Genomic DNA, 56,334 nt, shown 5'->3' with positions numbered 1-56,334 from the left:
TGAATAAGTTGCTAATTTCCATTGACTATTTTGCTAATTCTGGACAAAGCTAGATTAACAGATTTTGGCAGCATTATTTTTTTGCTACATCCTGTAAATCCTTTAATCCTGTAAATCCTGATTCTGACAATAATTAATATTCTAGATTGCCATGAAAAGTGAAGATCGTCAACGAGTAGAAATATTCCTCAAAAAGTGGAAAGGTTCGCAGGGTAACGAAAGAGCAAATTACCAGGGTTTCTTTTTAGAACTTTGTGATGCTTTGGCGGTAGAACGTCCATTACCTAAAGGTAGTATGGCAAATGATCCTTATTGTTTTGATAAAGACATCAAAATATTTAACAAAGATGGAGTTACTACAAACTTTGCGGACTTCTATAAAGAAGGACATTTTTTAATTGAAGCTAAACAAGGGGGAAATGCAGCTAAACGGGGGACAGCTAAACGAGAGTCATGAATACTGGGGGAGAATTTAACTTTGATGAAATTCCCCAATTTAATGGCAGCTTTTTTAAAGATGCGACAGCTTTTGATTTACCTAAAGAACAGTTAGAAGTGCTATATGAAGCCGCAAACAAAGATTGGACAGAGGTAGAACCGGCGATTTTTGGGACTTTATTAGAACGAGCTTTAGATAGTAAAGAACGTAAAAGTTTAGGAGCGCATTACACACCAAGATCAAATTCCTATTTATCGTTATCTTAATCCTCGTCCTGCTCAATGGCCAGATGCAGATTATATTGTTTCTAATCCTCCTTTTATTGGTAATAAGAGGATGAGAGATAGATTAGGTGATGGTTACGTTGAAGCGCAACGAAAAGTTTATCAAGACATACCAGATACAGTTGATTTTGTCATGTATTGGTGGTATCATTCAGCTAAATTAGTTGTTGAAGATAAATTAGAAAGTTTTGGTTTAATTACAACTAATAGTATTACTCAAACATTTAATAGAAAAGTTTTAGTTAAGCATCTAGTAGGTAATAATTCACTATCCCTTTCATTTGCAATTCCAGATCATCCTTGGATAGATACTACAGATGGTGAAGCAGTTAGAATTGCGATGACTGTAGTAAAATCTGGAAAACATGAAGGAATTTTAGCAAAAGTAGTTAAAGAAGTGGAAAGTGATGATGGTGTAACTATTGTTGATTTAGCTATATCTAAAGGATTTATTAATGTAGATTTAAGCGTTGGTGTAGATGTGGTATCAGCATCTAAGTTAGCACCAAATGAAGTTACTCAACAAGTGCTAACGGAAGTCATGGAAACAGAAGAAACTGTGATTATTCCCACCGAACAAAAAACTTTTCCCAAACAACCAAAAGAGCAACTTGCAGCTATCCGCGACTTACTCCGCACCAATACCAGCGACTGGACTGTGGATCAAATTGCTGCTCAATTCAAAAATGGTGGAAAATACAAAAATGCCATTGCTGAAAATGTAGAAAGATTAGAATGGTTTGGGATTTTAATCTGTCGAGAAACAGGAGCAACCAAACGCTGGCAATATGTGGAAATATAGAGAGGATCAAGATCCCCGACTTCTTCAAGAAGTCGGGGATCTGATTTACAGGATTTTAGTCTCTTCAATTTCTCAGGACATCAAAAAATTAAAAAAAATTAAATTTTGAAAAAAATTCGTTTTTTGGGGTTCAACCCCGTTGACTTTTCCCGCCAAATATGATATTTTTATAATGGGAATGTGTGCCTTAATAAAAATTTTGCTTATGTTCCATTATATTCATATATCTATAATACCACGCCGGCAGCGATCGCAACCTCTCAAATAAAAAATTTTTTTGAAAAACTTATTAAAAATTTAGAAATTCATAATTAAAACTTATCTATGAGAGAAACTAACTCGGTTATTTGCTACATCCTGTAAATCCTGATATGGCTTACGCCACGCTACGCTATCAGACAATAATGAAATATTCAGAAAATTTGGGGTGATGGAATGCGAGTATTTGTAACTGGTGGTACGGGGTTTATTGGTTCTCATGTGGTGCGATCGCTTTTACAGGAAGGATACCAAGTGACAGCCTTGGTACGTCCTCATAGTAACCTGAGTAATTTACAGGGTTTGGCTGTAGATATTGTCAAAGGTGATTTGAATAACCCGAATATCTGGGAACAGATGCAGGGTTGTGAATATCTGTTTCATGTCGCCGCCCATTATTCCCTGTGGCAAAAAGACCGAGACTTGCTTTATATTAACAATGTAGAAGGAACGCGCAATATTTTAGCCGCAGCCCAAAAAGCGGGAATTGAACGTACAGTTTATACTAGTTCCGTTGCCGCTATTGGTGTGGGTAAATTGGGACAGGTTGTAGATGAAAATTACCAAAGTCCCGTAGAAAAATTAGTGGGGGATTATAAAAAATCTAAATTCCTAGCTGAACAAGTGGCAATATCTGCGGTGAACCAAGGTCAAGATATTGTGATCGTTAATCCTAGCAGTCCCATTGGACCCTTAGATATTAAACCTACGCCTACGGGGGAGATTATTCTGCGGTTTTTGCGGAGAGAAATGCCCGCTTATGTGGATACGGGGTTAAATTTTATTGATGTGCGCGATGTAGCCAAGGGACACCTATTAGCTTTACAAAAAGGCAAATCAGGCGATCGCTATATTCTCGGTCATCAAAATCTTAGCCTTAAACAACTCCTAGAACAACTCTCCCAAATCACCAATTTACCAGCACCACAAACATCCATCCCAGCTTGGATACCCCTTACAGTAGCTTGGGTAGAAGAAAAAATCCTCGCACCACTAGGAAAAACTCCCACAGTTCCCATAGATGGAGTCCGCATGGCACAGCAACCAATGTATTATGATGCTTCTAAGGCTATCCGCGAATTAGGTTTACCTCAGTCACCCCTGAATGTAGCCCTCAAGGATGCTGTAGATTGGTTTGTGTCTAATGGTTATGTGAATAGGTGACAGGTTACAGGTTACAGGTTACAGAAATTAATTACCAATGACCAATGACTAATGACCAATGACCAATGACCAATGACCAATGACCAATGACCAATGACCAAATTGAGGAGTGTTAGTTTCATGGCAATTAATTTACAACAAGCAATAGATATAGGTAAATATTTAGTTACACAACGCTTATTAGGGCGGAAACGCTTCCCCCTCGTATTGATGTTAGAACCCCTATTCCGGTGTAACCTAGCTTGTACTGGTTGCGGTAAAATCCAGCATCCAGTAGAGATCCTCAAGCAAAATCTTACTCCAGAACAGTGTTTTGCGGCTGTGGAAGAATGCGGCGCACCGGTTGTTTCTATTCCCGGTGGCGAACCCCTCCTACATCCCCAAATAGGTGAAATTGTTGAAGGTTTAATTAAACGCAAGAAATATATTTACTTGTGTACTAATGGTTTATTACTAGAAAAGAGTCTTGATAAGTTTAAACCTTCTCCCTATCTAACTTTTAGCGTCCATTTAGATGGAATGCGAGAATGGCATGATAAATGTGTAGACAGAAAAGGCGTTTTCGATACTGCTGTCCAAGCAATTCGCGCCGCTAAAGCTAAAGGTTTTCGTGTCGCTACTAACACGACCATTTTTGAAGGTTGCGATATCCAAGAAATGCAGGGGTTTTTCGATTTTCTGGAAACCTTGGGTACTGACGGGATGATGATCTCTCCTGGTTACAGTTACGAATGGGCACCAGATCAAGATCATTTTCTGCAAAAAGAACAAACCCGCGCTTTATTTAAAGAAATTCTCTCACCTTACACATCTGGAAAAAAGAACTGGAACTTTAATCACAACCCTTTATTCTTAGACTTTCTCATTGGTGAAAAAGACTATGAATGCACCCCTTGGGGTAGTCCTAGTTATAGTGTTTTAGGTTGGCAAAAACCTTGTTATCTATTGAATGAAGGTTACTATACAACCTTTCAGGAGTTGTTAGATAAGACTGATTGGAGTCAATACGGTGGCGCTAGTGGTAATCCTAAATGTGCTGATTGTATGGTGCATTGTGGTTATGAACCGACAGCAGCGATGGATGCAATGCAACCGAAAAATATTGCCCGTTCTCTAACCACTGTGTTTGGTAAAGGGTAAATATAGCGATTATCGTAGGGGTAGCGCCCCCGTGCCTACCCTATTGTGAGAAGATTTGTCTGATTCACTGCTTAATATTTCTTAACATAACTCTCTTGACTGAATTGACATAGATTGACATATAATCACAAAAGAGACAACTAAAAAAAACTAACCAATAAGCCTTTTTGCTTACTGAATTAGGATTTCGGGGTTATAGCGCAGTTGGTAGCGCACCTCAATGGCATTGAGGGGTTTAAGAGAGCTTAAAAGCTAGAAACCTGATTCTTTGGTTAGTTTAATAGAAGTGCCTTCATGCAGTTTGCATAAACTTGCATAGAGGGCTATGAAAGAACTTAAAGTCAGAAAGAATGGTAATAGATGCCTACTCAGGTGGACTTACCAAGAAAAAGATTACAGTTTAACTTGGGGAAAGTGGACTGATAAAGTTGAAAGGGCAAGGCTAGAGTATTGTGGTAAGTTAATATACCAAGATTGCCTTTTAAATCAGTTTGACACTTCCCTGAATAGATATAACCTTTGGTTGCAAGGAATCACTTACTCAGGTAATGGAGGCTCAAAGCCTGCTGAATCCAACTTCCCTCCATTGATTTCCTTATTAGAAGAGCGTCAAGAAGAAACTTACAATAATGCTGATGCTGCTTTAATAAAGCTGATTAAAGCTTATGGGAAGGAAATTAAAACTACAGCAGATGCCAAAGCTTTTATGAAATGGCTAGATGTTAGAGGTTTAAAACCTTCTAGCAAGAAGAGATATTTAGCTATTTTGCAAGCAACTAGAAGAGACATATTTGGGGAACTAGAAGTAAAGGTTCCTCAAACTCCAATGGCTAAACCATTTACAAAAGCTGAGGTTACAAGGATACTAGCTTATCTTCAGGATAGCAAACATTACTTCATTTACCATGACTTTATACTTCTACTTTTCAACACAGGACTTAGGACTTCTGAAGCTATAGGTCTACAGTGGAAGAATATTGATCTGACCAAAAGAGAGCTGCACATTTATGAGTCTCTTGGTAGGAGTAAAGGTAGTAGTAATAGGCGGGAACGTAAGACTACTAAAACTGGTAAATATAGGGTTGTGCCAATTAACAATAATGTTTATCAAATGTTAATTAAAAGACCTAAAGGAGGTAAGGATGAGTTGGTATTTACTTCTTTAAAAGGTCTAGCAATAGATGACCACACCCTAAGTCAAAGATGCTGGAGAAACACTCTCAAAGCTTTAAATATTGAACATAGGGCTCTATACACAACTAGACATACATTTGTTAGCCACTGTGTTGATAGTGGTTTAACTGTGGCTGAGGTTTCTTCAATTACTGGGCATAACCCTAAAGTGCTTTTAGATCATTATCTAGGTAGTGTTAAGAAACCCCACTTACCTGAATTATGATCTCATATTTCTCTTTTTATCTACTATCAATAAACAAGGAAACAGAAAATGGAAAACCCTGCTTTGATAACAATAGTTGAAGAACTAGAAGCTTGTGTGAAGGAACTAGAAAAGTCTATTAAGGTTATAAAAGTATATGACACTCATTTTCAAGATGACCCTGAATCAGTATTCACCCTTACTTGTGGTGAGTTTAGTGAGGTTTCTCGCATAGTTTTCAAAAGGCTACAGACCTTGCAAGTAAGGATTATTACTTCTGATGTAGGTTATAAAGCTCCCTAATTTAAATAACCTGATGAATAGTTGAGCTTAGAGTTAATTCATCAGGTTATTTGATAAATCAGTGGGTGATTTATTTTTTCTCCTTTGCTATTTCTTTCTCAATTTTCTTACTTAGTTTCTGAATTTCTGAATCAAACTTTTCTTGCATTTCAGGTAAGACTTTAAGGACGGCTTCTAAAACTTCTATCTTCTTATCTTCTGACTCCTCTGCAAAGTGTTTTTGAATTGCAGTATTCCAATCATTTATCAAGTCTGGCAGGGTTGAAAATACTATGTTAATTTCATTTTTGATTGGTATTGGCATTGTTAGATACCTGAATAATAAAGTAAGGGTCTTTAATTATTTCCATTATAGAACTAAAGACTTAACTGAAATAACCTGATGAACAGCTAATCTTATAGTTGACTCATCAGGTTTTTTGATGTGAATGGGGGCTGAGGGTTTAAGATTCTGCTATTTCTTTAATTTTCTGCATTAAGTCTTGCTTGGTGCTAATTTCCTCCCTTGAAATTACCTCCATTCTGTATGCAACATACAAATCTTCAAGAGCTTCTTCAAGTGTGCTTTTTACATCCTGCACTTTACTTACATATTTTTCATCATTATCCTGATGTACAGTAAAATCTTCACCATCAGGGATTCTGATTTCTAAAGCCCCATCTACTGATAAGTAGGAGCTATATAATTTTTTGATTGCTTCTTTTCTCGCTTCTTGAGCCTGCATAATTACACACTTGGTTGATTGTTACAGAGGGGTTGTATACCATTAGCTATTCAGTTTATGTGATAGTGTTCACTATAGTGCGATCGCTCCCTATTGAGAACTCTAATGGTAAAGGGCAAATTGATGAGTAGCTAATCTTATAGCTGACTCATCAAGTTTTCTTGATATGAGAGGGGTAATGTTAGTTGTTTACATACCCATTCTTTTTAATTTCTCTTGTACCTTGTCAAGTTCACTGACTGTTCTAAATTGAGTTTTATTAACATTTCCATGTGTAGAAGATTTATTGGCATCTGTTTCTACTAGCTGCTCTGTCCCTGTAGGCTTAATAGAGTTTTCTTGTTCTGACATAAGGTATTTTTCTACTAAGTCTAGATCACATTCAGGGGAACCTTCTTCAATGTGATTCCAGAAGAATACATTGTCAACCATACCTACATCAACTATATGCTTTAGAATATATCCAGACATTGTAGACAAACTCTCACTATGGTCTGGGTCTATATAATCTGAGTCTTTATATATGACATTACATTCACTTAAGGACCAAACATCACCTAGTAGCTTATATGCTTGGTAGAGTTTGCTGATAGCTTCTCTTCTTGCTTCTACTCCAGTAAGCATTCTATCTTCTACAATCTCATTATTACTCCCGGTTCGCCCATTTTTTAGGGAGTTAGGAAAAATGTGCAGATAAAAGTATAATCAGAGACAGGTTATACAAAATAAGCTAAGTAAGTATATGTTCGACGTTATGGCAACTGAATCCATAATTACAAACGAACGAGTAGATGACATACCCGTACTACTCACACAGATAGAACGGATGGGTGTACAAAAGCTAATAGATAAAAACTTCCCCACCCATGGAAATTGGCGAGGACAAAGCTTGGGGAATGTAGCAGTGATCTGGTTAACACATATCTTATCGCAAGCAGACCACCGTTTAAATCAAGTTCAAGCCTGGGCTGGTAAACGGTTAGAAACATTGAAAAAATTGATTGGTGAAAGCTTAAACGAACTTGACCTAACCGATGACCGATTAGAAGCAGTATTGCGTTACCTTAACTGTGACGAGAACTGGTATGCGTTTGAGGAAGAACTGGGAAGTAATTTGTTGCAAGTGTATGATATCAAACCAGAACGGGTAAGACTGGATAGTACAACAGCTTCAAGTTATTGCGGGGTGAATACTGAAGGGCTATTTCAATGGGGTCATAGCAAAGACCATCGTCCAGATTTGGCACAAGTCAAAATCATGCTATCAACATTAGACCCATTAGGAATGCCAATAGCAACAGAAATATTATCGGGAGAAAAAGCAGATGACCCTTTATATATCCCCGCAATTGAGAGAGTCCGTTCGACGCTAAAACAGCCAGGATTACTGTATATTGGGGACTGTAAAATGGCATCAATGGGGACAAGAATCCATATTGTATCAGGGGGAGATTTTTATCTATGTCCTTTAAATGCCAAGCAAACACCGACAGAAAAATTAAGAGAATATCTGCAACCAGTTTGGGATGAAAAACAAGAATTGACAACTATCAATTATGATTATGCAGATGGAAAAACGAGAGAGATTGCTGAAGGATTTGAACTAAAATTGCTCCAAAAAGAAAAGATTAACGAGCAAGAAATATCTTGGGAAGAGCGACAATTAGTAGTCCGTTCTTATGCCATTGCCCAGACAGAGGAAAAATATCTACGTGAACGCATACAGAAAACCGTTCATGCTCTTGAACAACTAAAAATCCCCAAACGCGGCAAGAAAAAGCTGACATCATTTCCAGAGTGGGAGTTATCTGTAGCTGAGATTCTCAAGCGTTATCGGACTGGGGGATTATTTGAAATTGATATTCAAACTCAGCGAGTTGAAAAAGTTAAAAGACAATATGGCGAACGTCAATCTCAAATAATAGAAGAAGTTTCCTTTAATTTAGATTTTAAAATTAATGAAGACGCGGTAAAACAACAAGTTCAACTGTTAGGCTGGCGAGTTTATGTCACTAATGAAACTGAAGCTAACCTGAGTTTGAAACAAGCAGTTCGTGCTTATAGAGATGAGTATTTGACAGAACGAGGATTTGCTCGACTTAAAGGCTTTCCTCTTTCTTTAACTCCAATTTATTTACAACGTGAAGACCATATTACTGGTTTGATCCGACTACTTTCAATTGGTTTGCGAGTTTTGACTCTTTTAGAGTTTCAGGTTCGTCGCCATCTTGACAAAAATCAAGAAAAATTGGCTGGACTTTATGCTGGTAATCCTCAGCGTAAAACGGCACGTCCTACTGCTGAAATGCTTCTTGTTGCATTTAAAGAAATCACATTGATATTAATTGAGGTTAACAATGAAGTCTACACTCATTTAACTACTCTTTCCCCTTTACAGCAGCGTATTCTTGTTTTACTTGGGTTTCCCCCTACTATTTATACTCAGCTTAGTGGTCAATCTTTTACTCCTGAGTAGAATTCTTCTAACTCTCGCAAAAATGGGCGAACCGGGAGTTATTAGTCATAATCCACACCTAGCTAAGTACCTGCCTATAATAGATCATCCTATACCTCAAGTCAAATGATTCATGTCACTATAATGCGATCGCTCTATTGATAGTTGGTATAGGGTATTAGAGGGGGCTTTTACTGTCTAAGTAAGGTAAATTATCTATAGTTATATATAATGCTTGTGGTATCCTAAGTGGTAGCGTACCCCCTTTGATTATAGCTTGAAAGGTATACTGGGTAAGGGTTATAGATTTAGGCTATACATACCTATGATACTAGTTTAGATTTACTGTCTACTATATTCCTATTATCCCTAATACACTATCCAATTCCCTTACTTACTACCCTTACCTTCTATTCCTACTTACCTAAGATATACTATAAAATTTTGTCTAACTAGTAGTAAGTTTACTAAAGGTTTACTGATAACTTGGTTAAGTTTAGGGGAGGTTTACTTTCTCAGTATAACCTTTTATTTATAGTTACTAGTTTTTACTAAGTGGTAGCATACCCTTCTTACCATAATGGCTGAAAGCTTTACTAGGTAAGTGATACAGCCTATATTATTTACTATAAATACATACCTATGATACTTACCTCCCTATACTCCCTTCCCTATACTACCTTACCTCCACTAACCCCCTATACTTCCTTCCATACTAACCTTACCCCTTACTTACCTACACTTAACTATAAAATTTTGGTATCTAACCCCCTTCAGTTTACATACACACAGCCCCCTTCAGTAGGTTACGGTATGGCTGCCTTTTATATAGTTAAGTATACATTTACCCTAAAAGGAGGTGGGGCGAGCTTGCGAGCCCTTACAGTCTACTATTGTTATCACTTAACCAAGTTGTCACTTACCTAGCAATCAGTTAACTAGTCCCACACTACTAAGGAGGGCTCTAATTGACTTAGCACCCTCCCTTACCTTTAACCTACTAGAGTTACAGGAATCCTTTCTCCTCTAACTTTGCATATCTCAAACCTGATCTCTCCTTAGCTATATCAACTGCTTCCTGCGGTATCTCCCCAATAACAACTAAGCCATCATGTTGGTTGTTCAATGTCTGGAATCCATATACAGGTCCAAGTTTAGTTAAGTTGTGTATGAATCCAGCTTCACTACCCTGTAAGAAGAATGCTGATAACTTTCTCTTAAGGGTATTTGAGTTAACCCACTCTCCCTTAGTATTCTTATAGTCATCTAGGTTAAAGAATACTCCTGTTCTGTTATATACTCTATGTGACCCTCTAGGGTATACGGAGTTCTTTTTTAGGTATCTTTGGATCAACCACTCCTGCCAGTTATCAATACTTACCTTCAAGGGTCTAACTACACCAAAGAACTTCTTATAGTAAGACATAGCTAACTCAGCATCACCATTTGCTTCCTCATAGAAGCAGTTAAACAGGGCTCTACTAGGAGCAGCATCAGTTTCAACCCACTCACCATTTACTTTCTTAAGAGCCTTTGTAGGGGCAAAATCTTCTACAGTAACCTTTTCAATCATGAAGGCTCCCATGACTAGTGCTAGAAAACACTCCTTCCATCTATCCTTACTGACACCTACCATATCAGCAAATACCTGTTTATCTTGGTCTAGGTAGTTAGTTAACCAAGTAGTGTCAATCTTATCCTTCCACTGAGCATCATCATTAGCGTCTTCAAACCATTGAATCAAGCCCCACACTTGAGAACTCTTAAGATCATAGTTCTTTAGATTAGGTATCCCACTAAAGCCAGCTTGCTTCATAGCCCTGCTACAGTTTTGCATGCCTACACCTGCTTCTGTTATTCTACCACTCATCTGAGGACCCTTTTCACTAAACATAACCTTGTAGTCCACAAAGTCACCATGCTCATTAACTGTATGGCTTAGTATATGTTGATAAGCATGACTGTCAAGGGCTAGAACTTTATTATCCCTAATAGTTCCACCGCCAAACAGACCATCTGCTACATCACTAAGCCTATCTATGTGAGACTTAATAGCAACTATATTAACTCTACATAGTTTAATAAGCTCTTGAGCATCAAGTATCAGTTCAGGGTGATCAGTACCCTTATCACTCTTTTTAGGGTATCTAACCTCCTTAAGTGTGTTAATCAGTTTACCACTTATCAGGTCATAATACTTAGAAGACTTAGCCTCCTCCAGGGTATTGACCCCTGATGATATCAACATAGCTAATATAGATAGATGTATACGGAACTCTCTACAGATGTGTTTCTGCTTACTATAGGTTTGACTAACCAAATGCCCATCTACTGTGGTATAAGTACCAATGTTCTTAACCTCAATAAGCTCCTTTGCAATCAGTCCATCAATATCTAACTTAACTTTCTGACCCCATTCTTGCTGCATCAACTTGAAGCTAACAGGAACCCAACCTTCTTCCTTTCTACTGAGACTTACTAATGTAGAATTATACAAGTGAACAAAGAAGTGGTAGTCAGCAGAGGAGTAACCTTTAAGTAGGTTGTCTATTAAGTTCTTAGTAGACTCTGAGCTTTTGTAGCGTTTAGTGATGTATGCGTTTGTCATATTCAGTTGTTTATTTAGTTTTAGTGAGAAAAGGAGAAGGTAAATTCTTGAGGGAGAGAAGCATCATAATTACCTCCCTCAATTGTAATACTAAATTACCAAAGCCGCTGCATTTGGGGTAGGGCTATCAGAGGGAATAGTATAACCAGCTTTCTTTAGCTGCCTCATGATAAAGCTATAACCCTTAAAGGTGCAAACACAAACTGAGTAGTTTCTATCTCTTTTAAAGTCATACTTTTGTGCAGTTCTCATATAGCCTTCCTCTACAAGGGTAGACTTAGGAACATTGCAATGTTGAGCATCATAGAAAACAAAACCTTTTTCTCTAAGAAATTTAAATAAGTTGTTAGGTCCCATACCAGGGATAGCTAAATTCTTAGCAACAGCAGCAATACTCATTGTCCCATCAGTATCACAAAGTCTAGTCCAACTTTCAGCTTTAGGAGTCAGTTCAACTACTTTACTATTCAGTTCAGCAGCTTTCAATACTAACTGCTGCTTCTCTTCCTCAGACGCGACAAAAGCTCTCAATGCAGATAAATAGTCATTAGGAAATTTAGCTTCTCTGGCTGCTCTAAATAACTGGACTAATTTGACTTTAGCAGCCCTAACTTGGGGTGTATTAAGACTAAAAGTTAATGCCAAATAAGCTTGGTCTTCATTTAACAAGTAGAAAGTTTCAGGTCTACCTCCTGTACTTTCCGCGCTCTCAACAGCTAAAGTACCAAGTTCTTCAAAGTCAGATTGATAAGTCCTGATTAAGTCCTTAAAGTTCTTATGCAGAATACCTAACTCAGCAGCCACTAATCTTGAATCTACAACTAGAATATCTTGAACAGTTTGAATAGAAATATTTATGTTGGACATGGTAATATGTTTATATAAGTTTGAATATTTAGGTAGCCCCCATTAGTAAATCAGTGAGGGCTATTTACTTTTAGAATAATTGACTTTTGTAATCTTGAATGTAAGACTTAACTGCTGCTCTTATGATATCTGATTTATCTAAACCTCTTAAATCAGCTATCTTCTGAAGCTCTGCATTGTCATTTAAGTAAAGTCTAATTGAAGTAATCTTATCTAGTTGCATATTTAGTAGTTAGTTAATAAGTTATTTGGAAAGTTGTATTTCCTTACTCATCTAATATATCACATTTACTAATAGATTACAAGAGATAAGACTGGTATTAAATGGGCAATTCATGAACCCGCCCCCTCAATAAACACTAATATTAACTAACTCATAAGAGGAATAGATGGAAGACTTTAAAACTTGGTAATCTGTAATTCCCAATTAACTAAACCTTAGACAACTGACAATAGTTGTATTACCTTTGCTAACCTAATCCCTGAAGCGTTGAAGATTAGGAAACTAATATTAGATTGCTCAGTGAAGTGAACTTACAATAGTCAGAACTAGAGTCAGTTATTTAATAGTCAGCTTAGTGGTAGTTAGCCTGATTCATTTGGCTTAGAAACAGGTGGCTTAGTGGTATTCAACTAATAATTCAGTCAGCTTAGAAACAGGTGGCTTAGAAAGTTGTAGCATTTGCAGTATACTATACCGCAGTTATCACATATAGTACACTTATGCTATCAACAGTCTTAACCCAAGTTAGCTTGTATCTGCTCCCATTCAAATTGGAATATAGTCCTAACAGCCTGCTGTTTGTTTTGATATTGTAATGAGTAATCTGTACAAAGTTTTCTAAGTTGTGCTGCCTTCATTTGCTTTAACTGTTTCTGTCTGTCTACAGTGTTATCAACTTCATCTGTAGAAGCCAATAAAGTCCCCTCACTCTGTTCTTGCTGTAAGTTATCTTCCACTGTGGGATTGCTGTCTAAAGTAGATTCAGTTAATGATGACTCAGCTATTAATTCACCTACTGGTAAATCAGCTAGTGGTTGATCTATTGGTAAGTTAGTTAATGATTCAGTTAATGGTAAACCAGCTAATGTAACTTCAGTATTCTGTTTACTTACTTTACAATAAACTTTCCTTCCTAAATTAAAGATTGCTGTCAGTAATAAAAATAGTAATTTAATAAGTCTAAAAATAAACCTGACAGTTGCCTTGAAGTCACTAGCAAACTCTTGTGATTGGACTTCTGTTAATGATTGCTGAAAATATGTATTCATGTTTATTATTCCTGTCTATTGTTGATTTGCTGTTTGTTAATAAAAAAAGATAACTAAATACTGAATCGTTAGTTATTTTATAAACTTAGGGAGTATAAAGTTCTGTCTACTGTATAGCTAACAGTGAGAGGCTAACCAGGTGACTACTTAAGCTTTTAGTCCTGTTAGTGAGTGAAGCAGATATGTCCTATCAGTGAGGGGCTAAAAGAGGTCTTACCACTGAAGCGTATTGGCTCAGTAGGTGAGTGACAAGAGTTCTCCAAAGGTGAGATGCTAAGAGGACTCTTAAAGAGAAAAGAAAGAAGCATGACACCATGAAAACTTAGGGAGTACACACCCCCTTGCTACTCCTTACTAACACAGTTAACTCAGTTCACTCTCCATCTGGTATAAGGTACTAACATGTAGCTTTCCCTTATTACCGGAGTAGTGTAGCCACAGATACTAACACAAGGTTTTCTCTGTAGACTATTCACTGAGTTAAAGCGTTCAGGAGTAGATTATTCAGCTCTCTACCTTAAACATCCTCTGTGTCAAGCACTTCTGAGGTTGTTACGGTTGTAGAGAGATAAAAGGCTTAAACTTCAACCCTCTGTGTCTATACTGCGTATAGCACTTCTGAGGGGCGTTACAGTTCCTTCTATAGGTTTATAGACTAATCCGCACTGTAGTACATAGAGAGTAAACTTAATTACAGTCAACCTATGCTTATAGACAACTAACAAAGCTAATCAGCTTCCTAAGAAGTTTTCACTAAGCTAGTCATCTAAACCTTACACTAATCAGCTCACAAGGAGTTTTCATACAAAGTCTACAGTGGTTTCATCTAATCACCATTGGTCTTAGGCAGAATAAGAACTGACACACAATCCTACAAGTAGGCAGAATAAGTTCCGCACACAATCCTAAGACACCTGAATGTTAAGGGCATCCATCAATAAAAAAGAGAGAGTTGATGCTCTCTAACACACCTACTGTTTTATACCCCCCGCCATTAGTCACCTGCCCCAGCCCACCCTGTACAGATACATATATATTTAACAACCCAGGTATCTAAATACAAAACTACTTTTATTTAAACTACTATAAGTCACCTTTATTATTTATCCCACTTTACATTAGTTCATTTAATGTATATAATAAACATAAGTAAACTTTTATTTTAGATGGCTACAAAACAAGAACTGCTAGATGCTTATAAAGGATTAAATCCTTCTGGCAATAGAGAGTTACCAGTTAAAATTATTCAGGTAGTTGTAGAACAAATTAAATCATTTATATTAGGTGATGGCTATCAAAAGAAAATAAAACTTTTAGCTATCAACCCTGAGCAACAAGAACAATTAAATTTACAATTAGAGCAGATTAAACTTTATAGTCTATTACAGGATGTTTACCTAGATGTACCTGTTTATGGAGAAACTTATATTGAGGTTTCTGATGGTAAGCTGCGTCATATTAGAACACTTGATGTTGATGACATAAAAGTTGACCCTCTTGACCCTTTAAAGGTTGTTTATCTAAAGGAATCAAGAGAGATTTATGACGCTGTTAATAACAAGTATGTCAAGGTAAAAGTAGAACATTATCTGACTCTACCCACAGAGAATCAGACTACTCTAGATTTATTTAATCTGCCTGATTATAAATATTTTGTTAAGGTTGGTGATGCTGAACCTGTAGAAATAGGTGATCACATTCCTATTGTTAGAATAGTGAATTCATTAGATGGACGCACTGCTCAGTCTGCTATTGAAAGATTGGTTCATCTACAGCTTGAATATTCTGAAGTCAGGTCAAGAATTAATCTAAATGGTAAACATCATAAACCTCAAGTTTTTACAATTGGGACTTCTGCACCTGCGATTATAGGCAGAACTAATTCAGCACAACTTGAGAGTGTAGAGTCAGCTACAGGGTCAGCAGCTTTCCAAACAGCATTTACTTCTGATGCTGCTAGTATTTTACATTTACCTATATCTAATAGTGCTGCTGAATTAGGTATTACTCCTAAGATTGGATACCTACAACCAGTAGATAGCCCATACTTAGAACGTCAAAGACTAATCATTTTACAAGACATTTATTCTTTAACTGGAGTAATGGTTCTTGAGCTACAAAATGCTAGGTCAGCTTCTAGTTCATCTTCTCTCAGTGTCCTTTATGAACCATTGAAGGCAGCTACATTAAGCAGAGCCAACTATTTAATTTCAGCTATTAAAACTATATTCCTAGAGTTAGGCATTGACATTCCTTTTAGGGTGGAATTACCTGACATGATGCCTAGAGATTTACAAGATAAAAAACTGCAAATTGAAGCTGTTAGACATAAGTTAATTTCTAGGAAGAGATACCTGGTTGAAGTTGAAGGGTTAACTGAAGAAGAAGCACTCAAAGAACTTGAACAACTAGACAATGAAAAGGGATTAAACATTCAGTATTCTGCTGCTCTAACTGACTCTAAAGATAAACCTAACACTGATGAAAATACTTTATTTGAGGATAGTGCTTACTCCGCAAGAAGTAATACTGCAATTAATTAATTAATTATGGAAGAACAACAAACACAAGAATTAGATTTAGGGTTAGAAGTCATCACCCCTCCTACCATTGAAATTGATTTTGAAGCTGCTTTAGCTAAAACTAAACCTGATTTTCAAAAGATGGCTAAACTTCTAGGTATTCAACCAAGTGGTAATAATCAAGAAGAAGTGGAAAGTGACCTATTATCTAAACAGCAAGCATTAGAAAAAGAACTGAAAGAAACTTTAGTTCCTAAGATTACAGCTACTCTTCAATCAGCTTTATCTAAAACTTCAAATAGTCCTACTATTAAACCTGGTGTTTCACTTAATATTAATACCACTGAAGACTCTCGCAAGACTAGAGCTTGGAGAGGTTATTAAACCTACTAAATCAAACTAAAAATTATTTATGTTAAACGTCTATTACAATACAATTCTTTATAGATTTATTGCAGCTAACCATTTAGATGGTTCTATTATCAGTGCTGTAGCATCAGGAGATATCCCTGAAGGTTCAATTATTTCACTTAATAGTTCTGGTCAAGCAGTTCAGTGTAATGCTACTACAATACCTCTTGGTGTTGCCCGTCACGCTGCTAAAAGTGGAACAAATCTTTCTATTGAGCAAAGTTGCATTATTGAAAACAGAGGGGTTTCTCTTGGTTTAACTCCTGGAACAAGAGTATTTGCAGCAGCAGCAGGAGCAGTAGCAGCAACAGGAACTAATGCTGTAGGTGTAGCTTTAACTGCAAATAGAGTTGCAATTGCACTTAGTTAATTTTTATTACTTAATTACTAATTTAAACAAAATATATGACTTGGACTACTCAATTTTTTGGTGAACTTTCTCAATTAGATGCTGAATTAACTAGTATAGATAACATTTCTGTAGTTCAGATAATTAGAGAAGTTGATAATGATATCACCTTTTATAATGACCAAAGTGCTAAGTTTTTTGGACCTCTAACAGAATTAATTTCAGTACCACAAAAAACTGTACGTTACTATGATGGTGAAGATTTAGAAAACTGGAATGAAGCTGCTAGACCTAGTAGCAGAATTTCTCTTTGGGATTATACTCAAGAGATTCCTTTTGAAGAAAAAATGACTGCATTAACTTTAACTACTCGCGCAGTTAAAACAATGACTGCTGATGAGTTAGCTGCTTATGTTCAATCTAAGTTGACTGCTTTCCAAAAAGCTAAGTTTAATGCTCTCAGACAAGCAATTTTTAATAACACCAATAGAGTTATTATTGACTCCCAAGCTAAATATCAAACTACAAGTTTGCCATTTTGGAACTCTGCTACTGGTACTAGTGTGCCTGCTATTAATGGATATACTTTTGTATCAGGGGATTTGCAACATTACAATGGTGTTGCTACTGGTACTACTCCTACAGGTACAGATGTTAGAACCCGCTTAATTGATAAAGTGCGGCATCATGGGTTTAACCAAATTGAGATTTGGGTATCTCCTTATGATTACAGTTTGGAAGCATTAACTGGTATTTTTGTGCCTGCTGATAACCAGATTGGTAGGTCTTTAATGACTGCAACTGGAACAGCAACTAATGAAAGAATGCGTCCATTTAGTCCCTGGGAAAACCTAGTTGGATTTGTTTACAACTGTCCAATAATCAAAACTCCTATTGTGCCACCTAACTATGCAATTGCAGTTGGAACAGATGGTGGAGCATTAAAAGCACCTTTCTTAAGTCGTCAACATCCAATTGCATCTCTTCAAGGATTGCAAACTGAAGTTAAGTCTAATTTCCCTTTAGAAAATACAATTATGACTGAGGGTTTTGGCTATGCTCCTAACCATCGTGGTGCTGTAGCAGTTCTTCAAATGAACTCTACTACTTATACAGTTCCTACTATAGTTTAACTCTAATCATTTGGAGGGGTAATTCCCTCCTGTAAAACATTATGTTTGCAGATTTAGAAAGATATAAAGCCTTAGAAAGAGATTTATCAATATCATCAATTCTTAATCAGTTTTCTGGTTTAGTTTATGTTCCAGCTATAACTTATCCAAGTTTTCAAAATACTTTACAAACTGCTGGTGCAGTAACCATAAATGTAGATAATGCTACTTGCACTATACAAGGTAGTGCTACTATTTACCCTGCTTATTTCATTCCAGGTTACACAACTGAAAGTGCTTCTTTAGCTGGCAATTTTAACAATGTTATAACTAGTAATTCTTTATTTAGTTTGTTTGACAGCGAAGTATTAATAACTCAGTTAAGTCCTACTTACTGGTATCCTAATAATTATCCTGATGCTTCATGGGGTAGACTTAGACAATGCCCTTTTCTTGCAAGTTATTTTTTTGATTTAGGTTCTTCTAAAACTTATGCTGGAACTCTTGATTATTTTCAATATGATGATTCAGGATTATTTTTATTTAATCTTTTAGAAGTTTATCAATTTGTAAGTGGAGGAATTAATAATAATGTAAATGTTAGAGTTACTTCTGCTAATATGACTTACCAACCATATACTGATAGTAGTGGTGGGATTCAAGCTTTATCTAAAAATACTATTATCAATTATATAAAAAGATTTCCCAATAGGATAATTTAAAATTATGCCAGTCTCAATTACTTGGACTAATTTCTTTAATAATTATTTACGCCCTGCTTTAAATGACACTACTACTAGTATTGTTGATAGTAGCAGAGCTAATTTACTTACATTATTTGTACTTTCTGATCTTCAAGCTAAAGGTTTAACTGACATAACATCTACTGTATCTAGTGGAGCTATTACCTCATTAGATGCAAATGTGATTGATGCTTGGAACTTAATAGGATTTGGAGTTAAATATTACTTTGTAAATGACCCTGTAGTTAAATATGATTCTGCTTCTGGTACTTCCATTACTAGAGACAGAGAATTAATAGAAAAAGCACAAACAGATTATTTTTTACATCTCAGGGCTTATATTACTATTAACAAATTAGCTACACTAACTGCTGCTGAATTCTGGACTCAACAAGATGTTATAGATTTAATAGGCAGTGGAGCTTCTAAAACTTGTTGTAAGGATAGCTTAGAAGATAAGTTAGCTTTAATTGCTAGGGAAGAACAAAAAGATTTAACTATTGGTGATCAGAAAAGATTAACTGCTATTGAGTTAAGGCAACTTGAAAGAAGTTATGAATTAGAAGATAAAGCTGCATTAATTGAAAAGTCAGCTACCAATGGTGCATGGACTTCAGCAGGACAATTTACTGTTTCTTACTTGGTTGATTACCAAACAGAATTAGAAGACACTGTACCTTTATTCCAATTAGATTTAGATAATGATTCCTTTGGTATTCCAACTATTGTAAATGTACAAACTTACAGTGGTGGTTTCATTGACACTGCAAAATATAAGAGATTGGATATTGAACTTGTTGCTACTGCTAATGTCAGCTTTATATTAAAAGAATTAGTTGGTCTTACTTGGCAGAATGTTGGTACTTTAACTACTGATAATACTATTGTTAAAAGCTATTCATTGGTTAATACAAATGTCATCAAAGTAGAAGTTACAGGCACTCAAGCTAACACACAATTATTTATCAGAGGAACTTTAAAAGGTTATTAATATGGCTATAGAAATCAGTCCAAGCACCCCTTCTAGCCCTATTCCTACTGTTAATGGTATATCTGTTATCTGGCTTGGTAATTGGGATAATGCTAGAGTTTATAGACGCAATGAAGGAGTATTTTATAATAGCTCCAGCTTTAGAGCCAATAAAACTACTACTCAAACTCCTTCTAATTCAGCTACAGATTGGGATTTATTATCTCAAGGAGTAGATGTATCTAATATTAACAATCACATTGCAAACACATCTAATCCTCACAGCACTACAGCAGCCCAAGTAGGAGCAATTCCTACATCTGAAAAAGGAATAGTTTCTGGGGTAGCTACTTTAGATAGTGGAGGTAAAATTCCTGATGTTCAAATAGCGTCAACCATTGCTAGGTTAACTAATGTTACTGCTGCTCAAGTTGGTAACACTAGTTCTCAATGGAATGCAGATAGAATTCAAGGAGTAAATGTACACACTGCTACTCCTACAAATGGGCAAGTTTTAACTTACAGCACTTCAAATAATAGATACGAACCTTCTACTCCTTCTGGTACTAGTAAAATCATCCAAGTAATAAATTCATCTGTTCCTTTTTGGTCAATTTCTACAAGTGGAACTCAACAAAGTACAACTCTTACTGCTTCAATAACCCCTACTAATGCTAGTTCAACTATTTATATAACAGGAGCATTAACAGGTGTAACAAAAAGTACGTCAGTAAATACTCACTATTTTAGTGTTCAAGTATTTGATGGAACTAATGGATATACTATAGCTATTAATGTTGGTAGAAGAGCCGATGCTTATCCTGAAGCTGTACCTATTATTTTATTTCTTCCTGCTTCAGATACATCTACCAGAACCTATACAGTTAGATGTAATCAAATTGGTGGGGGACTTATATCTACTAATACAACTAACTATTTAACATTAATGGAAATTGCTCCATAAAAATAAATATAATTAATTATGATAAATTATGTATAAAAATATTGTAATTGAAAAACAAATCTCCTCCCTAAATCCTGATACAACTCAAATATCAATTAATCCTAATGTCCAAGATAAAATAGTTGAACATATACTACTTCAATCAGGTGGAGTAGGTTTAGGATTTATACTAGCTTTTATAGGTTCAGTTTTTATTTCTAAATGGTTAGGTATACCTGAATTTATTAACAGGTGGATGGATAAATTAGATAGTGAAACTGAATCATTACGCTGTTTAGCCAATGCAGTTACTTCACTAGCTAAAGATTCAACAAATAATCATAATAAATATGTTACTGATCATCAACATATTTTAAATGCAGTTTCAGAAGTGAAAGAAGAAGTTAGAGATATCAAAAGAAAGTTAGAATAAATATTTTCTAATGTGTAATTAGCCTAATATTTCATTTATAAATTATGATATCTCTGAGATGTAGTTATTTAAGAGGTATCTTTTTTGCATTCAGCTAGTAATTCTTATAAAGAAAGTGCAGTTTATAAACATAGATATAAGTCAGGTAGAAGACCTGAACCTAAGCGGTGTTTTGTTATTAAAAAAGATGGAACACAATGTAAAAATAATTTGATGATTGGCTATAACTGTTGTGCTACTCATGGGGGTAAAGCAGCCAAAGCTAGAATCACACATGGTCTACATTCTAAATTAGTTAAAGAAAATAATATGAGAGCAATTAAATCATTATCTGCCAAGGAAAGAAAGGAGTTATTAACTACTGATTACAGTAAAGAAACTTTATTAGACAATAGCATTATGCTGTCTGATGCCATGATTGGTAGGCTTATTGACCATCAATCAGAGTTAATAGAAAGGTATAACACAGCAATCCAGTTAAGTGATTCTGTAACGAATTCTACTGCTAGAGAAGCTGAGGTAGCTGCCAATAATATCAATGGTTTGAGTAAAGCTATCACTGATTTATCTAAAGTTATTCAGATTCATCAAGCTCAGATTAATGCTACTTTAAAAACTAGAAAAGACCTCAGAGATAAGAATGAAAATGAACTTACACTCAAGGCTTTGTATGAACAGTTAAGTGTAGACCCCAAAGAATTAATCCAAGATTTAGTTAAAGCCTACCTAACATCTAATCCTGAAACTAAGGTTGATGAATTATTTGCTCTTAAACCAGCAGATGTGGAAATTGAATATGAGTTAGGAGATGATGACTAATGGATTTTAACTCTATCCCTTCTGATTTAGAGGGCATTCTTAAGTCAGAAACATTGAGATATCAATTTATTGCTGGTGCTAATGATCCTGTTCTATTTGTTAAGTATTTCCTTGGTGAAAAAGTAAACCATTACTTAAATGAAGTTGAAAGAATACATCCTGAAACAGGTGCAATAGTCAAAGGACATCCTAAACAGAGACAATGGTTAAGGCAAGCTGTAAATGCTCAGGAGGGGGTATTAAAAGCAGGGTCTAGAAGTGGGAAAACTTTTGTTACTGCTCTCATGCACTTATGGTTTTTATTCTATAGGAAAAGACCTAACAGTTCTGTGTTTTATGGTGACTATAGTAAAAGATTTCAATCAATTAACTGTGCGCCTTCTTTAAAGCAAGCAAAGTTAGTTAAGGATGAAATAATCAACCTAGTTAATGATAGCCCCTTCTTGACCAGCATAGGCTTCATTAAACACATTTCTGATGGACAGCAACCTTTTATAGAAACTTGTTTTAATAGTATTATTTGGTTTCAAGCTACTGTTCAAAAGGGTAGATTTATTTTAGGTTTCTATTTAGATATAGCTACATTGGATGAGTCTGCTTCTGAATATGCCCTTGAACATTTGAGAATGAAAATATTAAATGTCAGAGGTACTGAAGTTAGTGGACGTAAATACTTTATCTCTACTCCCCAAGGTGAAGGTGACACTGCTGGACAGGGTGCTATTTACTTTAGGAAAATGTGGAATGAGTTTAAGGAAAGGAGACTTAAACAAGATAAATCTGTAGTGATTGCTGAGTTTAGTCAATTTGATAATCCTGTTAACCCTGAAGAAACAATCAGGTCAAATATGGTGAACATGACTCAAGCTCAAGTCAGAGAAGAAGTCTATGGTAAATTTGCTAATTATGGAGCTACTTTCTTTGCTGGTAGTTATCTAGATAAAGCTATTGAAAAGGGTGAAAAGCATATTTGTTTCTTCGCCTATGATGACCCAGTTACAGGACATTGTTTACCTGAACATGGTGCTAGTTTGGAGTTTCCATATCTACCTAAAGGTGGTCCAGGTTCACAGTTTTTTACTGGGGTAGATGTAGCTGGTTCTACTAATGGGGATAGTACAGTTTTGATCACACTTCAGTTTATTGACAGGGAGTTGAGAATTGTTGCTTTTGAAAGGATTAGCAAAACTCCTCTGTTTGATCAGAATGGCTGTATTGAGAGGGTTAGGCGTAGGTTAAATCAATTCCCTGGTGAACTTTATTATGATTCTACTGCACTGGCTGGACAGTATTTGAAGGAGTCATTGGAGAAGGAATTACCTGCTGATTTAGCTGAGAAATGTATACCAATTAATAGCACCAAAAAACCTGGTAAGAATCAAAAGCATAATCACAAAACTTTAATGTTGAGTAACTTGGCTGGTGCGGTGGAGAAAGGTAAATTGGTAATTCCTTATGATGAGCAGGACAGGTTAAAGCAACTCAAGACTGAGTTAAGGTTTTATAAACTGGATGATAAAGGATTAGCTACTGATTGTGTTATGGCTTTAGCTTTAGCTGCTTATGCTTGGAAAAGAAGAAGAAGTGCTAATATCTATGGTGATGATTTGTGGGGTGAAGAGGAACAGGAAGTAACTGAGTTTTCAATGTTGAGGGCTGCTTAAATATTAGTTTTTATAAACAAATAAGTTAAATTATCTTGAAATGTGGAAAAATAACTATTATGTCACTTCCTGAGTTTGGATACTCTTCATAGAGGGTTTTTAGCAAGTTCCCAAATGCGGTCGCTCACTAATTTAGTAGCTACATTTTTAGCTTTCTCAAGCTGTTTAGCAGAACATACATTTTTCTCCAGTTGAGGATTACCATATACTAAATAAACAGCTACTACTTTTAGTTCACTGCTATAAGAGTATTTTTTATTTTCAATAAAATTTACTATTTGCTCAGTAATTAAAACATCATTTAACTCTGCTTCCTCTCCTATCTTGTTGAAGACTTCATTATAGTTAGCTTTATCTTCTTTAGGAAATAAAGATAAAAATACGTACCTACATAGGGATAACCTTCTGTACCTTTCTATCAGTACATCATAAAGAATATCCTCATCAGTGTAATGCAGTAAGCTGTTTACTAAGTTATTCATATATTTAGTTGGAAATGAAGATTTAGAGAAAGTCAATCATACTGGAAATAATATCCATTTCCTAATCTATGGATGAACATTTCCCTAAACCTTTTCTCTATGTTCTCTAGTAGAATTCTAGGAATTGGGAGATTGATTAGGTTGAGGACTACTAAATCTATTTTTTCGTTTTGGTTTATTGGAATCTCTTAGTGACAACTTGATTATTGAAATGCTTACCTGATTAATGTGTTGAATCAACACAAAATCTTGATTGTCTTTTTGATCTGTTAACGTGAATGTGATTAAAAAAGGAGATTGATAGTGTAGAGAGGATAAATAAAACTTATCAGTTTGACTAAAGTTTGCTAACTTCACTCCAACTTCATGATCATCCCCCATCATTTCATCATACTCATCAAGTGAAGCAACCAATTGATTATAGAAAGCCTTTGGAGAATTTTTATCATAGATATCAGTAATTACTTGTGCTGTAGTTGTATCAGTGTTTGGAATTAAGCCTGATGCTTTAATGTCAAAATCTCCAGCCATTATTAATACCTTCGTTGAGTGTTAAACTTAGTATAGAATAAAGATTACCCAACTACCAGTAAAATAAAAATAAACCATAGCTTTTTTTATAAAAAGCATAATATGAGGTCATGAATACTCCTTTTTTAGTTATGTGTAAAGTTAATTGTAAGAACCTATGAAACCATCCAAGTCCAAAAAATTATCCCAAAGATTATCCAACCAATCATTCCTCCTGAAAAGAAACCTAGCTCTTGGTAATTGGGATGAGTTTTTTTTGCATAATATGTAAGAGAATCATAAATATATATTGTTGGGTAAAAAGTAAAAAGTAATGGTATTAAACCAGTTATTCCAGGTGTTCTTCCTATTGCTAAAGTCATAAATGATTGCATAAAGAAAATACCAACTGGCTTACTGTTGATTAAATATCCTTTTTCTTTTGCTATTGCAAAAATACGTTTTGTTAATGAATATATAGTTATGCCTGGAAAAGCTCCACATAATACAGGAATAATATTTAAATTTTGTAACTTTTTAATAAAAACCCAGTTTTTATAGAACCAATAATAAATATATAAACCCCCTGTAATGATGCAAAGAAAAATGTATCTAATGGGAGATTGAAGTATTAGAATATTTAATAATTCTGGTCTTTCTGTAACACTGAAATTTGTAGAAGTATTTAATTCTGTAATGTCTTTTGCATCAGGTTTAGTATTGTTGAGTAAATTTATGGAGATCATCACTGGAGCAATCAATATACCCTGACCTAGACCAGATATAATAGGGTTTTTATCTGTTTTAAGTAAAATGCCTATTATAGACAGTATTATTATTTCTAATACAGGTATTATTCTTGTAGATAATTGAGAAATATTCTGTGATTGGGGGATTTCTTGCTTATTAGAATTACTTACAGGAACATTATTTCTAACTATATCTTGACGATATTGGTTAGCTACTGCTGATGAGTCATAAGTTGATACTGAAGTTTCATTGGTTTCATTAATTGGATTGCTTAAAGGTTTTGGATCAAGTTCTTGTACAGGCTGTTCTTGGTTTTTATTATCAGAAATTCTAGTTTGATATAACATAGGCTCTATTTCCTCTATTACATCAGCACAAATTCCTTGACGTAAATTTAATCCAGCTAACATTATTGGATCTACACATTTTTGTTTTAAGATTTCTATTTGATTAATTTCTTTATTAATAATAAATATTAAACTACTAAATGCTTCTTTAGCATTATAGTTATTCCCATTTGATTCTTTTATAACTTCCTCAATACTTTTTCTTATACCTATCAGGCAAGGAATTATATATAAGGTGTAACTTTCTTTAAGGGCAATAGAAACGTCATTTTGCGAAGTAAACTGAGATGCAGCTTCTTCAGATTTTGTAATTTTAATTCTTATATGTAAATCAACTATTGTTAAAAAATCATTGGTAGTTCTTAGATGCACCATTTATTTAAATCCTGTGATTATGATATAAAAATTTAATCTACTTTCACTAGTGAAGGACAATAAGCAAGACTCTTAGAGAGATAAGAGCCTGAGAATGCTTGATTTTAGCAATCTACCCAAGTAAATCTGTGGCTGTAGTTTCCTTAGATACCACAACACATCAGTCTTATTGGCAACAATGTAATGGGCGTGAACTTAATCACAGTCAACCTTTACACTGCTGGTACAAGGGGAGTAAACTTAATCACAGTCAACCCTTGGGTTTTGTAATGATTGCAACCTTTTAGACAATAGCATGGGTGTAGTTAGGTTGTCAACAAGGACACCTAACCTATTGTGATAATTATCAAGGTTAACTTACTACTTAATATTTCTTAATATAGTTGCCTTGACTTACTTTGCATAAACTTGCATACTATTAGGAGTGAAGGCACTAAAAAAAACCAACCAATAAGCCAAAAAGCTTACTGCATTGGAATTTCGGGGTTATAGCGCAGTTGGTAGCGCACCTCAATGGCATTGAGGGGGTCAGCGGTTCGAATCCGCTTAGCTCCATGCAAATTATAATTAATACTTTAGTGGTTGTACCAATGGCGTTAAGGGCAGCGATCGCTAAACTCGTGCCAATGCGATGATCTGTATGGCTATCTACTTCCGCACCGACTAAGGGAGTACCGCCGGTGATTTCCATCCCGTCCGGTAGTTCGCTGATTTTTGCCCCCATTTTATTGAGTTGTTGTGCCATCACAGTAATGCGATCGCTCTCCCTATGATGCTAACATTTTCGTATTAACAACAAGTTCTCACATATTCTTGAAAAACTGGAGATAATTTAAACAGAATCTTATCTTCTTTGATTTTCGTGATTAAATACCGTTGTTGTAAGGATTGTAACCCATTATTAAAATCAACTGAGGATAAATTTAAACTTTGTCTTAATTCTTCTCTGGAAATAGGGTTTTCAAATTTACTTAGTTCTAATACTATTTCTTGTTCTTGGGGTGATAGGTGGTGAAATGTCTCTTGAAAATGAGACTGCATTTGATTGGTAATATGTAAAGTATTTTCAGCTAAAAAATCAGCAACTTGATCATCATAATTTTTATTGATTAGGATACTAATACTTTTTAAATAAATTAAATTACCTTCATATAATTTGATTAATTTTAACCAACTATCCTTATTTTTTAATCCGGTATTTTTGAGAATTTCTGGATTATCTAAACCTGATAATTCTAAAGATTTAATAGGATATAGTTCTTCATCTAAACATTCCATTTCTGGACATTGTTCTTGACTAATTAATATGACACTACTTTGATGTTGGGTTTCTGTAATCATTTTGAATAGGGTTTGATAATCTTGATATTCTGGTTGATATTTTCCCGCGAATTGACCAGGAATAAATATATTTTGTAAATCATCAAGGATAATTAAACATTTTTTATTTGTGAGAATATCAAATAATTGTTTTAATTTATCATTTATTGTTGGTAATGAGTCTAATTTGTGATGTTTTAGTAAATCATCAAGTAATAAATCTAGAGATTGAGGAAATTTTAAACTTCTCCAAACTATAGCATCAAACTTTTGTTGATGTAAGTCTATAAATCTTTTAACGAGTGTGGTTTTACCAATACCGGATAATCCTAAGATTGAGATTAAATGAGTATTTTGATTTAATATCCAATAGAAAAGGGTTTGCAGTTCTGTTTCTCTGTTATGAAAGGTTATGATTTGTGGCGCTAGGGTTAAATCGTAATTATTTGATTTAGATTGAGTATTAGTTGAGTTATCCAGATAATCTGAATTTGAATTATATAATATTTGTGATCCGAAATTCACACAAATATTTTGAGATAATGGTGATAACGAAATATTTAATCTCTTAAAAGTAGAACGAAAATTTGCTTTTTCTAAATTTTCACCTAATTCTTCAGACAACAATTGTAATAACTTCGCAGCAACATTTCTAACTCTACTTTCGCTACGGTTACATTCCTCTGCAATTTCTTGATACGTTTGATCTTCCCAAAGTCCCTTAATGATTGACTCCTGAAGATCATCTAGGTGTTTCCCTTTTTTAGCATAAACCAATTCATCAGCCAATTGTAAAATTTCTGTTACAGTCATAAATGCAATAATTATAAGATTTTCAGGCATTATACACTTTTTGAGCAAGATATTTCAAGATAATTTAAGATACTAGATAAAATATTTTGTAATAAAAGACAAGATAAGATAAGACAGATTAGAATTGCAACCAACAATAATAAAAAGCTATAAAAGTATTTAGATTTATTTTTTTACATTTTTGGTCTTAATTAATCATTTTTTTATGTCAGAAATCACACTTAATAAAACATGGAAGCAAGTCCTTAATATTTTTTATTTAGCTGACGAAATGAAAGATCAAGAGTTGATTGATCAAATTCAATGTCTTGATCTTCCTAATACTTTGATTAATGGAATAATTGCTTCAATAAAAGGTGATACATTATTAATTAATGAATATTTATCTAATTTACCACCGACTTACCAAGATATTGTTGCATGGTTAGCTCCTGTAAAAATTAATAATCAAAAACGTTATGCTTGGATGATTGGAAAAATATCCTCTGTACTTTTTGATGTTCATTCTCGATTTGATCACGCAAGTCTCAAAATATGTGATGATCCAATACTGATGTGCAAATATGAGCCTAAACCACTGATGTTTATTGAAATAATCGCAGTTTCTCGTTTTAAAGAATCAAATGTATCTCAAAATGTTGATAATTTGTATGATCCTGATGATTTTGCTATTTTTCAAGTTGGCTATAAAAATCCTGCCAAAAAGATTGATCCTTTTGATCAAAGATTGATTTTAAATTCAATCCTACTTAAACACAATTTTGCAAATTCAATTAAGATAGCATCAAAATTTATTATTGAATTACGAGAAACCGACTTAAACTTAATTAATTCTCAATCTGAATTTTTATCAATATTACACGCTGAAGGACATAATCGAGGACATTTTGCAGGAGCTTGGCCATTTAATAATGATAAACGTTGTTTACTTCATCAAGCTGTAGAAGAATTTCGTGCTTGTTTAAATACAATTAAATGGTCTGAATATTTAGGTTTAAATGATTATCAGATGAATATTTTAGCTTTTGGTATATTTGCTGTTAGATTTTTTCATTTTGGGTATAGAGCCTATATAAATCCAGTTAAAAACCGTCAAACTATTCGTGAAATATCAGTAGGATTAATGTTTTTTGAAGTATTACACCAAAGCAATGTATTGCAAATTAATACAGATAATATATTTGATTGTCATTTTCAATTAGACAAGGTTAAAGAAACTTTAATCAAAACTCTTGAAATTTTGAATCAGCAAGAATTTGAAGCAAAAAAGCAAGGAATTGAACGTTTAAGAGAAGTAGGAATTTTTTGGCATAAAATTGCGTACCCAAATGCTAATATTTCTTTAGAAGCAGAAAAAATATACAACAAAATAACTGAAAATAATTATAAAAATACTAGCAACTTATCTTAATATTTGTTATTATAATTTTAACCAAATTTATTGAGGATTGATACTATGAATTTAGAACAAAAAAATGATCAATATGACATTGAACAATTAACTCTTTTAACACCTTTTGACAAAAAGGTTTACAAAAATAAAATTAACTTCAAATCAGGTGGTCTTTTTGTTGAGAGTAATGTTTTAGAATCAGCAGAACCCTTAGAACCTTGGATTAATTCTCAGGAGAATAATGTCACCTTGAGTTAATCACATAATAAGCATAAGCATAAAAACTAGTTCTACTGAAATCTCTCAGTAGAACTAGTTTTTTGGTAAAAAATTTTAGCAAGTAGGTTGGGTTGAGGAAACGAAACCCAACATTCAGAATCTATAGTTAAAGGAGTATCTTTTAAACATCCTGATGTTTCTTCAAAAAAATTAGCAGGCCAACCTTTTCCTTTTGGTTTATTGTCCTGTTGAAAATTATCACTAGGTTTTAAAATAATAGTAATGGTTAAATCAGTATTAATAATATTTACAGGAATATCTAAATGTAATATTCCATCTTGACCAACATGAGAATTTAAAGTTATTGTTTCCATATAATTATTTATTTCAAAGTTCATCAATAATTTTTTCTGTTTTGTTAAAATTAATCCCTAAAATTACAGATAATGCTTGTTCTAATTTAAATAAATAATCATCTTCTAAATGACCAATAATTTTGTTAATTCTTAATTTATCTATTACTCTAATTTGCTCACATAAAATAACTGAATCCTGTTTTAAGCCTCCAATATTAGCGGGTATAAATACATGAGATGTTAAAATAGTTTGTCGAATTTTTGAAGTCAAAGGTACAATAATTGTATGAGGACTGACTTTATTTGCTTGATCTATTTGTACAATTACAACTGGTCTAATTCCTGCCTGTTCTGTTCCTCTAACTGGATTAAGATCACATAAAACAATATTTCCTCTTTTTATATCTACCACTTAATTTCTCCTTTTGCCAATCTATCTTCATAATCTTCTAAATTAGAAAGATAATCATTAAAATCAGATTCAGCTATTTCTAAAGATTCTCCAACATCTGGATATAGTTTTTCATAACCATTAAATAATTTTCTTTTAGCTAATTGCTCAAATAATAAATATTTTTCTTCACCGGAAAGAGACTCAATTGATTCCACAATTTTATTGATAGTTTGATTCATAAAACATCTCCTATTGTTTATGGTATTGATATTATATCACAAACCACTTAACCTATCCCCTAATAAATTTCCTTTTTGTAATTCCGTAATAAAAAACTGAGTATCAGAGCGAATATCTCGATACTTTTTGGCTAAATATTTTAAATTCCTCTGATATTCAGTAGTTAAATCAATATTAATTAAGAAAGACTCATTCTGCATCAATTCCTTCCCACATTTTTTCTAAAGGTATTCTTTTTCCTCCCTGCAATTTGGGTACGAGTTATGGAAGCGATATAATAGTATTATTTTCCTACTGTTACAGTCAGTTTATCCAACTCTAAAATTTCATTCTTAAATTGTTCCAATAATTGAAAAAATAAATCACAAGCTAATTTTTCATCCTCTACTTGAGACAAAATAATACTTTCCCAACCTTCAGTAGAATTAATTTGATATTTTCCTTGTATCCATTTCTGAAATTGAGCAAATTGTTTTTCTTGTTGTGTTAGTTGTAACCCTAACTCACCTCTGGACATACTGTAACCCATCAATAACATTTTTAACCGAGTTATAGATACTTTTCCTAAATACATTCCTGGGCGTTGTTTAATTCTAGTTAATAACTCATAGAGATATTCTTGACTATTTTTATTACCATTAGCGATAGTTATATCTAGCATAATTTTCTCCTGAATATTGATTAAAAGTTTTCTTCAATGACTATTAACTCTTGTCCTAAATGAATTTTACCAAAAAATTGAAAATTAGCTAACCATTCTACCTTTGCTACTCCTTGAGGATGATGATTGTCAAAAACAATTTCTATCCCATCTATTATAACCATAACTCCTTCATGATATCCTGTTTCTGAAATGGCATCACCTCCAATACTATCATCATAAAGAAAACAATTACGATAATCTAAATCAGCTTGTGTATTAATTGTAATTAGTTTGCCTTGGATTCCTACCAGTTGTAAATAGTTTTTTATAGCTACAGCACATTGAACACATTGTAAATTAGCATAACTGTTAGCTATTTCTGCTAAATATTGTTTTTGTTTTAGTGTTAAATACTTCATTTATTTTTAAATCTACTACTTAATTTCTCCTTTTGATAATCTATCTTCATAATCTTCTAAATTAGAAAGATAATTATTAAAAATTTTCATCTTATTTGATAATTTCCGATAAACTAAAATAGTTGCATAAGTTACAATAATATTATACTAAAAAACAAATATGCAACAACTAATCATTCAAATTGCTGATAAAGAAAAAGCACAGATGCTATTAAAACTTATTTCTGCTTTAGATTTTGTTAACTCTGTAGAAGTAATAGAAGATAACACTAATATATTTGATGATGAGCAAGATTTTTTTTCCTTGGCAGGAATCTGGGAAAATAGAAATATTACTACTGAGTCCATTCGTCAAGAAGCATGGAGACAAGAAACGAAATGATTTTATGTGATACAAATATTCTCATAAAATTTTATAAAATTCATATTACCATTAAACCTACTTTTAATCCTAAAGACTCTAGCAATATTCGTAAAAGATTAAATTCAATTTCACCTGTTTCTTGAAGTTTTTCTGCAAATTTCATGAGAGTTTTTTGAACATCTTTAGACAATAAATTTACCCCGCCTCTTGCTTCAATTACATTAAAAAAGGCTTTTTTAATCATCATTGGATCACCTTCTTCTAGCACAACTTCAAGATAAACTGCTGCTTCAGAAGTATCTTTTAAAGATTCAATTAATTCAGTATGATAACTAATACTTTTAGGCATTGTCTTGACTCCTGTAATCTTGCCAATAATCTTGAGCTTGACGAATATCTTTATTTTGTCTGCTTTTATCGCCACCCCATAGCAATAAAATGATCACATCACTTTCTTCTCCAAAATAAATTCGATAACCAGGACCATAATCAATACGCAGTTCATATACTCCTTCACCAACAAACTTACAATCTCCTAAATTTCCCTCTTCTACTCGGTCTAATCTTGCTCTAATTTTAGCTCTAGCTCTAGCATCTTTCAAGGAATCTCGCCATTCTAAGAAAGGAGTAGTTCCTTCTAAAGTTGTATAAATCCTAATTTCTTTAGGGGTTGCCTCCATCATATCTATATGCAAAAAAGATTTTACAGAACGAAACCTAACAATTGTATCAAATTTTAATTAAACGATGATTAACGTACTTACCTGAGCAAAATTTAATCAAAATCCCTGTACCTTTTCCCTATCCCCTGTCCCTAAAAATCATTGACAAATTTCCCGTAGTGTGTTTGTGAAGTTGGGATAAGAAATAGCAGCAGCTTCAGCGCGGTGAATGGTGGTTGTACCAATGGCGTTAAGGGCAGCGATCGCTAAACTCATGGCAATGCGATGATCTGTATGGCTATCTACTTCCGCACCGACTAAGGGAGTACCGCCGGTGATTTCCATCCCGTCGGGTAGTTCGCTGATTTTTGCCCCCATTTTATTGAGTTGTTGTGCCATCACGGTAATGCGATCGCTCTCTTTGACCCTTAACTCCTCCGCATCTCTTATAATTGTTGTCCCCTCAGCAAAAGCCGCTGCAACTGCCAAAATGGGAATTTCATCAATTAACCTGGGAATGATATCACCAGCAATCGTACAGCTTTTTAAACCACCGGAACGGACACGGATATCAGCCACAGGTTCTCCCGCTACTTCCCGTTGATTCTCTAGTTGAATATCTGCCCCCATGAGTTCTAAGGCTTCTAAAATGCCAGTACGGGTAGGATTCACACCGACATTTTCGACTACCAAATCTGAACCAGGAACGATCGCCCCAGCCACTAACCAAAAAGCCGCTGAACTGATATCACCAGGGACAATTACAGTTTGTCCGTAGAGTTTCGACCCACCCGTAATTGTGACGCTATTGCGGTCTGGATCTATACTTAATTCTGCTCCATAAGCCCTTAACATTCGTTCACTGTGATCCCGTGACAAAGCGGGTTCAGTAACGGTGGTTTGTCCTTGGGTGTTTAAACCCGCCAGGAGGATGCAGGATTTAACTTGCGCCGAAGCAATGGGAGAATGATAATGAATGGGCTGGAGGGCTTGTCCTTGAATGGCTAGAGGTGCTAAAGTGTTACCCTTACGTCCCCAAATTTGCGCCCCCATTTGTTGCAAAGGCTTGACAACACGGGACATGGGACGCGATCGCAAAGAACTATCACCTGTCACCGTGAAAAATCGCCCTGGATGGGATGCTAACAACCCCAACATCAACCGCATCGTTGTTCCAGAATTACCAGCATCTAAGACATCTACAGGCTCTTGAAAATTGCCTAAACCGATGCCTTTAACTTTCACCAATTCTGTATTTAGTTCCGAAATTTCCGCCCCTAGCGCCCGAAAACAGGCAGCAGTGCTACGGGGGTCTTCACCTAACAGCAATCCTTGAATTTGAGTTTCACCTTCAGCGATCGCCCCCAACATCAAAGCGCGATGGGAAATAGACTTATCACCAGGAACTCGGATACGTCCCTGCAAAGACAATCCAGCCGCAGGGCGCTGAATAATTAAGTGATCAGAAGAGTTTGCTTGAGTTTCTAAATTAATAACAATAGCTGACATTAGGATACAATGACTTTTGAATAGAATAAAAGCTAAACAGCGACTTGTTTATCACTATTCACTTCCAATTTAGTATCCTACCGCTTTTTGGTAACTATAATCCTTCTTCTGGTAGATAGCAGGTAACAGGTAATACCATATTGAATGGTTTAGATTAACAAATCAAAATATTTGCTAACGATGAAGCAGGTTTTACTATTTATTAGATATCTTGCTTAAATGTCTTGTGTTTTGTTGCTTTCACCAAAAACGTCAGCCGTAACGTTAAATAACAGGCAAAACTGGCAATTTAGAAAATCGCTCAACTTTTATTCTTTATTTGTAACCCCTCACACTCTCATGCTAACTCACCACCGCAAACCCGTATGTTTATCAATGATTTCCACGGACTTACCGATTTGGTCTGTGGTTGACACTGCTGGAACTTTAATCCAAAAGGATACAGATAAATTTCATTTACTATTAACTGCACCACCTCTTATTAGTTGTGAAGTAGGCAGTTATTTAAATCCAGAAGATACAATTTACCCAACTAAAAACAATTTTTCTCCTCCCAGCAGTCCCAGAATTTTATGGCTGGAAATTTCATCTCGGCGGTTAATTATGACAATGCAAGGTAATGCACAAGTCAGTTACCGCCACTTTTGGGAATTAGGTGTTTATGGCATTAGTCGTTTCTGGTTGCCAAATGAATCATTACAACCCCATCAACCTATCCGTTTGCGTAATTTTACCAAAAGTTTTACTCTTAGCGGGCATCCTTTTCCAGAGAATCTCCGTTTAGAATACGAATTATGGACAGGAAAAATCCAATTAGGGCGTTATATTCTCAATTTGGAAATTCAGCATTGAAGGGAATAGGTGACAGGTGACAGGTGACAGGTGACAGGTGACAGGTGACAGGAGGTAGGGGAGGTAGGGGAGGTAGGGGAGGTAGGGGAGGTAGGGGAGGTAGGAGAGGTAGGGGAGGTAGGGGAGGTAGGGGAGGTAGGGGAGGTAGGGGAGGTAGGGGAGGTAGGGGAGGTAGGGGAGGTAGGGGAGGGGGCAGGTAAGAGTTTTACCAATTACCAATTACCAATTACCAATTAAGTAGGTGAACACAATAAAACCAAACTGTGTAAAGAAATGTAAAATCGCCTAAACCCTCTTCACTCTTGCCTCTTGCCTCTTGCCTTTTGCCTTGCCATAACGACAATTTTCAACGCCAACCTACTTACCAATTACCAATTACCAATGACTAATAATTAGGTTCATTACCTACTTTCCATTTGATATTGCAACCAATACTCGGTTTTTGTTCACTTGTCACAGGTTGATTATTTAAAACTGCGGTAATAGCTGATCTTAAGTCTTTACCTGTTACGGGTTGATTATTACTAGGACGACTATCATCTAATTGTCCGCGATAAACGAGTTTTCTGTCGCCATCAAATAAAAAGAAATCTGGTGTACAAGATGCCGTATAAGCTTGTGCTGTTGCTTGAGTTTCGTCGTAACAGAAGGTAAAATCAAAACCCAATTCTATACACATTTCTTTTAATGATTCTGGGGCATCATTAGGATAATTTTGAGCATCATTAGCACTAATGGCAATAATCCCTAAATCACTGTTGCTGTAATCTTGATCTAATCTGGCTAATTCTTGTTGAATATGCTTAACAAATGGGCAGTGCCGACAAATAAACATGATTAACAATGCCTTTTTATCGGCAAAATTATCAAGAGAAATCGTTTTTCCAGATACTACTTCTGGTAGATGAAAATCTGGTGCTTTCGTGCCTAGAGGCAACATTGTGGAAGCTGTTAAAACCATAATTTTTTAAATGTTTTGATCAGGGTTTTTTCTAATAATAGAATAATCCATCTTGATTTAGAAAAATTACCAAATTCGAATACATAACTTATTAAAAAATTTGAGTATATTATGAGTTATGTAATTAAGTTATGGGAAAAAGATCAATATTCCCTCTTCCCTGCTATAATGACTGACCGTTGATTGAAAATATTTTAATAATGATCACTTGGTGTTCCTTGCCAATTAAACAATGGGGTAGGATGACAAAATTCCTATCTTTGTTCTGTCTTTGTCTATTATTGGTTGTTAGTTGTACTCCTAAACAGCAAACAAATACACCACAGTCTAGTGCTATAAACACTACTGCGGGTGATGGTCGGATTACCGTAGGGACAACGGAAAAGCCAAGAACTCTTGATCCTGCTGATGCGTATGAATTGGGATCTTTGAGTTTAGTATTTAATATGAGCGATCGCCTGTACACTTATGAACCAGGTAGTACAGAAATTAAACCACAATTGGCCACAGCATTACCAAAAGTGAGTGCAGATGGTTTAACTTATACTATTCCTATTCGCCAAGGAGTCCTATTTCATGATGATACTCCCTTCAATGCCAAAGCAATGGAGTTTAGCCTGCAACGCTTTATCGAAAATAAAGGTAAACCATCCTTCCTACTGTCTGATACCGTAGCTTCAGTTAAAGCCACAGGAGAGTATGAATTAACAATTAAACTGAAAAAACCCTTTGCAGCTTTTCCTTCGTTGTTAGCATTTTCTGGAGTCTGTGCAGTTTCGCCAAAATCCTATGAAATTGGGGCGGGAAAATTTAAACCGAATATTTTTGTTGGCACTGGTGCTTACAAATTAGCCAAATATGGAACTGATTCCTTAAAGTTTGATGTATTTGATAAATATTGGGGAACAAAACCCGAAAACAAAGGTGTCAATGTCCAAATTCAAACCAGTCCAGTTAACTTATTTAACGCCTTTAAAACTGGGGCGATAGATGTCGCCTATCTATCCTTACAACCGGATCAAATTCAGAGTTTAGAAGCCAGTGCGAAAAAGGGAGATTGGCAAGCTATATCTGCTCAAGGTAGTGTAGTTACTTATATGACTTTAAATCGCAATCAAAAACCTTTAGATAAAGTAGAGGTGAGACAAGCGATCGCATCATTAATTGATCGTAAATTATTAAATGATCGGGTATTATTATCACAAGCTGATCCTCTTTACAGCATGATTCCCACCACCTTCAACGTTTCCCAACCATTGTTTCAAGATAAATATGGTGATGGTAAATTTGAAGAAGCCAAAAAATCCTTAGTCGCTGCTGGTTTCTCCAAAGAAAATCCAGCAAAAGTGCAAATTTGGTATCCTGCAAGTTCAATGACGCGCAGTTTAGTTGCACAAACCTTAAAATCCCTAGCTGATACTAAAATGGATGGTATTTTGCAATTTGAAGTTAAAACCGTAGAAGGTGCAACTTTCTATAAAGAAATTTCCAAAGGGTTATATCCCAGTACCTTAACTAATTGGTATCCAGACTTTTTAGATCCAGATAACTACGTACAGCCATTTTTAGCCTGTGAAAAAGGTTCAGTTGCTAAAGGTTGCGAAACCGGCGGTAGTCAAACTCAGGGGTCGTTCTATTATAGTGAAGCTATGAATAAACTCATAGATCAACAACGCAAAGAACAAAATCCTGAAGCCCGGAAAAAAATATTTGCCGACATTCAAACCCAAGTATTAACCGATGTTCCCTACATTCCCTTATGGCAAAATAAAGACTTTGTATTTGCTCAAAAAGGCGTAGCCAATGTCAATCTTGATCCCACCCAAAACCTAATTTACAAAACAATTAAAAAGTAGTCATTAGGATTGATTCCTCGTTCCCAGACTCCGGCTGGGAATGCCATTTAGAGGCTCTGCCTCTTGTTAATTAGATGAGGCAGAGCCTCAAGACTGCATTCCTGGTCTCTGACAAGGAACGAGGTTAATCCTTCTTTCTTCATTCTTCTTTCTTCTCTCGTTCCCAGACTCCGGCTGGGAATGCCATTTAGAGGCTCTGCCTCTTGTTAATTAAATGAGGCAGAGCCTCAAGACTGCATTCCTTGTCTCTGACAAGGAACGAGGTTAATCCTTCATTCTTCTTTCTTGATTCTGACTCCTATAGAAAATATGTCTCGTTCTAAAGCATTACAGTATTACATAGTTTCCCGGTTACTATTTGCGCCACTGCAACTATTAACCATTATCACCATTGTCTTTATTTTACTTAGAGCCACCCCAGGAGATCCCGCAGATGCAATTCTGGGAGGAAGAGCGCCAGAAAGTGCAAAAGAAGAATTAAGAAAACAACTTGGTTTAGACTTACCAATTTGGTTACAATATCTCAATTATTTAGGTAATTTACTACGCTTTGATTTAGGAACTTCCTTAACCAGTCGCGGGCAAAATATAGGGGAAATAATTAGTCAATATTTTCCAGCCACAGTAGAATTAGCATTTGCGAGTATGGCTGTGGCGCTGATTGTCGGCGTTTTAGTGGGAACTATTTCCGCTTCTCGTCCGGGAACTGCTTTTGATATTGGTGGGCGTTTATTTGGGATTATTACCTACGCACTACCGATGTTTTGGGCAGGTATGTTATTACAATTAGTTTTTTCAGTTCAATTGGGTTGGTTTCCCAATTCCAATCGTTTTCCCCCTAATCTTCCTGCACCTACAAATATTACTGGTTTATATACAATTGATAGTTTATTAGCTGGGAATTTAAGTCAATTTTTCATATCTTTACATCATTTAGCTTTACCAAGTTTAACTTTAGGAATTTTGCTAAGTGGCATTTTTGAACGCATTGTCAGAGTTAACTTAAAACAGACTTTAAAAGCTGATTATGTAGAAGCGGCTAGAGCGCGAGGAATTCCTGAAAATAAGATTTTAGTTTCCCATGCTTTAAAGAATGCCTTAATCCCGGTAATTACGGTCTTAGGATTAACATTTGCTTCCTTATTAGGTGGAGCGATTTTAACAGAGGTGACATTTTCCTGGCCAGGGTTAGCAAATCGTTTATATCAAGCTATTGCCGACCGAGATTATCCTACCGTTCAGGGTGTGTTAGTATTTTTTGGGGCAATTGTGGTGAGTGCCAGTATTCTGATTGATATTCTCAATGCTTATGTAGATCCGAGAATTAGATATTAAAAAAGGAGTATGATTTTAGCATGGCTAACGCCATACACCATACAGTGCTAATAGAAAGTGATTAGCTAGACTGATAACTTTGTCAAAAAAATTTTAGATCGCTACTTTTTAAACTCATGTAAAAGAACAGCACTCTTGTGAAAACAGATACTATATTCTATCAACTATTTCAGACATTACCTAGTATCCTTTTTGAACTGATTGGCAAGCCAGCCACAGAAGCGGAAGCATATCAATTCACATCTGTAGAAATTAAGGAATTAGCATTTCGCTTTGATGGTTTATTTATACCTGATTCAGAAATACCTGAACAACCGATTTACTTTGTAGAAGTTCAATTTCAACCGAAAGCGGATTTTTACTGGCGGTTATTTACCGAAATCTTTGTTTATCTGAATCAATATCAACCAAAGAATGATTTTCACGCAGTAGCCATTTTTGCTAAACGTAGTTTAGATCCTGGTGTACCAATGCAGTATCGGGGTTTGCTAATGAGTCAGCAAATCACGTTTATTTATTTGGATGAGTTGGAGGTAACAACGGATAATTCAATAGGACTGGGAATGGTACAGCTAGTAGTGGAAAAAGAGGAAACTGCTATTGATCATACAAGGCAGTTAATCCAAAAATCTCGACAACAATTAGCAGATGCCAGTAAAAGACAAAAAGTCTTAGAATTGTTAGAGACGATCTTGGTTTACAAATTAAGTAATTTAACTCGCCAGGAGATTGAAGCAATGTTTACTCTAGATGAATTAAAGCAAACAAGGTATTTTCGAGAAGTTGCGGAGGAGGCGAAAGTACAAGGTAAGTTAGAAGGTAAGTTGGAAGGTAAGTTAGAAGGTAAGTTGGAAGGTAAGTTGGAAGGTAAGTTGGAAGGTAAGTTGGAAGGTAAGTTAGAAACAGTACCTTTGTTATTACAGTTAGGTTTGACTGTGGAACAAATAGCCGCAAATTTGGCTGTGGATATTGAAGCGGTAAGAAAGGTTGCGGAAACATCTGTTAATGAAACTCCTTCAGAGTAATTAGAAGAAATGGAAAGTGATTAGTTCAACTGATCACTTTTTTAATATTTTGCAATTAATTGTCTAATTTCTACTCCTTGGTCTTTTAAGGCTTGTTTCCAGTCAAACTTTAACTTTTATTCCTACCTACTAAATGGTTATGCTATCAGACACATTATTACCTTTGCAAACTACGAGGATCAAGAGCATCACGTAAGCCATCACCTAATACATTAAATGACAAAACGGTAATAATAATCAGAATTGCTGGTGGTAAAATTAGCCAAGGTTGTAATACTAAAATAGAAGCATTACTGGCTAAAGAAAGCATATTTCCCCAAGAAGGATCTGGTTGTTGAATACCTAAACCAATTAGACTTAATACTGCTTCTGCTCCAATAAAACTAGGAATTGTTAAAGTAGCAGAAATAATAATGTAAGTTGCAGTTTGTGGTAAAACATGACGAACAATAATATAAATGGGATTACCACCCATTACCTTTGCTGCTTGCACAAATTCAAGTTCTTTGATTGATAATACCTGTCCGCGAATTATCCTCGCTAAACCTGCCCAACTAATTACAGAAGTGATGAGAATGATTAATAAAAATCGCTGAGTGCTGGTTAATTTTGGACTCAAAATTCCTGATAGTGCTACTAATAAATAAATACTCGGAAAGGTCATCAATACTTCTGCCAAACGCATGATGATACTATCAATTATTCCCCCAAAATAGCCCGAAATACCACCAATAAGCAAAGCCAATGGATAGGTAATAATAATCCCAAAAATACCAATAAACATACTAATCCGACCACCATGCAGCAGCCGACTAAATTGATCGCGTCCTTGTTCGTCTGTTCCCAAAATATTCAATTTTGCGTCACCAATAACGCCAAACAAATGCCAATTTAAAGAAATCCCCGGAATAATTGTGACTTCCTGCCATTTTGGTGGGAGGGAAATAGTCAAGTTGAATAATTGATATTTAGGTCCAGCCACAAATAATCTTAATGGTGAAGGTTTTGTCTGGTCTATAATTATTTTTCTTTCCCCGGTTTCTAAATTAGTATCTCCTTGTGTTGTAGGATATACATGAGGTCCAATAAACTGCCCTGATTGAGATACCCAATGAATCTGAGTCGGTGGCAGTAGCGAACCATTGGTTTGTGAATCATAAGGGTTATAAGGAGCGATGAAATCAGCCCCAATTACTGCTAAATAGAAACAGAAGAGGACAATTGCCCCAGTTCGTGCTAAAGGGTTTTTGTTGAGTCGTTGCCACCAATTCATAGTTTTTGACGTAAAAGTTAATGTTGATTAATTGTTGATAAAAGTATATATCAATAGATTAGATAAAAAACCGCAAACCTATTTTATGAATAACCTGCATCACCATCGGTCACAATTTCCCGCTTTAAGTAATAAGCTTTATTTTAACTACGGAGGACAGGGTCCAATGCCGCAAAGGGCTATGGATGCTATCACCCAATCTCAAGCCCATATTCAAAGTATAGGTCCTTTTGGGAGTGAGGCATACAGTTGGATTGCACCGCAAATACAAGCCAGTCGGGAAGCGATCGCCTCTATACTAAATGTACCATCTGATACAATAACTCTCACTGGTAATGTCACAGTCGGTTGTAACATTGCCTTATGGGGAATTGATTGGCAACCGGGTGATCATCTTCTCCTTTCTGACTGCGAACACCCTGGTGTCATTGCTACTGCCCAAGAAATTGCCCGCAGATTTGCAGTAGAGGTTACTACCTGTCCCTTAATGGCTACTTTAAATGAGGGGAATCCCATCAGTATTATTGCTGAAAACCTCCGTCCCAAAACCCGCTTAGTAGTTTTAAGTCATGTCCTATGGAATACAGGTCAAGTTTTACCCATTGATAAAATTGTAGAAATATGCAAAAGCAACAATTCTCTGTTATTGATAGATGCGGCTCAATCAGTGGGCGTTCTTCCTTTGGATTTAACTGCTTTGGGTGTAGATTTTTATGCCTTTACTGGTCACAAATGGTTATGCGGTCCTGCTGGTGTGGGTGGTTTATATGTGCGTCCTCAAGCCAGGGAAAATTTGCACCCTACTTTCATTGGCTTAAATGGAGTAGTTACTAATAATCAAGCCCAACCGACGGGTTGGCAACCAGATGGACGCAGATATGAAGTATCTACTTTACCAACTTCATTATATGTAGGTTTAAAAGAAGCAATTACAATTCATGAACAATGGGGGACAGCACAGGAAAGATATGAGCAAATTTGCAAAAATAGTAATTATCTCTGGCAAAAATTAAACTCTTTACCTAATGTTAAATGTTTAAAAAATTCACCTCCAGAAAGTGGATTGATTTCTTTTCAATTAACTAATCAGCCTAGTTCTAAATTAGTGCAATCTCTAGAGTCAGAAAATATTTTAACTCGAACAATTGCCAGTCCTAATTGCATTCGTGTGAGTGTTCATTATTTAACATTAGAATCAGAAATTGACCAATTAATAGCAGCTATAAAAGGCGACTAGAAGTCGCGGCTACACAGACAAAACCCACCTTCGTGGGTTAAATATTAGTCCGCGACGGCGGACTTTGCTTGTGTAGTAGTGATTTCCAATCGCCTAATAAGTAGGTGAACACAATAAAACCAATCTATGTAAAGAAAAGTAAAATCCCCCAAACCCTCTTCACTCTTGCCTTTTGCATGAGTGCCTCTTGCCTTGCCATAACGACGATTTTCAATGCTAACCTACTTACTCTTTTTAACCTTGTTTTAAATCATGAAAAGACCAACTATATATATAGCCATCACAAATCACGGTTTTGGTCATGCTACCCGCACAGCTTCCATTGCTAACACCATCCAAAAATTATATCCTGAAGCATTATTAATTCTAGTCACCACTGCACCTCGCTGGTTACTGGAATCTTATATAGAGGGTGATTTTATTTTACGTCAACGGGCGTTTGATTTAGGTGTGATTCAAGCTGATAGTTTGACAATGGATAAACCAGCAACTTTAGCAAAACTGCGAGAAATTCAAAAAAATCATAAATCCTTAATTGCTTCAGAAGTTAATTTTATTCGTCAAAATCGCGTTGATTTAATTTTAGCAGATATTCCTTTTCTAGCTGCTGGATTTGCTGAAGCTACGAATATTCCTTGCTGGATGATTAGTAACTTTGGTTGGGATTTTATCTATCGAGATTGGGGGGAAGAATTTACGGAAATGGCTGATTGGATTAGTGATTGGTATAGAAAATGCGATCGCCTATTTCGTCTTCCTTTCCATGAACCCATGTCAGCATTTACCAACATTACAGATGTCGGTTTAACTGGTGGTTCTCCCCATTTTAATATTGATGAATTACGTAACAATTGGGGAATAACTACATCCTTAGAAAAAACTATCTTAATGACATTTGGTGGCTTGGGTTTGCAAGAAATTCCTTACACTAATACCAGCAGATTTCCCGATTGGCAATTTATTACTTTTGATGCCTCAGCCCCAGATTTACCTAACTTAATTAAAATTACAAATCATCAATATCGTCCTGTGGATTTTATGCCGATTTGTGGGAGAATTATTTCTAAACCTGGATATGGGACATTTTCAGAAGCTACCCGTCTAGAAATACCAGTTGTAACCATACCCCGTCATGATTTTGCCGAAGCAGCTTTCATGTTAGCAGGAATTGCTAATTACAACCACCATCAAATTCTCACAACACCAGAATTTTTTCAAGGAGATTGGGATTTTCTTGATCAATCACCCCAAGCACCAAAGCAACCCAACATCATAGCCAAAGATGGGAATGAAACAATAGCCAAAGCTGTGATAGATTATTTAGAGACAAATATAGCGGTATGCACCTGAATAAAATACATCATAAGCCCCCTCCTTGCACCCCCCTGAATCCCCCCGCAGCAGGGGGGAGAAAAGGATAAACTTCTTGTATTTCACTCAGCCAAGAACCGCTATATATAAACTACTATAAACTAGCCATGACCCACTACCAAAAACTATTAAGAGTTTCCACCAATGGAAAATCATTTCACAATATTACCGCCAAAATTGAAGCTATTGTTGCCGAATCTGGTATAGAAACTGGGCTTTGTAGTTTATTTTTACGTCACACCTCAGCTAGTTTAGTAATTCAAGAAAATGCTGATCCTGATGTATTACTTGATTTAGCTAATTTCATGACAAAAATAGTCCCAGAAGGAAACCATTACATTCATGATGCTGAAGGACCAGACGATATGCCAGGACATATCCGCACAGTTTTAACCCATACCTCCGAACAAATTCCCATTAATCGTGGTCATTTGGTATTAGGAACATGGCAAGGAATCTATGTTTGGGAACATCGTCAACAGAATAATGTGAGAGAGTTAGTAGTTCATATTTCTGGATAGGATTGAAAAAGTTATCTGTGATGTTCCCCCCCCACCTCTCTTCTCCCCCTACCTCTCTTCTCCCCCTCCCCCCCCTACCTCTCTTCTCCCCCCCCACCTCTCTCCCCCCGTCATTTTCGGGTTGACAGACTACTACCTCAGCAGACCCAAAACGATAACCTCTACCATAAACAGTATGAATCATTGGTGTTTCATCCACTCCTTCTACCTTGCGACGCAACAGACGAATTAAAGCCGCAATCACATTACTATTAGGTTGCTCCTCATTTTGCCATAAATGCTGCAAAATTTGAGCATGAGTCAGTAATTGTCCTGAATTTTCCATAAAGTATTGTAATAATTGACTTTCCTTTTGAGAGAGTTCTATGATTCTTCCGTGACGATAAGCTATTTGATTTTCTATATCAAGTTCCAAATCGGCTATAACTAACTTTCCTTTTGTACTACTATAAGATTCTGTACCAGTACGACGTAACAAAGCCCGGACTCTTGCCAGTAATTCCCGTAATTCAAAAGGTTTGACTAAATAATCATCAGCACCTGCATCCAAACCTTGAACTCTGTCATCTAAAGTATCTTTTGCCGTTAGAAATAGCACAGGAGTTATTTTCCCTTGCCGACGTAATTCCTGACAAATCTCTAACCCCGTTTTTCCCGGTAACATCCAGTCTAAAATCAGTAAATCATAACTGCCTATTGCCGCTAAATTACTGCCACTTATTCCATCATCAGTAGCATCAACACTGTAACCTTCACGGGTTAACAGACGACTTAAAGGGTCAGTTAGTTCGACTTCATCATCAACTAATAAAATTTTCATATGTTAGTAGTGAGTAATATAGATATATTCTCAATATAGTGAACTGCAAACACATCAAGAATACAAAAAAAAAGAATGTTAACTGTTGCAATACCAAAAGGGGAACTACTTAAACCTAGTCTCCGCATATTACAATCTGTAGGATTAGATTTTAGTGCTTTTTTAGAATCAGGCAACCGCCAATTGCAAATTCCTGATGCCAGTGGACAAGCAAAAGCATTGTTAGTCCGAGCGCAAGATGTACCTGTTTATGTAGAATATGGTCAGGCACAATTGGGAATTGTCGGCTACGATGTCCTGAGAGAAAAACAGCCCCAAGTTGCCCAATTAGTAGATTTAAAATTTGGATATTGTCGGATGTCTGTGGCTGTAAAAGCTACCAGTTCCTACAAATCTCCTTTAGATTTACCTGCTCATGGTCGAGTTGCTTCTAAATATGTAAATTGTGCGCGAGAATATTTCCAAGGTTTGGATTTACCAATAGAAATTGTCCCCTTATACGGTTCTGTGGAATTAGGTCCAATTACCGGAATGTCGGAAGCAATTGTTGATATAGTTTCCACAGGAAAGACTTTAAAGGAAAATGGTTTAATTGAAATTGCGACTTTGTATGAAAGTACAGCCCGGTTAATTGTCCACCCTTTAAGTTATCGGTTGAATACAGGTAATTTAGATCAATTAATTGAACAAATGCGATTAGGACTTCTCACAGCAGTTTAGTTTAGTTTCTCAGATCCCCGACTTCTCCAAGAAGTCGGGGATCTTAAATTTAGGATTTTTTGACGTTATTGACAGCACTAAGTTGATCTAAAATTGCGAGAACCTCTTGTTCAAATGCAACTTGAGCGCGGTTAGTTTTTCCGCCAATATACAAAGTTTCGCCCTTTTGTAAAGCCCAAATTTGAGAATGGGAGAAATAACTCATAACTACACCTAACATCAACAAACCAAAACCTGTATAAACAATAGGAATACCAGGATCAAATTTGATTTGTAAACCCGTGCTACCCATGACATCAAGAATTTGTAAATTTACCCCATTTACAGGGGTAGACATTCCTGCACGCACAGTATTAATTAATTTACCTTGGGCATCATAAATTAATACCATACCTTGCAAATCCTTGGCTAATAGGGAAACACCTTCACTTAAATCAGGTTTAGTCGGAATCCAAGTTCCCCAAATTCTCCCTCTACCTTTGGTGTCTAATTGTACCATTGGTAATTGAAAAATTGGACTTTTATTTAATCTCACCCGAACATTAGAAATTCCCCAATCTGTTTGATAGAAAACGACACCATGATAACGGAGAGGTTTGTTAACATAAATTTTCTCATGGTTAACTTCTTGACCATCATTATTCAACACAGACATATCTGAATAAAATTGGTCAATCCCCCCCGTTGGTGTGTAATCAATCCAAAAGCGATTGACACGCACAGACCAATCTTTTAACACATCTGTAGATGACCAAGCACCAGCATCAACAATATTTTTTACCTGGAATGTATCACCGCTAGTAATCATTTCTTGAGCCATGAATCCCGTCATTGCTCCCCAAATTCCTCCCAGCAAAATAGCAACAATACCAATGTGAACAATGATCGGACCAATGCGCCCAACTATACCTTTACGGGCATAGAGAATATCATCTTTCTTTTGATTTGTTCCTTGAAATATTCGATAACTTTTTTGCTGCAAAATTGACGGAATTGATGACAAACAAACACCCTCCAATTCAGCGCTCAAAGCTAACTTTGTAAAGTTACGAGGTTCTTCGTAATATTTCCACTTCTGAGCAGCTTTGAGGGCTGGTAATTGCCGAGTAAAGGTACAAGCTGTTAAACTAGTTCCAAATAAAACTAATAAACTCAAAAACCACCAAGTTCTATATACATGATCTAATCCAACTACTTGAATAACTTTCCAAGAAAGAAAACCAAATAAAGCAGGATGTTCTGGATAATTAGATTGGTAAAAATCAGGCAATTGTCCCTGTTCAATTACTGTACCACTAACACTAAATAAGGCAATAACCAGTAATAGGATAATTGCCAACCGTAAATCAGTTAATACAGGTAAAATTTGCCGACGGATAAACCTACCAGGGATTAACCACCAACTTAATTCTGTGGATGTTGTCTGATCTGAAGTCATTGCTTAGAAACTACCAATAGGAATGCGAGAAAGTAAAGAAAAAACACCAAAGCCTACTAATAACCCACCACTAACAGGATTGATCCAACCAGACCAACGGCGCAATTCTAATAGGTTTTTAATTGCAGCAGTAAATGTACCTGCTAGAATTAATGGAGTTACATATCCGGCTGTGTAAGAAAGTAGTAAAACAGCACCTAAAACTAAATCTTGAGTATTAGCAACCCAACCTAATAAACTAGCTAAAACTGGTGTGCTACAAGGAGAAGCGACTAACCCAAATGTTAAACCAATCAAGTATGAACGGACTCCGGCAGGTAAATCTTGAGAAATCCAATTTGTTTCATTCAAAGAAGGAAATTGTATGGGTAATGCTTCTAATAAGTTTAGTCCCATAATAATAGCGATAATGCTGACAATAATTGGTAAACCAATTCCTATCTGTCCATAGACTTTACCAACTAAACCTGCGAGGATTCCCATACCTGCTAATGTAGTTGCTAATCCTAACGCGAACCAAGTTGATTGGGCTGCTGCTTGCAAACGACTTTTAGCCTCATAACCACCAATATAGCCAATGGTAATGGGCAGCATAGATAGCATACAAGGCGTGAGGCTGGTCAGCAAGCCAGCCAGAAAAATAATGCCAATGCTGACGAAACTCAAGTGGGTGAGTTGGTTCGCAACAAGGGTGTTGGCAAATTGTTCAAGTTCATAAATGCGTGTTTCCAGAGTTTCTAGCATGGGTATATTTACGTGATAAATGCTTACTCTGCTTGAATTTTAACGTATTTTGGGTGATGAAGTCATAAAAGTAAGTATCATACTGCAAAGTATACTTCCGGATTTTTGTGAAAAATTAATGAATTTATAGTAAAGATTACCCGAAATTGGATTAAGAGACTTCCAAATAAAAAAATGTCCCAAAACTGATGCAGAAATTCTCTCTCTGTGTACTCTGTGCCTCTGTGGTTCGTTTCTTAGGATAATTTATTTCTTGGAAGTCTCTAATTGTTCTGACAGTTGCCTTAATGGCACATTATCATCAAATACACATTTAAAATCAAAAAGACTCATTCAGAAGGAATCTACCACCATGACTCGCAAAGCCAACAAAGTCTTACAACAATCTGGAGTTATTCCCTATCGAATCATAGATGGAAAAGTTGAAGTTCTATTGATTACCACTCGCAGCCGTCAAGGTTGGGTAATTCCTAAAGGGGGACTTTGTAAAGGTATGAGTCCCCATGATTCAGCAGCTAAGGAGGCATGGGAAGAAGCAGGAGTGGTCGGTAGAGTCACAACTGAAGAGTTAGGTAATTATAAATATCGAAAACGCGGGAATACCTATCAAGTAAATTTATTTTTACTACCTGTAGAAATAATCTTAGAAGATTGGCCAGAAGCTACCGCCAGAGAAAGAAAATGGTTAGAGGTGAATCAAGCCGCCGAATTAGTCAAGGAAACTTCACTCAAAAAAATTATTCAAAATTCATGGATATAGACACCTATCCAGAATATCCAGATCCCCGACTTCTTAAAGAAGTCGGGGATCTTATTTTAAATCATCTCAAAAGCTAAATTATGACTTTTAAGAAAATTATGAGTAAAATGATCTACTACATTTGTATCACTCAATTCTAAATTGTAAAAATCTACAAACTCATGATCAAAATATGGTCCTGCGTGCCAAGTTCCTACACTTAATTTAATAAAACAATTTCCCGGAATCCGAAAAGCCGCAAGTTTTGATAATAGAGGTTCATTCGTCTCATTATCAGGTGGACAAACTGCCATTAACCAATCTTTACCCTCCAAAGAACCTAAACATTGAGTACATTTGATATGACGAGTAATTTGGTGAAATTTCCGTCCTTTTTTTTGCAATCGCATAATATAAAAACGGGGAATACCATTTTGTAAATTTAACTGTGCATCTTCTTGATCAAAATTTTTCCCATCTTTACTTGCGTATATTACCTGTCCATAAGGTTGAAAATTTTCTGGTGTAATCAATTGACATGGCAGTTCTTGTATTGTTGATAATGCACTCATAACTTTTTTACTTCATAGTTTAGCTACAATCTAACAACGCCTGTTTAAATTCTGCTGCTGTTTGAAAATAAATTTGCGGTTGTTCCCGCAAAGCTAAATCTATCACCTTTGCTAACTTTTGGGGAATACCATGATGACGCTGAAGGATAGGAACAGGGCTATTTTGTAAAACTGATAACCAAGGATCACCTGTAAAATTACGGGGGAAATATCCCGTTAGCATATTATATAAACAAGCTGCTGTTGCCCAGATATCAATTTCCGGTAATTCGTCTTTAAAATTTAGCACCTGTTGACGCGGCATAAATGCAGGTGTTCCCATCTTTGTGCCGGTTAAAGTTTGTCCACTTAACCCAGCTAAGTCAAATGCTTTGGATAAACCGTAATCGCCTATTTTTACAACTATTTTATCGTTAATTTTACTGATGAAAATATTATTGGGTTTTAAATTTTGATGAACTAAACCCTTATCTTTTGTCATTATTCCATCAACTGATTTAATATAGGGAATTTCGACTTCATGGGCATATATTAAACCATCAAGAACTTGTAAGGTTATATCTACGGCAATATCAATAGGTAAACGCCATCCTGATCTTTGCATGAAGTCCCAAACATTACCTCCTGGAAAATATTCCATTGTGAAAAAGAAAGTATTTTCTACAAAGCCATAATCTAACAATTGCACAATATTAGGATGTTGTAAAATCTTGATGTTTTCTGTTTCTCTCAAAAACATTTCTATCCCATTTTTTTGATTTGCAACCGCAGGTAACATAATCTTAAGAGCGATGGATTTCTTGGTTTGAATATCCTTGGCTGCAAATACTTCTGCAAAGTCACCTTTACCTAATGACTTGGTTAAACTATAGCCAGAGATACTTTGAAGACTAGCATGACCACTTTGAGATAAATTTATGAGTTTTTCAGCAACGGTTAAAAAATTCCGTTGTTCGTTTTCTTCTGGGACAGGTAAATCTGGTATTTGGTTTAATTGATCTTCTACTTGTACGCTAATTTTAAAAAGAATATCACCCAACTTAATTTCATCACCGTCCTGTAAATTGTATTCGGGAAAACTTAATTTTACAGCTTCTTGGGCTGGTTGTTGCCTTTGTCTTTGTCCAATTTTTTTACCGTTTACAAAAGTACCATTTAAACTTCCTAAATCTCGCACACGAATATCTGGGGGGTTAATATCAAGTAAACAGTGATAGCGGGAAATAGTCATATCAACCTTGTCAGCTATTTGCAAGTTACAATCATCGTTTCTGCCAACAATACAAGTGCTGCGAGATTCAAAAACATATTGTTTTCTAGAAAGTTTACCCTGTGTGATGGTAAGTGTAATTTTAGATGGCATTTTTAATAATTAATAATTCAAACTTGAACTAGTGCTTATGCGAAGTTAATTTATATAGCATAACAGATTCATGAATGCTTAGATTATTATTAAAACAAGTTATGAATTATACTCAGAAATTACTCCCATATATTTAGCTTAAACTCAATACCACTTTTCAAACATCCTCTGATAAAAAAGGGAGAAAATATGGCGTTGCTGATTAAGGGTATGAATTTTAGTCTCACGCAAAGGCGCAATCACGCTTCGTGATTTCGAAGAGTAGACGCAAAGGTAAGATTTTTAAAGGTTCAATTTGGAAATTTCATACCTCGATTCAGCAACGCCGAAAATATATATATTTCTCTCCCTTTTCTCATCAGCAGAACTTAGATTTTACCAATACTGTGTAGTCCTAAAATAATACCTGCTCCTAAAATATGCCCAAAAGAAGCAGTTGCTAATACCGCAGGTAAACCAAAACCACCGAAAAGTTGAGGTGCTGGTAATTCTGGTTTAGCGTTAGGATGCTCAATAGTGAATTTGCCAACAGCAATAGCGAAAATATTGGCAATAATCATAATTATGCCAATATTAGGACTCCATTCTAGAGATGTGGTGACTGTAGCCAGTAAGTTTGAAGTCAACATCTAATTTACTCCTGATATTTTCGGATGCTTGACAATATCATCCAAATATTGATTAATAAAAATCTATATAATTGCTTACTTTGTAGTAAATTTTAACATTTGTTTTCAATTCTTAATAAGGATAACTGCTGTACTGAATAACAATTTTCGATATTTGTCGCTGTTTTAATGGTATATCTGTAATGGCTGGTAATTGCTAAAATAAGGGTAATTATTTCCTGGATTGATCATGTCCTCAACTCTTGATTCTTTACCGCCGGCACTGAATAAAATTGTCCACCGTTTTCAACGTGCTACAGAACCTAAACGACGATATGAGCAGTTGATATGGTATGCTCAAAAGCTACAAGAGTTCCCTGAAGATGGGAAAATTCCCGAAAATAAAGTTCCAGGTTGTGTTTCTCAGGTGTATGTTACGGCATCACTAGAAGATGATAAAGTCATCTTTCAGGGTGATTCTGATTCCCAATTAACAAAGGGATTGTTAGCATTATTAATAGAAGGATTAAATGGATCAACACCCACAGAAATAGTTCAGCTTACTCCTGATTTTATTCAAGAAACTGGCTTAAATGTGAGTTTGACTCCTTCCCGCGCTAATGGTTTTTACAATATTTTCAAAACAATGCAAAAAAAAGCTTTGGAATGTAAATTAGAAAATTAGCAATTGGCGATTCAACAACTCGAATACTTTTTCAGGGTTTAAATTATTCTTTCTTTGTTGTGAACTTCCCTCGGCTATGGAGACTGGGCAACCACGGGGGGCATTGGTGTCAACTTAACGTAAAACACCTATCCCGCAAAGAACTCAAGTCACCTCGTTCCCAGTCTCTGACTGGGAATGAATTCTAGAAGGCTCTGCCTTCAATGATATTAGAGGCAAAGCCTCATTAACTGCATTCCTAGTCAGAGACTAGGAACGAGATGTGGTAGGGATTTGAGCTTAAGTTGACACCATTACGCGGGGGGTTGCCCCTACAGATTCTGAATATTAATAATGATAGATTATGCTCCTTCTGAGCGATCGCTTTTTTGACTAGGAGAAGATTCATAAAGAGCATCCAACTGTTCCCGTGCATCCTCAATATTAATTGAACGCATGACTAGCAGTGGTTCTTTAATCATGTTACCTGCGCTGTCTAACAATTCGGGATGGGAAACATACTGCTTTCTACCCGCATAATAACCAAAGCCACCTTGTGATGATTGGTTAGCTGAATATGTCCTTTCTCTATCGAAACTGAACATGATCAGATTCCGAATTAAGTTACCGACAGCTATGAATGCCAAAACGGTGAAAGCTAGAATATAAAGTAGGTGTAGCATTGAATTTTCCTCCAGAACAGTAAAGGTTAAAAATGTTATTTCGTAAAACTTAAAACTCCGCAAATAAATGATTCGCGGTAAAAAAAGAAGAATGTAAAATTTCTTACTTGTGCGCCTATGTTATTTGATGCAATCCTTATATTCAGATTAAGGTAACATGAGACACATTATTTTTTTATGAAAACAATGTTAAGAATTGTCTAATATCTTTACAATTTCCAACTCATTTAGATTTTGCCAGGGATTTATTATTCCTTGGATTGACCTAAACGCATTCCCACACTCCAACATTCTGTAACTAATTGATGCCAAGGCATTACACTTGCCATATCAATTCCCACTTGTTTTTCAGTTGCTGTAAACAACATCCTTACTGTGTTCAGTTCACATTCTGCATCTTTGACTCGTTTTAGTAAGTTTAGTTGCTCTTGTTCACTCATGAATTGGATTTTCTCATTTTCCAGGATTTGACTATAGCGCTCAAACCAATATTGAAAATCCTCTAACAGCGGTTCTAAGACTGATTTCAGTAAATCAGCACTTGGTAAATTCGAGTCTCTCATATACGAGAAGCATATTTCCTAATTCTCTTTTTATATTAACGTTATTTACGATTCTTAACAATCAATTCATAACTTCTCACATCAAAAATCTTGTAAATCTGTAACTTCGTATCTGAAGCACAATTATATAAATTTGGCAATAAATTTGTAAAGCTCCTTGGGAGTAAGCCTGGATACCTCTAAAGGAATAAATCATTCAGGAGTCAGAAAGAAGAAAGAATTAAAACTGCTATAGCGGTATGCAGTGGAAATAAGATCCAACATTTACCTAAAAAACCGTAAACCAAAAGACTTTCAACTGTGTTCCCTGCTATATATAGGGTTTGCTGAATAAGTTGTCTGTGAAGCGTAAGCGTACCCCAAGGCGCAAGGGAGTATGTGGAGTATGTCACCAGAAGTCTGTGATTGAGCTAAATTAGGAGAAACCATAGCCAGTGGACTATTATTTATTTTGTAAAGATATTTTTTGTCAAGTTTATTTTTAACACTTCGCCAAAAGTTTAACAGCCAATGTCGCCAAATCAAGAAACCCAAGCAGTCGAAAAAATCTATTTACCCCGTACCAGCGAATCAGAAACTTTAAAAAAGATTCGCCATACAGCTTCCCATATCATGGCAATGGCAGTACAAAAGCTGTTTCCCAAGGCGCAAGTCACAATTGGTCCTTGGATTGAAAACGGGTTCTATTATGATTTTGATAGTCCAGAACCCTTTAGTGATAAGGATTTGAAAACCATTCAAAAAGAAATGGTGAAGATTATTAATCGCAAATTGCCATTAATTCGGGAAGAAGTCAGCCGCGAAGAGGCACAACACCGCATTGAAGCTATTAAAGAGCCTTATAAGCTAGAAATTCTGGCTGATATCAAACAAGAACCCATCACGATTTACCATTTGGGAGATCAATGGTGGGATTTGTGTGCTGGGCCACATTTGGAAAATACCAGCGAAATAAATCCCAAAGCTATAGAATTAGAAAGCGTTGCTGGTGCTTATTGGCGGGGAGATGAAAAAAAAGCCCAGTTACAACGCATTTATGCTACGGCTTGGGAAACTCCCGAACAATTAGCAGAATACAAACGCCGCAAGGAAGAAGCTTTACGCCGTGATCATCGTAAACTGGGTAAAGAACTGGGGTTATTTATCTTTTCCGATTTAGTCGGTCCTGGTTTACCTTTGTGGACTCCGAAAGGAACTTTGTTAAGAACGATTTTAGAGGACTTTCTCAAAAAAGAGCAGTTAAAACGGGGCTATTTATCTGTGGTGACTCCCCACATTGCTAGGGTTGATTTATTTAAGACATCGGGACATTGGCAGAAATATAAGGAAGATATGTTTCCTTTGATGGCTGAAGATGAGGAAGCAAGAGCCATAGAACAGGGTTTTGTCATGAAACCGATGAATTGTCCTTTTCATATCCAAATATACAAGAGTGAATTACGCTCTTATCGGGAATTACCGATGCGGTTGGCGGAATTTGGCACGGTTTACCGTTATGAACAGTCGGGAGAATTGGGGGGTTTAACCAGGGTGCGCGGTTTTACGGTTGATGATTCTCATTTGTTTGTAACTCCTGAACAGTTAGACAGCGAATTTCTGAATGTTGTAGATTTGATTTTGAGCGTTTTCAAAAGTCTGCAATTGAAGAATTTTAAAGCCAGATTGAGTTTCCGTGACCCAGCCAGTGATAAATATATTGGTGGGGATGAAGTTTGGGATAAAGCGGAAGGGGCGATTCGTCGCGCTGTGCAACAATTGGGAATGGAGCATTTTGAAGGCATTGGGGAAGCGGCTTTCTATGGACCCAAGCTAGATTTTATCTTCAGTGATGCTTTGGAACGAGAATGGCAATTGGGAACGGTGCAGGTAGATTATAATTTACCTGAACGGTTTGATTTAGAATATGTGGCTGAAGATGGTTCGCGTAAACGTCCAGTAATGATTCACCGCGCCCCCTTTGGTTCTTTAGAACGATTAATTGGGATTTTGATTGAAGAGTACGCGGGTGATTTTCCCTTGTGGTTAGCGCCTGTGCAAATCAGGTTATTACCTGTAGGTGATCTTCAGTTAGATTTTACCAAAGAGGTGGCAGCGAAGATGGTTGCATTGGGTATTCGGGCGGAAGTGGATTTGAGTGGCGATCGCCTGGGTAAGTTGATTCGTAACGCGGAAAAGGATAAAATACCTGTCATGGCGGTAGTTGGTGCGAAGGAAGTAGAAGCCAACAGCTTGAGTATCCGCACCCGTGCTTCTGGGGAATTGGGAGTCATAACTGTAGATGAAGTTGTGAATAAGATCACAGAAGCAATTACTAACTTTAGTAACTTCTAAAAAAGGGCGTTGCTGATTCAGAATATGATTTTACCTCACGCAGAGGCGCTCCAGTCGCAGAGAGTAAGAGTTTGAAATCATTGATTTTTCAATTTCATACTTCAGTTCAGCAACGCCTAAAAAAGTAGCGACTGTCTTGATTGTCAAGCGATCGTTAAGGAAAAATTTAAAGTCTAGGAAAAAAGTCAGAAAATAGAGGAG

General features: G+C 35.8%; 62 protein-coding genes, 1 tRNA gene and 2 pseudogenes (1 of these 65 only partly in view). 33 read left to right on the top strand and 32 right to left on the bottom strand.

All coding sequences use genetic code 11. The annotated features are described in order from the left end of the window. Positions 1–22, bottom strand: partial view of a MotA/TolQ/ExbB proton channel family protein gene (locus HEQ36_RS10935; RefSeq protein ID WP_168636413.1) — the beginning only. Its footprint begins 632 nt before the window's first position; 22 of the gene's 654 nt are visible here — the first part of the coding sequence; it begins with the start codon at positions 20–22; the stop codon falls past the left edge of the window. A gap of 129 nt (positions 23–151) precedes the next feature. Here HEQ36_RS10935 and HEQ36_RS10930 point away from each other — a divergent pair, with 129 nt between their 5' ends. The 7 genes from HEQ36_RS10930 to HEQ36_RS10900 all read left to right on the top strand — a co-directional run bounded on the left by HEQ36_RS10930 (position 152) and on the right by HEQ36_RS10900 (position 5,768). After that, positions 152–457: a type IIL restriction-modification enzyme MmeI gene (locus tag HEQ36_RS10930; protein WP_053537964.1), complete on the top strand. Its 306-nt coding sequence runs from the start codon at positions 152–154 to the stop codon at positions 455–457. After that, positions 454–705, top strand: a complete 252-nt coding sequence (locus HEQ36_RS10925; RefSeq protein ID WP_053537963.1) for a type IIL restriction-modification enzyme MmeI — start codon at positions 454–456, stop codon at positions 703–705. The genes HEQ36_RS10930 and HEQ36_RS10925 overlap by 4 nt, the downstream gene beginning before the upstream one ends. Further along, positions 665–1,525 carry a DNA methyltransferase gene (locus tag HEQ36_RS10920; protein ID WP_335337444.1) on the top strand — a complete coding sequence of 287 codons (861 nt, stop codon included), beginning with the start codon at positions 665–667 and terminating at the stop codon, positions 1,523–1,525. The genes HEQ36_RS10925 and HEQ36_RS10920 overlap by 41 nt, the downstream gene beginning before the upstream one ends. A gap of 435 nt (positions 1,526–1,960) precedes the next feature. After that, a complete protein-coding gene (gene hpnA / locus HEQ36_RS10915; RefSeq protein WP_053537961.1) occupies positions 1,961–2,947 on the top strand; it encodes a hopanoid-associated sugar epimerase in 987 nt (328 codons plus the stop codon). 120 nt (positions 2,948–3,067) lie between these two features. Beyond that, positions 3,068–4,087 carry an adenosyl-hopene transferase HpnH gene (hpnH, locus tag HEQ36_RS10910; protein ID WP_168636414.1) on the top strand — a complete coding sequence of 340 codons (1,020 nt, stop codon included), beginning with the start codon at positions 3,068–3,070 and terminating at the stop codon, positions 4,085–4,087. Positions 4,088–4,412: 325 nt separating this feature from the next. Then, entirely contained in the window at positions 4,413–5,486 is a 1,074-nt protein-coding gene (gene xerC / locus HEQ36_RS10905; protein WP_168636415.1) for a site-specific integrase, read from the top strand. Positions 5,487–5,534: 48 nt separating this feature from the next. Beyond that, a complete protein-coding gene (locus HEQ36_RS10900; RefSeq protein ID WP_039201112.1) occupies positions 5,535–5,768 on the top strand; it encodes a hypothetical protein in 234 nt (77 codons plus the stop codon). Between the two features lie 70 nt (positions 5,769–5,838). On the opposite strand, the gene HEQ36_RS10895 is transcribed toward HEQ36_RS10900, so the two are convergent. The 3 genes from HEQ36_RS10895 to HEQ36_RS10885 all read right to left on the bottom strand — a co-directional run bounded on the left by HEQ36_RS10895 (position 5,839) and on the right by HEQ36_RS10885 (position 7,117). Next, positions 5,839–6,072, bottom strand: a complete 234-nt coding sequence (locus HEQ36_RS10895; protein WP_168636416.1) for a hypothetical protein — start codon at positions 6,070–6,072, stop codon at positions 5,839–5,841. 139 nt (positions 6,073–6,211) lie between these two features. Beyond that, a complete protein-coding gene (locus tag HEQ36_RS10890) occupies positions 6,212–6,493 on the bottom strand; it encodes a hypothetical protein (RefSeq protein WP_168636417.1) in 282 nt (93 codons plus the stop codon). Between the two features lie 189 nt (positions 6,494–6,682). Further along, positions 6,683–7,117, bottom strand: a complete 435-nt coding sequence (locus HEQ36_RS10885) for a hypothetical protein (protein WP_168636418.1) — start codon at positions 7,115–7,117, stop codon at positions 6,683–6,685. 130 nt (positions 7,118–7,247) lie between these two features. On the opposite strand from HEQ36_RS10885, the gene HEQ36_RS10880 reads away from it, so the two are divergent. Further along, a complete protein-coding gene (locus HEQ36_RS10880) occupies positions 7,248–8,969 on the top strand; it encodes an IS1634 family transposase (RefSeq protein ID WP_053538855.1) in 1,722 nt (573 codons plus the stop codon). A 985-nt stretch (positions 8,970–9,954) separates the two neighbouring features. Here HEQ36_RS10880 and HEQ36_RS10875 read toward each other — a convergent pair. From HEQ36_RS10875 to HEQ36_RS10860, 4 genes are all read right to left on the bottom strand, one after another. After that, positions 9,955–11,556 (bottom strand): hypothetical protein, encoded by a 1,602-nt coding sequence (locus tag HEQ36_RS10875; protein WP_168636420.1) that lies wholly within the window; start codon positions 11,554–11,556, stop codon positions 9,955–9,957. A gap of 90 nt (positions 11,557–11,646) precedes the next feature. Further along, positions 11,647–12,423, bottom strand: a complete 777-nt coding sequence (locus HEQ36_RS10870) for a phage regulatory protein/antirepressor Ant (protein WP_168636421.1) — start codon at positions 12,421–12,423, stop codon at positions 11,647–11,649. Between the two features lie 70 nt (positions 12,424–12,493). Then, positions 12,494–12,646 carry a ribbon-helix-helix protein, CopG family gene (locus tag HEQ36_RS10865; RefSeq protein WP_168636422.1) on the bottom strand — a complete coding sequence of 51 codons (153 nt, stop codon included), beginning with the start codon at positions 12,644–12,646 and terminating at the stop codon, positions 12,494–12,496. A 515-nt stretch (positions 12,647–13,161) separates the two neighbouring features. Further along, on the bottom strand, positions 13,162–13,695 hold the full coding sequence (locus tag HEQ36_RS10860; protein ID WP_168636423.1) for a hypothetical protein: 534 nt from the start codon (positions 13,693–13,695) through the stop codon (positions 13,162–13,164). Positions 13,696–14,861: 1,166 nt separating this feature from the next. Here HEQ36_RS10860 and HEQ36_RS10855 point away from each other — a divergent pair. From HEQ36_RS10855 to HEQ36_RS10810, 10 genes are all read left to right on the top strand, one after another. After that, positions 14,862–16,238: a hypothetical protein gene (locus tag HEQ36_RS10855; protein ID WP_168636424.1), complete on the top strand. Its 1,377-nt coding sequence runs from the start codon at positions 14,862–14,864 to the stop codon at positions 16,236–16,238. Between the two features lie 6 nt (positions 16,239–16,244). Continuing rightward, entirely contained in the window at positions 16,245–16,601 is a 357-nt protein-coding gene (locus HEQ36_RS10850) for a hypothetical protein (protein WP_168636425.1), read from the top strand. A gap of 28 nt (positions 16,602–16,629) precedes the next feature. Then, the gene (locus tag HEQ36_RS10845; RefSeq protein WP_168636426.1) at positions 16,630–16,998 is read left to right on the top strand and encodes a hypothetical protein; all 369 of its coding nucleotides are present in this window, start codon (positions 16,630–16,632) and stop codon (positions 16,996–16,998) included. Between the two features lie 35 nt (positions 16,999–17,033). Then, positions 17,034–18,110 carry a hypothetical protein gene (locus tag HEQ36_RS10840; protein WP_168636427.1) on the top strand — a complete coding sequence of 359 codons (1,077 nt, stop codon included), beginning with the start codon at positions 17,034–17,036 and terminating at the stop codon, positions 18,108–18,110. 41 nt (positions 18,111–18,151) lie between these two features. Further along, the gene (locus tag HEQ36_RS10835; protein ID WP_168636428.1) at positions 18,152–18,811 is read left to right on the top strand and encodes a hypothetical protein; all 660 of its coding nucleotides are present in this window, start codon (positions 18,152–18,154) and stop codon (positions 18,809–18,811) included. A 4-nt stretch (positions 18,812–18,815) separates the two neighbouring features. Next, entirely contained in the window at positions 18,816–19,823 is a 1,008-nt protein-coding gene (locus tag HEQ36_RS10830) for a hypothetical protein (RefSeq protein ID WP_168636429.1), read from the top strand. Between the two features lies 1 nt (position 19,824). Next, positions 19,825–20,766: a hypothetical protein gene (locus HEQ36_RS10825; protein ID WP_168636430.1), complete on the top strand. Its 942-nt coding sequence runs from the start codon at positions 19,825–19,827 to the stop codon at positions 20,764–20,766. A gap of 28 nt (positions 20,767–20,794) precedes the next feature. Beyond that, positions 20,795–21,178: a hypothetical protein gene (locus HEQ36_RS10820; RefSeq protein WP_168636431.1), complete on the top strand. Its 384-nt coding sequence runs from the start codon at positions 20,795–20,797 to the stop codon at positions 21,176–21,178. A gap of 84 nt (positions 21,179–21,262) precedes the next feature. Continuing rightward, positions 21,263–21,997 carry a hypothetical protein gene (locus tag HEQ36_RS10815; RefSeq protein WP_168636432.1) on the top strand — a complete coding sequence of 245 codons (735 nt, stop codon included), beginning with the start codon at positions 21,263–21,265 and terminating at the stop codon, positions 21,995–21,997. After that, the gene (locus HEQ36_RS10810) at positions 21,997–23,661 is read left to right on the top strand and encodes a hypothetical protein (RefSeq protein WP_168636433.1); all 1,665 of its coding nucleotides are present in this window, start codon (positions 21,997–21,999) and stop codon (positions 23,659–23,661) included. The genes HEQ36_RS10815 and HEQ36_RS10810 overlap by 1 nt, the downstream gene beginning before the upstream one ends. An 86-nt stretch (positions 23,662–23,747) precedes the next feature. On the opposite strand, the gene HEQ36_RS10805 is transcribed toward HEQ36_RS10810, so the two are convergent. From HEQ36_RS10805 to HEQ36_RS10795, 3 genes are all read right to left on the bottom strand, one after another. Further along, positions 23,748–24,143 (bottom strand): hypothetical protein, encoded by a 396-nt coding sequence (locus HEQ36_RS10805; protein WP_168636434.1) that lies wholly within the window; start codon positions 24,141–24,143, stop codon positions 23,748–23,750. Between the two features lie 117 nt (positions 24,144–24,260). Continuing rightward, positions 24,261–24,674 (bottom strand): DUF6173 family protein, encoded by a 414-nt coding sequence (locus HEQ36_RS10800; RefSeq protein WP_168636435.1) that lies wholly within the window; start codon positions 24,672–24,674, stop codon positions 24,261–24,263. Positions 24,675–24,829: 155 nt separating this feature from the next. Next, positions 24,830–26,125 carry a hypothetical protein gene (locus HEQ36_RS10795; protein WP_168636436.1) on the bottom strand — a complete coding sequence of 432 codons (1,296 nt, stop codon included), beginning with the start codon at positions 26,123–26,125 and terminating at the stop codon, positions 24,830–24,832. Between the two features lie 482 nt (positions 26,126–26,607). Between HEQ36_RS10795 and HEQ36_RS10790 the strand changes: the two genes are divergently transcribed. After that, a tRNA-Ala gene (locus tag HEQ36_RS10790) sits at positions 26,608–26,680 on the top strand. Between the two features lie 19 nt (positions 26,681–26,699). On the opposite strand, the pseudogene HEQ36_RS10785 reads toward HEQ36_RS10790, so the two are convergent. Both HEQ36_RS10785 and HEQ36_RS10780 read right to left on the bottom strand, forming a co-directional pair. Beyond that, positions 26,700–26,891, bottom strand: a pseudogene (locus HEQ36_RS10785) (3-phosphoshikimate 1-carboxyvinyltransferase); the annotation flags it as partial. A gap of 23 nt (positions 26,892–26,914) precedes the next feature. Then, the gene (locus tag HEQ36_RS10780) at positions 26,915–28,258 is read right to left on the bottom strand and encodes an ATP-binding protein (RefSeq protein ID WP_168636515.1); all 1,344 of its coding nucleotides are present in this window, start codon (positions 28,256–28,258) and stop codon (positions 26,915–26,917) included. A gap of 205 nt (positions 28,259–28,463) precedes the next feature. Here HEQ36_RS10780 and HEQ36_RS10775 point away from each other — a divergent pair, with 205 nt between their 5' ends. Together HEQ36_RS10775 and HEQ36_RS10770 are read left to right on the top strand one after the other, a co-directional pair. Further along, positions 28,464–29,669 (top strand): hypothetical protein, encoded by a 1,206-nt coding sequence (locus HEQ36_RS10775; protein WP_168636437.1) that lies wholly within the window; start codon positions 28,464–28,466, stop codon positions 29,667–29,669. Between the two features lie 45 nt (positions 29,670–29,714). Then, entirely contained in the window at positions 29,715–29,909 is a 195-nt protein-coding gene (locus tag HEQ36_RS10770) for a hypothetical protein (RefSeq protein WP_290707659.1), read from the top strand. Positions 29,910–29,941: 32 nt separating this feature from the next. On the opposite strand, the gene HEQ36_RS10765 is transcribed toward HEQ36_RS10770, so the two are convergent. The 6 genes from HEQ36_RS10765 to HEQ36_RS10740 all read right to left on the bottom strand — a co-directional run bounded on the left by HEQ36_RS10765 (position 29,942) and on the right by HEQ36_RS10740 (position 31,922). Further along, positions 29,942–30,244, bottom strand: coding sequence for a hypothetical protein (locus HEQ36_RS10765; RefSeq protein ID WP_168636438.1), 303 nt, complete (start codon positions 30,242–30,244; stop codon positions 29,942–29,944). Positions 30,245–30,257: 13 nt separating this feature from the next. Further along, complete coding sequence (locus HEQ36_RS10760) at positions 30,258–30,638, bottom strand: type II toxin-antitoxin system PemK/MazF family toxin (protein WP_168636439.1); 381 nt, start codon at positions 30,636–30,638, stop codon at positions 30,258–30,260. Further along, on the bottom strand, positions 30,632–30,859 hold the full coding sequence (locus HEQ36_RS10755) for a hypothetical protein (RefSeq protein WP_168636214.1): 228 nt from the start codon (positions 30,857–30,859) through the stop codon (positions 30,632–30,634). The genes HEQ36_RS10760 and HEQ36_RS10755 overlap by 7 nt, the downstream gene beginning before the upstream one ends. A 36-nt stretch (positions 30,860–30,895) precedes the next feature. Beyond that, positions 30,896–31,060, bottom strand: a complete 165-nt coding sequence (locus HEQ36_RS10750; RefSeq protein WP_199308331.1) for a hypothetical protein — start codon at positions 31,058–31,060, stop codon at positions 30,896–30,898. A gap of 83 nt (positions 31,061–31,143) precedes the next feature. Beyond that, complete coding sequence (locus tag HEQ36_RS10745; protein ID WP_168636440.1) at positions 31,144–31,521, bottom strand: hypothetical protein; 378 nt, start codon at positions 31,519–31,521, stop codon at positions 31,144–31,146. Positions 31,522–31,541: 20 nt separating this feature from the next. Beyond that, the gene (locus tag HEQ36_RS10740; RefSeq protein ID WP_168636441.1) at positions 31,542–31,922 is read right to left on the bottom strand and encodes a papain fold toxin domain-containing protein; all 381 of its coding nucleotides are present in this window, start codon (positions 31,920–31,922) and stop codon (positions 31,542–31,544) included. 160 nt (positions 31,923–32,082) lie between these two features. On the opposite strand from HEQ36_RS10740, the gene HEQ36_RS10735 reads away from it, so the two are divergent. After that, the gene (locus tag HEQ36_RS10735) at positions 32,083–32,304 is read left to right on the top strand and encodes a hypothetical protein (protein WP_168636442.1); all 222 of its coding nucleotides are present in this window, start codon (positions 32,083–32,085) and stop codon (positions 32,302–32,304) included. 40 nt (positions 32,305–32,344) lie between these two features. Here HEQ36_RS10735 and HEQ36_RS10730 read toward each other — a convergent pair whose 3' ends face one another. The 3 genes from HEQ36_RS10730 to aroA all read right to left on the bottom strand — a co-directional run bounded on the left by HEQ36_RS10730 (position 32,345) and on the right by aroA (position 34,457). After that, a complete protein-coding gene (locus HEQ36_RS10730) occupies positions 32,345–32,635 on the bottom strand; it encodes a DNA-binding protein (RefSeq protein ID WP_053537953.1) in 291 nt (96 codons plus the stop codon). After that, complete coding sequence (locus HEQ36_RS10725; protein WP_053537952.1) at positions 32,628–32,966, bottom strand: type II toxin-antitoxin system RelE/ParE family toxin; 339 nt, start codon at positions 32,964–32,966, stop codon at positions 32,628–32,630. Before HEQ36_RS10725 ends, HEQ36_RS10730 begins: the two co-directional genes overlap by 8 nt. Before the next feature lie 141 nt (positions 32,967–33,107). Beyond that, positions 33,108–34,457 (bottom strand): 3-phosphoshikimate 1-carboxyvinyltransferase, encoded by a 1,350-nt coding sequence (aroA, locus tag HEQ36_RS10720; protein ID WP_168636443.1) that lies wholly within the window; start codon positions 34,455–34,457, stop codon positions 33,108–33,110. Between the two features lie 339 nt (positions 34,458–34,796). Between aroA and HEQ36_RS10715 the strand changes: the two genes are divergently transcribed. Next, complete coding sequence (locus tag HEQ36_RS10715; protein ID WP_053537950.1) at positions 34,797–35,309, top strand: hypothetical protein; 513 nt, start codon at positions 34,797–34,799, stop codon at positions 35,307–35,309. Positions 35,310–35,694: 385 nt separating this feature from the next. Here the strand turns inward: HEQ36_RS10715 and HEQ36_RS10710 are convergent, their stop codons facing one another. Beyond that, positions 35,695–36,270, bottom strand: coding sequence for a thioredoxin family protein (locus HEQ36_RS10710; protein ID WP_168635727.1), 576 nt, complete (start codon positions 36,268–36,270; stop codon positions 35,695–35,697). 200 nt (positions 36,271–36,470) lie between these two features. On the opposite strand from HEQ36_RS10710, the gene HEQ36_RS10705 reads away from it, so the two are divergent. From HEQ36_RS10705 to HEQ36_RS10695, 3 genes are all read left to right on the top strand, one after another. Next, a complete protein-coding gene (locus HEQ36_RS10705; protein WP_233455445.1) occupies positions 36,471–38,126 on the top strand; it encodes an ABC transporter substrate-binding protein in 1,656 nt (551 codons plus the stop codon). Positions 38,127–38,435: 309 nt separating this feature from the next. Continuing rightward, on the top strand, positions 38,436–39,461 hold the full coding sequence (locus HEQ36_RS10700; RefSeq protein ID WP_168635729.1) for an ABC transporter permease: 1,026 nt from the start codon (positions 38,436–38,438) through the stop codon (positions 39,459–39,461). A gap of 137 nt (positions 39,462–39,598) precedes the next feature. Beyond that, the gene (locus HEQ36_RS10695; protein WP_168635730.1) at positions 39,599–40,486 is read left to right on the top strand and encodes an Rpn family recombination-promoting nuclease/putative transposase; all 888 of its coding nucleotides are present in this window, start codon (positions 39,599–39,601) and stop codon (positions 40,484–40,486) included. A gap of 157 nt (positions 40,487–40,643) precedes the next feature. On the opposite strand, the gene HEQ36_RS10690 is transcribed toward HEQ36_RS10695, so the two are convergent. Beyond that, positions 40,644–41,759: an ABC transporter permease gene (locus tag HEQ36_RS10690; RefSeq protein WP_168635731.1), complete on the bottom strand. Its 1,116-nt coding sequence runs from the start codon at positions 41,757–41,759 to the stop codon at positions 40,644–40,646. A gap of 85 nt (positions 41,760–41,844) precedes the next feature. Here HEQ36_RS10690 and HEQ36_RS10685 point away from each other — a divergent pair, with 85 nt between their 5' ends. From HEQ36_RS10685 to HEQ36_RS10675, 3 genes are all read left to right on the top strand, one after another. After that, positions 41,845–42,996: an aminotransferase class V-fold PLP-dependent enzyme gene (locus HEQ36_RS10685; RefSeq protein ID WP_053537944.1), complete on the top strand. Its 1,152-nt coding sequence runs from the start codon at positions 41,845–41,847 to the stop codon at positions 42,994–42,996. Positions 42,997–43,248: 252 nt separating this feature from the next. Next, positions 43,249–44,346: a glycosyl transferase gene (locus HEQ36_RS10680; RefSeq protein WP_053537943.1), complete on the top strand. Its 1,098-nt coding sequence runs from the start codon at positions 43,249–43,251 to the stop codon at positions 44,344–44,346. A gap of 128 nt (positions 44,347–44,474) precedes the next feature. Further along, positions 44,475–44,888, top strand: a complete 414-nt coding sequence (locus HEQ36_RS10675; protein WP_027403361.1) for a secondary thiamine-phosphate synthase enzyme YjbQ — start codon at positions 44,475–44,477, stop codon at positions 44,886–44,888. A gap of 139 nt (positions 44,889–45,027) precedes the next feature. Here HEQ36_RS10675 and rppA read toward each other — a convergent pair. Further along, a pseudogene (gene rppA, locus HEQ36_RS10670) lies at positions 45,028–45,708 on the bottom strand (two-component system response regulator RppA); the annotation flags it as partial. A 75-nt stretch (positions 45,709–45,783) separates the two neighbouring features. Between rppA and hisG the strand changes: the two are divergent. After that, on the top strand, positions 45,784–46,428 hold the full coding sequence (gene hisG, locus HEQ36_RS10665) for an ATP phosphoribosyltransferase (protein WP_027403360.1): 645 nt from the start codon (positions 45,784–45,786) through the stop codon (positions 46,426–46,428). A 49-nt stretch (positions 46,429–46,477) separates the two neighbouring features. Here hisG and HEQ36_RS10660 read toward each other — a convergent pair whose 3' ends face one another. Both HEQ36_RS10660 and HEQ36_RS10655 read right to left on the bottom strand, forming a co-directional pair. Beyond that, positions 46,478–47,866 carry a cytochrome c biogenesis protein gene (locus HEQ36_RS10660; RefSeq protein WP_168635732.1) on the bottom strand — a complete coding sequence of 463 codons (1,389 nt, stop codon included), beginning with the start codon at positions 47,864–47,866 and terminating at the stop codon, positions 46,478–46,480. 3 nt (positions 47,867–47,869) lie between these two features. Beyond that, positions 47,870–48,610, bottom strand: a complete 741-nt coding sequence (locus HEQ36_RS10655; protein WP_027403358.1) for a cytochrome c biogenesis protein CcdA — start codon at positions 48,608–48,610, stop codon at positions 47,870–47,872. 352 nt (positions 48,611–48,962) lie between these two features. Between HEQ36_RS10655 and HEQ36_RS10650 the strand changes: the two genes are divergently transcribed. Then, on the top strand, positions 48,963–49,370 hold the full coding sequence (locus HEQ36_RS10650; RefSeq protein ID WP_027403357.1) for an NUDIX hydrolase: 408 nt from the start codon (positions 48,963–48,965) through the stop codon (positions 49,368–49,370). A 56-nt stretch (positions 49,371–49,426) separates the two neighbouring features. Here HEQ36_RS10650 and HEQ36_RS10645 read toward each other — a convergent pair whose 3' ends face one another. The 3 genes from HEQ36_RS10645 to psaK all read right to left on the bottom strand — a co-directional run bounded on the left by HEQ36_RS10645 (position 49,427) and on the right by psaK (position 51,913). Then, positions 49,427–49,921, bottom strand: a complete 495-nt coding sequence (locus HEQ36_RS10645; RefSeq protein WP_053537940.1) for an ureidoglycolate lyase — start codon at positions 49,919–49,921, stop codon at positions 49,427–49,429. Between the two features lie 19 nt (positions 49,922–49,940). Continuing rightward, positions 49,941–51,284: a protein kinase gene (locus tag HEQ36_RS10640; protein ID WP_053537939.1), complete on the bottom strand. Its 1,344-nt coding sequence runs from the start codon at positions 51,282–51,284 to the stop codon at positions 49,941–49,943. Positions 51,285–51,652: 368 nt separating this feature from the next. Next, positions 51,653–51,913 (bottom strand): photosystem I reaction center subunit PsaK, encoded by a 261-nt coding sequence (psaK, locus tag HEQ36_RS10635; protein WP_027403354.1) that lies wholly within the window; start codon positions 51,911–51,913, stop codon positions 51,653–51,655. A gap of 229 nt (positions 51,914–52,142) precedes the next feature. Between psaK and HEQ36_RS10630 the strand changes: the two genes are divergently transcribed. Further along, positions 52,143–52,577 (top strand): SufE family protein, encoded by a 435-nt coding sequence (locus HEQ36_RS10630; protein WP_027403353.1) that lies wholly within the window; start codon positions 52,143–52,145, stop codon positions 52,575–52,577. A 341-nt stretch (positions 52,578–52,918) separates the two neighbouring features. On the opposite strand, the gene HEQ36_RS10625 is transcribed toward HEQ36_RS10630, so the two are convergent. Both HEQ36_RS10625 and HEQ36_RS10620 read right to left on the bottom strand, forming a co-directional pair. Continuing rightward, positions 52,919–53,239: a DUF2973 domain-containing protein gene (locus HEQ36_RS10625; protein WP_027403352.1), complete on the bottom strand. Its 321-nt coding sequence runs from the start codon at positions 53,237–53,239 to the stop codon at positions 52,919–52,921. 248 nt (positions 53,240–53,487) lie between these two features. Further along, complete coding sequence (locus HEQ36_RS10620; RefSeq protein ID WP_039201271.1) at positions 53,488–53,802, bottom strand: DUF2605 domain-containing protein; 315 nt, start codon at positions 53,800–53,802, stop codon at positions 53,488–53,490. Between the two features lie 510 nt (positions 53,803–54,312). Between HEQ36_RS10620 and thrS the strand changes: the two genes are divergently transcribed. Continuing rightward, the gene (gene thrS, locus HEQ36_RS10615; RefSeq protein WP_168635733.1) at positions 54,313–56,133 is read left to right on the top strand and encodes a threonine--tRNA ligase; all 1,821 of its coding nucleotides are present in this window, start codon (positions 54,313–54,315) and stop codon (positions 56,131–56,133) included. Positions 56,134–56,334 lie beyond the last annotated feature (201 nt).

Source organism: Anabaena sp. 54 (assembly GCF_017355725.1).
Classification (GTDB): domain Bacteria; phylum Cyanobacteriota; class Cyanobacteriia; order Cyanobacteriales; family Nostocaceae; genus Dolichospermum; species Dolichospermum heterosporum.
Note: the sequence above shows the minus strand (reverse complement) of the source record. Positions and strands in the feature narration are given on the sequence as shown.

Bases quoted from the DNA above. Each gene is read 5' to 3' on its own strand.
- HEQ36_RS10930 (WP_053537964.1), top strand. From the start codon at position 152: ATGAAAAGTGAAGATCGTCAACGAGTAGAAATATTCCTCAAAAAGTGG.
- HEQ36_RS10925 (WP_053537963.1), top strand. From the start codon at position 454: ATGAATACTGGGGGAGAATTTAACTTTGATGAAATTCCCCAATTTAAT.
- hpnA (WP_053537961.1), top strand. From the start codon at position 1,961: ATGCGAGTATTTGTAACTGGTGGTACGGGGTTTATTGGTTCTCATGTG.
- hpnH (WP_168636414.1), top strand. From the start codon at position 3,068: ATGGCAATTAATTTACAACAAGCAATAGATATAGGTAAATATTTAGTT.
- xerC (WP_168636415.1), top strand. From the start codon at position 4,413: ATGAAAGAACTTAAAGTCAGAAAGAATGGTAATAGATGCCTACTCAGG.
- HEQ36_RS10900 (WP_039201112.1), top strand. From the start codon at position 5,535: ATGGAAAACCCTGCTTTGATAACAATAGTTGAAGAACTAGAAGCTTGT.
- HEQ36_RS10895 (WP_168636416.1), bottom strand. From the start codon at position 6,072: ATGCCAATACCAATCAAAAATGAAATTAACATAGTATTTTCAACCCTG.
- HEQ36_RS10890 (WP_168636417.1), bottom strand. From the start codon at position 6,493: ATGCAGGCTCAAGAAGCGAGAAAAGAAGCAATCAAAAAATTATATAGC.
- HEQ36_RS10885 (WP_168636418.1), bottom strand. From the start codon at position 7,117: ATGCTTACTGGAGTAGAAGCAAGAAGAGAAGCTATCAGCAAACTCTAC.
- HEQ36_RS10880 (WP_053538855.1), top strand. From the start codon at position 7,248: ATGGCAACTGAATCCATAATTACAAACGAACGAGTAGATGACATACCC.
- HEQ36_RS10875 (WP_168636420.1), bottom strand. From the start codon at position 11,556: ATGACAAACGCATACATCACTAAACGCTACAAAAGCTCAGAGTCTACT.
- HEQ36_RS10870 (WP_168636421.1), bottom strand. From the start codon at position 12,423: ATGTCCAACATAAATATTTCTATTCAAACTGTTCAAGATATTCTAGTT.
- HEQ36_RS10865 (WP_168636422.1), bottom strand. From the start codon at position 12,646: ATGCAACTAGATAAGATTACTTCAATTAGACTTTACTTAAATGACAAT.
- HEQ36_RS10860 (WP_168636423.1), bottom strand. From the start codon at position 13,695: ATGAATACATATTTTCAGCAATCATTAACAGAAGTCCAATCACAAGAG.
- HEQ36_RS10855 (WP_168636424.1), top strand. From the start codon at position 14,862: ATGGCTACAAAACAAGAACTGCTAGATGCTTATAAAGGATTAAATCCT.
- HEQ36_RS10850 (WP_168636425.1), top strand. From the start codon at position 16,245: ATGGAAGAACAACAAACACAAGAATTAGATTTAGGGTTAGAAGTCATC.
- HEQ36_RS10845 (WP_168636426.1), top strand. From the start codon at position 16,630: ATGTTAAACGTCTATTACAATACAATTCTTTATAGATTTATTGCAGCT.
- HEQ36_RS10840 (WP_168636427.1), top strand. From the start codon at position 17,034: ATGACTTGGACTACTCAATTTTTTGGTGAACTTTCTCAATTAGATGCT.
- HEQ36_RS10835 (WP_168636428.1), top strand. From the start codon at position 18,152: ATGTTTGCAGATTTAGAAAGATATAAAGCCTTAGAAAGAGATTTATCA.
- HEQ36_RS10830 (WP_168636429.1), top strand. From the start codon at position 18,816: ATGCCAGTCTCAATTACTTGGACTAATTTCTTTAATAATTATTTACGC.
- HEQ36_RS10825 (WP_168636430.1), top strand. From the start codon at position 19,825: ATGGCTATAGAAATCAGTCCAAGCACCCCTTCTAGCCCTATTCCTACT.
- HEQ36_RS10820 (WP_168636431.1), top strand. From the start codon at position 20,795: ATGTATAAAAATATTGTAATTGAAAAACAAATCTCCTCCCTAAATCCT.
- HEQ36_RS10810 (WP_168636433.1), top strand. From the start codon at position 21,997: ATGGATTTTAACTCTATCCCTTCTGATTTAGAGGGCATTCTTAAGTCA.
- HEQ36_RS10805 (WP_168636434.1), bottom strand. From the start codon at position 24,143: ATGAATAACTTAGTAAACAGCTTACTGCATTACACTGATGAGGATATT.
- HEQ36_RS10800 (WP_168636435.1), bottom strand. From the start codon at position 24,674: ATGGCTGGAGATTTTGACATTAAAGCATCAGGCTTAATTCCAAACACT.
- HEQ36_RS10795 (WP_168636436.1), bottom strand. From the start codon at position 26,125: ATGGTGCATCTAAGAACTACCAATGATTTTTTAACAATAGTTGATTTA.
- HEQ36_RS10780 (WP_168636515.1), bottom strand. From the start codon at position 28,258: ATGACTGTAACAGAAATTTTACAATTGGCTGATGAATTGGTTTATGCT.
- HEQ36_RS10775 (WP_168636437.1), top strand. From the start codon at position 28,464: ATGTCAGAAATCACACTTAATAAAACATGGAAGCAAGTCCTTAATATT.
- HEQ36_RS10770 (WP_290707659.1), top strand. From the start codon at position 29,715: ATGAATTTAGAACAAAAAAATGATCAATATGACATTGAACAATTAACT.
- HEQ36_RS10765 (WP_168636438.1), bottom strand. From the start codon at position 30,244: ATGGAAACAATAACTTTAAATTCTCATGTTGGTCAAGATGGAATATTA.
- HEQ36_RS10755 (WP_168636214.1), bottom strand. From the start codon at position 30,859: ATGAATCAAACTATCAATAAAATTGTGGAATCAATTGAGTCTCTTTCC.
- HEQ36_RS10750 (WP_199308331.1), bottom strand. From the start codon at position 31,060: ATGCAGAATGAGTCTTTCTTAATTAATATTGATTTAACTACTGAATAT.
- HEQ36_RS10745 (WP_168636440.1), bottom strand. From the start codon at position 31,521: ATGCTAGATATAACTATCGCTAATGGTAATAAAAATAGTCAAGAATAT.
- HEQ36_RS10740 (WP_168636441.1), bottom strand. From the start codon at position 31,922: ATGAAGTATTTAACACTAAAACAAAAACAATATTTAGCAGAAATAGCT.
- HEQ36_RS10735 (WP_168636442.1), top strand. From the start codon at position 32,083: ATGCAACAACTAATCATTCAAATTGCTGATAAAGAAAAAGCACAGATG.
- HEQ36_RS10730 (WP_053537953.1), bottom strand. From the start codon at position 32,635: ATGCCTAAAAGTATTAGTTATCATACTGAATTAATTGAATCTTTAAAA.
- HEQ36_RS10725 (WP_053537952.1), bottom strand. From the start codon at position 32,966: ATGGAGGCAACCCCTAAAGAAATTAGGATTTATACAACTTTAGAAGGA.
- aroA (WP_168636443.1), bottom strand. From the start codon at position 34,457: ATGTCAGCTATTGTTATTAATTTAGAAACTCAAGCAAACTCTTCTGAT.
- HEQ36_RS10715 (WP_053537950.1), top strand. From the start codon at position 34,797: ATGCTAACTCACCACCGCAAACCCGTATGTTTATCAATGATTTCCACG.
- HEQ36_RS10710 (WP_168635727.1), bottom strand. From the start codon at position 36,270: ATGGTTTTAACAGCTTCCACAATGTTGCCTCTAGGCACGAAAGCACCA.
- HEQ36_RS10705 (WP_233455445.1), top strand. From the start codon at position 36,471: ATGATCACTTGGTGTTCCTTGCCAATTAAACAATGGGGTAGGATGACA.
- HEQ36_RS10700 (WP_168635729.1), top strand. From the start codon at position 38,436: ATGTCTCGTTCTAAAGCATTACAGTATTACATAGTTTCCCGGTTACTA.
- HEQ36_RS10690 (WP_168635731.1), bottom strand. From the start codon at position 41,759: ATGAATTGGTGGCAACGACTCAACAAAAACCCTTTAGCACGAACTGGG.
- HEQ36_RS10685 (WP_053537944.1), top strand. From the start codon at position 41,845: ATGAATAACCTGCATCACCATCGGTCACAATTTCCCGCTTTAAGTAAT.
- HEQ36_RS10680 (WP_053537943.1), top strand. From the start codon at position 43,249: ATGAAAAGACCAACTATATATATAGCCATCACAAATCACGGTTTTGGT.
- HEQ36_RS10675 (WP_027403361.1), top strand. From the start codon at position 44,475: ATGACCCACTACCAAAAACTATTAAGAGTTTCCACCAATGGAAAATCA.
- hisG (WP_027403360.1), top strand. From the start codon at position 45,784: ATGTTAACTGTTGCAATACCAAAAGGGGAACTACTTAAACCTAGTCTC.
- HEQ36_RS10660 (WP_168635732.1), bottom strand. From the start codon at position 47,866: ATGACTTCAGATCAGACAACATCCACAGAATTAAGTTGGTGGTTAATC.
- HEQ36_RS10655 (WP_027403358.1), bottom strand. From the start codon at position 48,610: ATGCTAGAAACTCTGGAAACACGCATTTATGAACTTGAACAATTTGCC.
- HEQ36_RS10650 (WP_027403357.1), top strand. From the start codon at position 48,963: ATGACTCGCAAAGCCAACAAAGTCTTACAACAATCTGGAGTTATTCCC.
- HEQ36_RS10645 (WP_053537940.1), bottom strand. From the start codon at position 49,921: ATGAGTGCATTATCAACAATACAAGAACTGCCATGTCAATTGATTACA.
- HEQ36_RS10640 (WP_053537939.1), bottom strand. From the start codon at position 51,284: ATGCCATCTAAAATTACACTTACCATCACACAGGGTAAACTTTCTAGA.
- psaK (WP_027403354.1), bottom strand. From the start codon at position 51,913: ATGTTGACTTCAAACTTACTGGCTACAGTCACCACATCTCTAGAATGG.
- HEQ36_RS10630 (WP_027403353.1), top strand. From the start codon at position 52,143: ATGTCCTCAACTCTTGATTCTTTACCGCCGGCACTGAATAAAATTGTC.
- HEQ36_RS10625 (WP_027403352.1), bottom strand. From the start codon at position 53,239: ATGCTACACCTACTTTATATTCTAGCTTTCACCGTTTTGGCATTCATA.
- HEQ36_RS10620 (WP_039201271.1), bottom strand. From the start codon at position 53,802: ATGAGAGACTCGAATTTACCAAGTGCTGATTTACTGAAATCAGTCTTA.
- thrS (WP_168635733.1), top strand. From the start codon at position 54,313: ATGTCGCCAAATCAAGAAACCCAAGCAGTCGAAAAAATCTATTTACCC.